Source organism: Nostoc edaphicum CCNP1411, from assembly GCF_014023275.1.
Classification (GTDB): domain Bacteria; phylum Cyanobacteriota; class Cyanobacteriia; order Cyanobacteriales; family Nostocaceae; genus Nostoc; species Nostoc edaphicum_A.
This window is the reverse complement of sequence record NZ_CP054698.1, coordinates 4,150,611-4,208,281: the sequence shown is the minus strand read 5'-3', so window position 1 is coordinate 4,208,281 and position 57,671 is coordinate 4,150,611. Positions and strand designations below refer to the sequence as shown.

Sequence of the window (57,671 nt, the reverse complement as noted above, 5' to 3'; positions counted from 1 at the left end):
GGAAAGGGAGTACTCAGGCGAGAACTTCCGACTAATCCAACTGGTATAGCCGCCACCCACATTGAGAATGTACATAAACTGTTGATTGCCTTTGACAAAAACTAGTTCATAGTCATTAAATAGCTCATGGTGATACTTGATGACGGCACGCCAACACATACTACCGATATAATTAGGCTTACCCTCGCCAAATAAAGTTTCTCTGATGATTGAGTTAACGCCATCAGCCCCAATTAGCAAATCTGCATATACCGATTTTTCGCCATCAAAATGAATTTCTACACCGTTTTCATCTTGCTCAAAGCCGATACAGCGATGATTCAGGTGAATAATCTCAGATGGCAATCTAGACGCTAAGACTTGCTGTAGACGATACCACCAAATAGTTAATAATGGCTGTCCATAATTCTCCAAATATTTAGTTGCGTTAGTTCGGAGTGTTTCTCCTTGAATATTCTTTAAAACCGTGTGGTGAACCTCGCATCCTGAACTTTTGAGGGTTTCGACAATTCCCGGCGCGTTGGCGCAGCCCGCCGTAGGCATCGCATCTAGGGAACTCAAGCCATTAGGAGCGAGGCCTAGTCCAGTTCCAGCCGGACGAAATTCTTGAGCTTTTTCATATACTTGCACATCGATACCTTGGCTTCTCAGTGCGATCGCAGCAGCCAAACCCCCTGGCCCAGCACCGACAATGGCAACTTTCTCTACTATGGGTTTGGATAATTTCTGAGTTAGATTTGTGTTCATATTAAAAGTCAGAATATCCCCACGAGTACATACGCTTCCTTCATGCCTCAAGGCAACCTTTGAGCTAAACCCACAATGATTAATTTTGACTGCTGAGTACTTTTTTAGTCAATCTTTCTTAAGAAACAACTCTAAATTTGGTCTTCAATGGATTGTGGTTGCTGGTGGTAACAAAAACTGCACACCCTCAGAATTGTTCACTAATCCAACAAACTTGAATAAGTACCGTTATGTCTGTTTTGGTGCTAAATTACCTAAATTTGACTTTTAAATTTCATAAACTTACTATAACGGAACTAAGCTTGCTGTATCATTTTCATATTCAAAAATGATTGTGAAGATGAGTGTATATGAACTTTAAGTCAGCTTCCGCATGTATTGGTTTAAGTCTTCTGAGTTTTTCAGTCAGTTCATTGCCGCGTTTTGTAAATTCACCACAAGTCCTTGCCCAAGAAGTTACTTCTTCATGTCCTCTGCCATCTGAGATTGCCATTACCTTCTTAGATTCTAAATGTCAGGAAGTAAAACTAGAACAGCCTAAGACTTTTTATCGCTACTATAGTAATAGTGGAAATAAATACGGCAGGTATTTAACAACTGACAAATATAAAACAAATGTAGAAGTAATCAAGAATCTAGCTCTCAATCAAGCATGGGGCAATGAAGCCACTATGATCCAAAAAATAACTTTACCAGCAGGAACAACAACTTATCAAGGAATTGTTGCCCCTCAAGTACCTACAGAATGCTATCCAGGGGGTGCTCAACAGACATTTATTCAAGATTCAAAAGATCCAAACATCAAATGGTCTGAGGGAAAAAATCTCGTCGTAGAACCTTTTAGTTGTCCGTAAAATTCATGAAAACTAAGACAGAAGAATTTATCAAGCTGATTGACCAAGCATCTGAGATTGCCGAAGAGATGCTGAAAGACAAAAAACCTGAGTCTTCAGCACATTTAAACAACGCGATCGCTGTTCTACAATCTATTAAAAGCAAGACCGTGAATGGTAAGCTTGAACCATCAGGAGGAGTCTCAACTCTGGGACTAGCTCATGGAGTGGCGGATTGGATTGAGCCGTTAGATTCGCCATTATTAAAAGCTGTAGGTGCAATAGAGGAATATTACCAAAAAAACCTCTAAATTGCCTATCTAGACTCTTTACTTGAACATGATCGTCATAGAAGCAGTGCTGAGTACCGAGTAAGAATTCTCATTTGGAACTCAGCACTGTTTTGCTGAAAGTAATGATGTAATTATTATCTACATGAAACATGGAAGAAAATTCCTTAGCTCCAATAACTTCAAACTCATTTACCCAGGACTTGAAAATCTTGGGTTCAGAGGAAGTAGAATTATCTTTGAATGTCAATAATATCTCCTACTCAGTCAAGCTAGAACCTCGTGTTACTTTACTGGATGCACTACGCGAAAAGCTGGGTCTAGTGGGAACTAAAAAAGCTTGCGATCGCGGTGAATGTGGTGCATGTACTGTATTAGTTAATAATCGGCGAATTAATTCCTGTATGACTCTAGCAGTCATGCATATTGGCACTGAAATTACCACAATCGAGGGATTAGCGCAAGATGACAAACTCCACCCGATGCAAACAGCCTTTATCACCCATGATGCTTTTCAATGTGGTTACTGCACATCGGGTCAAATTGTCTCAGCCGTAGGAATGATATTAGAGGAATCGCCAAAATCTGAGGCGGAAATTCGAGAAAAGATGAGTGGAAACCTTTGCCGTTGTGGAGCATATCCTAATATTATTGCGGCGATTCAAGATGTGCTAGAGGAAATGGAAGATGCAGCCATTTAGTTATGCTAAAGTTGCCTCAGAAGAGGTTGCGATCGCAACAGTTAATCAAGACCAAACTGCTGCATTTATTGCAGGTGGCACAGATTTACTAGGATTGATGAAGGATGGAGTTCAAACAGCGAATATATTAATTGATATTAATAGTTTGCCCTTAGCAGATATTCAATCTCACGCTAATGGAATCCGCATTGGTGCGATCTCTCGAATGAGTGATGTGGCTTTTCATCCCCAAATTCAAGAACATTATCCAGTAATTAGCCAAGCTTTGTTACAAAGTGCTTCACCACAACTGCGAAATATGGCAACAATAGGCGGTAATTTACTACAAAGAGTCCGCTGTGGTTACTTTCGCGATCCAGTTTTTCCTTGTAATAAACGCACTCCCGGTATAGGTTGTTCGGCAATTACAGGTTACAATCGAATGCATTCTATTTTCGGGGCGAGTGAACATTGTATTGCTGTGCATCCCTCAGATTTAGCTGTAGCCCTGACGGCATTAGATGCGGTAATTTGCATCCAAGGGACAGAAAAAGCCCGTCGAATTTCAATTCATGATTTTTATCTCTTACCAGGTGAGACACCAGCAAAAGAAACTCTATTACAACCTGGAGAATTAATTGTTGCCATTGAAATTCCAGATTTTGCATATAAGTCCCATTATTTAAAAGTTAGGGATCGGGCTTCCTACGAATTTGCTCTCGTTTCCGTAGCTGTTGCTTTAGATATTGAACAAGACATTATCAAATCAGCACGCATCGCTTTTGGAGGAGTTGCACCCAAACCTTGGCGTGGATGGGAAGCTGAAGAATTTCTCCAAAATAAAGCAATCAATGAAGCCACGTTTAAAGATGCAGCCGCATTAGCCATCAAAGAAGCGAAACCGCAAACACATAATGAATTCAAAATTGAATTAGTCAAACGCGCTTTGATACGTGCGCTTTCAGTTGTGGGAGGAAAGTCATGAATAAAATTATCGGTAAACCACTCGATCGCGTTGATGGTAGGCTGAAAGTTACCGGAGAAGCATCTTACACAGCCGATGTGCCAATAGAGAATTTAACTTATGGAGTGATTTTTCAAAGTGCGATCGCCAGCGGTAAAATTATCCAAATAGACACATCCGCCGCCGCAATCGCCCCTGGTGTGCTAGATGTCGTTACTTATCAACAAACTCCATCGCTGGTAAAAATACCTTTCTTTGGGCCTCCACAGCCTCAGTCAACCGAAAAAGACCATAATATTTACTACGATGGTCAACACTTGGGGGTTGTAATTGCCCAAACTTTAGAACAAGCCGAAACCGCCGCCTCTAAGATAAAAATTATCTACGAAGAAGCACCCTATACAGTCACGGCGGCAGGTGCAGAGATATTTGAACCCGAATCAATATTTTTTGGCATCATGCCCGGTAAAATCACCAGAGGGGATGTTGAATCGGGGAAAGCCCAGGCAGATGTCTTGGTAGAGCAAGTTTACACCACACCAATGGAACATCACAATCCCCTAGAACCTTCTGCAACGATCGCAGTATGGGAAGGGGATAACTTGACGCTGTATGAAACCACTCAAGGCATTTCTGCAACCCAAAGAGCGATCGCATCTGTGCTGAATATTCCTCAAGAAAATGTCCGCGTCATCTCCAAATATTTAGGCGGAGGATTTGGTTGTAAGGCGCTGCTGCGATCGCATACAATCTTAGCTGCGATCGCATCTCGTCATGTAAAACGCCCAGTAAAAGTTGTGCTAACGCGATCGCAAATGTACACTGCTTGCGGCCACAGATCCCAAACTGAACAACACTTAACGTTAGGTGCAACCAAGGAAGGTAAACTAACCGTCATTAATCACATTGGCACATCCTTAACATCATTATTTGATGACTTTGTAGAACCTGTGGGTGCAGCAACAACGATGATGTACGCCTGTCCCAACTTGGAAGTAAAATACCGTTTGGCACGCATCAACACTGCCACACCAACCTTTATGCGTGGGCCAGGAGAAGCAACGGGAATGTTTGCCCTAGAATCGGCAATGGATGAACTGGCACACACCTTAAATATTGACCCGATTGAACTAAGACTTAGAAATCATGCAGATATTGATCCCCATAAAGAATTACCTTGGTCAAGTAAATCCCTGAAAGAATGTTACCAAAAAGGTGCAGAAATTTTTGGTTGGTCACAACGCAACCCAGTTCTTCGTTCCATGCAGGATGGTTATTTCTTGATTGGTTGGGGAATGGCAAGTGCGACATTTCCCACCAACGTTGGAACTGCATCAGTCAAGGTAGAAATTTTTGCCAGTGGAGAAGTGAAAGTACGAAGTGGTACACAAGACATCGGTACTGGCACTTATACAGTGATGACGCAGATAGCTTCTGAAGTATTAGGCTTACCAGTGCAGTTTGAACTAGGTGATAGCAATCTTCCTAAAGCGCCGATTGCAGGGAACTCAATTACCGTTGCTAGTGTTTCTCCGGCGGTGCATAAAGCTGCGATCGCGGCACGGGATAGAATAATTCAAATGGCGATCAAAGATGCAAATTCTCTGCTTTACGAATCTCAAGCAGAAGATATTAGCGTTGAGTCAGGGCAAATATTTTTAAAACAAGATCCATCGAAGCGAGACAGCTACACCGATATTCTACGCCGTCATGGGTTAGAGAGTTTAGAAGTTACAGAAGAATCTTCAGCCAGTCCAGAGAGCAAAGAATACGCCAAACACTCATTTGGTGCGATATTTGTGGAAGTTGCAGTTGATGAGTTATTGGGAGAAGTCAAAGTTAGACGTTGTGTAGGCGTTTATGGTGCAGGGCGAATTCTCAACTTTAAGACAGCGCGGAGTCAAGTTGTTGGTGGGATTACATGGGGAATTGGGATGGCGCTGATGGAGAAAACTGTCATGGATATCAATCAGGGCAGAATAGTTGGTGCTAATCTTTCCGATTACCTGATTCCGGTTCATGCAGATATCCCAAATATGGAAGTGCAATTTGTTGAAGAACACGATCCCTTTGTGAATGCGCTAGGAACCAAAAGCCTGGGGGAACTTCCCATTGTTGGAGTAGCAGCTGCTATATCGAATGCAGTTTATCATGCCACAGGTAAGCGGATTCGTGATTTGCCAATTACACCCGATAAGTTGTTGTGAGTGAATTGGATTGTAATTAAAAAGGCGGTTATAAACCGTTTCGACACAAACAAAACCCACCTCCGTGGGTTTCAAACCCTCAATTTTTCTTAGAGGATGTTTGAAAAGTTTTCTTCTCGGTAATAAAACGTTCTAGATCCCCCTAAATCCCCCTTAAAAAGGGGGACTTTGATTCCGGTTCCCCCCTTTTTAAGCTATCCATTATAAACATCTTTCTTAACAGAAAATTGGACAAAAGCCAGAGATTGTGTATTGTCTATACGAAGAGCCGGAAGCATCGCAAAGTCAGCAAATGGAACAATGGATCACACAGGAACTAGAAAGAACCGAATTAGGTGACACCAGAAGAACCAAACGGTTAATCAAAATAGTCGAAAATTTAAGTGCGAAACCGGAAGCCAGTGTTTTGCAAGCAAGTGAAACATGGGCGCAAACGAAAGCCACCTATGACTTCTGGGATTCACCGTACATCAAACCATCCATGATTAGACAAGGACATATCGATGCGACAGTAGAGCGAATTACCCAACATAGAGTAGTCTTGGCAATACAAGATACCACAGAACTTAACTACACCAGCCACAAAGCTCTATCGGGAACAGGATATCTCGATAGTTCTTATGCCAAAGGGTTAAAAGTCCACTCAGTCTTCACTGTCTCCCCACAGGGGAATACCATTGGGCATCATCGAGCAAGATGTGTGGTCAAGAAACGAAGAAGAACTAGGAAAATCTGAACAAAGGAAACAAAAAACCGACAAAAGAAAAAAGAAAGTCAAAGATGGCTTGATGCTTTGAAAAAAACTGACTCAATCATTCCCGAATCAGTACAAGTAGTGACGATTGCTGACCGAGAAGCCGATTTTTATGACTTATTTGCTGATGCTCGTCGTCCTGGGTCAGATTTTCTGATTCGAGCTACTCAAAATCGCTGTCTAGTTGGCAGTGAGCAGCATTTATGGTCAACTTTAGAGTCTGTTGAGTCGGTTGGCACAATGACAGTAGAGGTAAAACGCTCTGCGACTCAAACGCCAAGAACAGCCATCTTGAAGATTCGTCATGCCACAATTACCATTGCACCACCGCAGAATCGCCCCAAAACAGAACTTCTAGCACTTAGGTGACATTGCAGGCTATTTTAGTCACAGAAGTTGAGCCACCACCAGAGATCGAGCCGATTACCTGGTTACTGCTGACTACCTTAGAGATTACCTGTCTGGAAGATGTTCAGCTGTATGTGCGATGGTATAGTTATCGCTGGTTGATTGAACGTTATCACTATGTTTTAAAAAAGTGGCTGTGGCATTGAGAAGTTACAACTCGAAACTGCCCACAGAATCGAGATGGCTTTGGCTACCTACAGTATCGTTGCTTGGCGTTTGCTGTGGCTGACTTACTTAGCTCGTTTTCAGCCTGATGCTAGTTGTGAACTAGTTTTAGCCACTCATGAGTGGCAAGTCCTCTACACCACTATTCATCATCAACTTTATCCTCATACTACACCACCGACTCTGGCTCAAGTGGTCAATTGGATTGCTCGACTTGGTGGGTTTTTTAGGTCGCAAAAGCGATGGCTCTCCAGGTGTAAAAGTTCTCTGGCGTGGATTAAGTCGATTACATGATCTGGTTGAGGGTTGGCTGCTTTGCCAGTCTTTCAATAATTAATTATTGCTCCATCCTATCGTCGGTTTCTGCGGTGTTTTCCTTCTTCCACTACCGATAATTAGTTTTTTACACCAAAGTTGCCATGCGAAAATTTCACTTTTTCAAACTCTGTTGATTCTCGTGCCCATTTTCTCCTGTCACTTGTGATTTTTTGGCTTCCATCCTTCCCTACATAACTACTCTTTTTTGTCAATGTTCTTATTAAGAAAGATGTTTATAATGGATAGCTTAAAAAGGGGGGCTAGGGGGGATCAGTTAGTACCTAACATCACAGCCAACCACTTTTCAAACAACCTCTTAGTCCACGGAGACGGACTTTGCCTGTGTAGCCGCAAATTCCATTCGCCTTGGCTCTAAATTAACTTTAATTACGAATTACGAATTACTTCACCGTGCATCACCAATCAACACAAATGGCGACCAATAAAAAGGATGACGATGGTCTGCAATTAGCTTCAACTTAGCTTTTTGCAAAGCTTCTCCTTTCGTCATACCAAGCTTGAGATTCTGATAAAAATCAACCATCAATTCTTGAGTTGCTTCATCCTCAACCGCCCATAAACTTGCCATGACAGCTTTAGCACCAGCCCGTTCAAATATATAAGCAACTCCTGCAATACCTTCACCATTATTAGTGTCTACAGCAGTTTGACAGGCACTAAGAGTAATCAATTGTGTGCCTTGTAAACCTAAAAGAGCAGCATTAGCAATGTCTAAAGCTTCATCAGCAAATAGTAACGTATTATTTTTTAAATTGACTTTTTTGCAATCTTCAGTTTGAAAACAGCCGTGAGTTGCTAAATGCAAAAATGAAAAGCGCAATGCTTGAGATTTAAACCTTTCTAAGGTAGCTTCTTTATTGATATAAAATTCACTGTCTGGCAGTATTTCTTTAATCTTTGTAACTTCCACCTCTGCACCTGGGAGATTTTGCAGGTTACTGGGTACTGGATTACCAAATGCTAAAACAGCTTGTGGTTTGGGGGATACTGCATTTTGTACATCTAGAGATTTTAGGGAATTATTGGAAATGCGAGTGAGATAGTTAACAGGATATTTCTGGATCAGAAATTGGTTGGTTTTACTGTCGTAAAGAGTCTCAAAAGGTAAATGGCACAGTTGACCAGTAGCAATAATACTCAGTTGTTTCGGTGATAAAGCCTTAATTTTGTCTTCTATAGGACTAATAAGAATATCATAAAGTTCACCGCCCGTTTCAGCGTAGCTAGCATCAGTGTCATCTTGTACTTGGTTCAAGTATTGAGTGAGAAGTTTCTTAAATTCAGTAGGGTTAATAGATTTTTTAATAACGCTTAAATCGCCTTTTGTAAAGATAAAAAAGGCAATATTGTTGGGAATATTTTTTACATTAGTCAGCAAGACAGGTTGAACTACGACTGTTCCTGCTGGAATGGAGGATGTAAGATTTTTAATATCTATGGGTGTAGTTTCAAATAGTTCTGCCACTTCAGGAAAACGGCGAGAGATATTTTCAGCTTCTGAGTAAACTTGTGCTTCTAATTGCCGAATTTGTTGGAGTAGGCTTTCGGAAAGATCGCTTTGCAGTTGTTGGCGCAGTGCTTCCAATTGCTGATTTTTTTTACTCCAGTCGTCAAGGCTCTGCTGTGCTTCTGGATTGGCAACTTTGGCATTAATGAGGCGAGTATAATCAGCAAGCTCGGCTGTGGTGAATAGGTTAACCCATTCAAAAGCTTGAGCATATTTCTTTTCGTTAATGAGAATATCAACTAAAGCAGTTGCACTTCCACCGTTTTCCTGTAAAAACTTTTGGCGATTTTCTCGTTGCAAACCCCGGCGCATTTCTAAGCTGATTTTGAGAGATTGCTCTAAATTAGTAATGGCTTCAGTTGGTCGATTTGTACTTTGGAAGACTTCACCAATATTACTCAAGGTGATAGCCTCACCAGAGCGATCGCCCACAGCACGCCTAAGGGGAAGAGCTTGGTTGTAGAAATCAAGTGCTTTTTGCCTTTCTCCTAAATCTGAGTAGAGTGTACCGATATTATTGAGTGTACTGGCAACACCTGTGCGATCACCCACTGCATGCCATAGGGGAAGAGCTTGGTTGTAGAAATCGAGTGCTTTTTGCTTTTCTCCTAAATCTGAGTAGAGTGTACCGATATTATTGAGTGTACTGGCAACACTTGCGCGATTGCCCACTGCATGCGATAAGGGAAGAGCTTGGTTGTAAAATTCGAGTGCTTTTTGCTTTTCTCCTAAATCTGAGTAGAGTGTACCGATATTATTGAGTGTAGTGGCTTCACCTGCGCGATCGCCCACTGCACTATATAGTGGCAGAGCTTGGTTGTAGAATTCGAGTGCTTTTTGCTTTTCTCCTAAAGCGTTGTAAACCGCACCGATGTTATTGAGTGTATTGGCAACACCTGCGCGATCACCCACTGCACGATATAGTGGCAGAGCTTGGTTGTAAAATTCGAGTGCTTTTTGCTTTTCTCCTAAATTGTCGTAGAATTGACCGATATTATTGAGTGTAGTGGCAACACCTTCGCGATCACCCACTGCACGATATAGTGGCAGAGCTTGGTTGTAAAATTCGAGTGCTTTTTGCTTTTCTCCTAAAGCGGAGTAGACTGTACCGATATTATTGAGTGTAGTGGCAACACCTTCGCGATCACCCACTGCACGATATAGTGGCAGAGCTTGGTTGTAAAATTCGAGTGCTTTTTGCTTTTCTCCTAAAGCGTTGTAGACTGTACCGATATTATTGAGTGTAGTGGCTTCATCTGCGCGATCGCCCACAGCACGCCTAAGGGGAAGAGCTTGGTTGTAAAATTCGAGTGCTTTTTGCTTTTCTCCTAAATTGTCGTAGACTTTACCGATATTATTAAGTGTAGTGGCTTCACCTGCGCGATCGCCCACAGCCCGATATAGGGGCAAAGCTTGGTTGTAAAATTCCAGTGCTTTTTGTTTTGCTCCTAAAGCGTTGTAGTTAAATCCAAGCCCAAGCAGTGCGATCGCTTCCCGTTTTTGGTCTTTAAGTTCTCGTGTAATGGTTAAAACCTGCTGTAATATTTGTATTGCCTGTTGATGTTCCTGTTGCTGTGTCAGTTTTATCCCTTGCTCTAGCAGTCTTTCTGCTTCTTGCGATCGCAAGTTTTGAGTTTGTCCCCAGGTGGGTTGAGCTATTAGCATTACCGTTAAAGGCGTTAGACAAACACCCACAGCCAAAAAACTGGTGAGAATTTTTTTCATAGAATAGTGCAGAGGTAGCTGTTTTTAATTAGGTCTTAACAGAAGTTGTCTTCACCAACATCCTAATGTTGCAATGTTTCGTATTAATATCGTGATGTTTGTAAGGAATGTTGCAATGTACCGTATTAATATCGTGATGTTTGTAAGGAATGTTGCAATGTTTCGTATTAATATTGCAATGTTTGTGAGGAATGTTGCAATGTCTCGTATTAATATTGCAATGTTTGTGAGGAATGCTGCAATATTTCTGATGAACATTCAAATGTTTTTTATTAATATTGTGTTTGTCGTTAGAAACGTTAAAAAACTTAGGGGCATAAATATACGCCCCTACAGATGAAATAATTCACGCTCAATAAGGTTTTGCCAGAATGGTGATCGTTCTTTGTTGCGAATTGAACTGGATTTCATCTACCACATATTGCCGATTTCTCGCTACTGACTGAATACCCCGCAACTGTGCTGGAGAAACTACAGGTGGTTTGAGTTTCACCACCGCTTGACCCTGAGTAGAATTTTTTACGGTAAAAGTACTTATGGGAATACCACTCCAAGTTACTGGCTTACCTGTGGGGCGATCGCGCTCACCCCTGATAATTGGCTGCCTATTGCTTCTGTAAACCAACGCCCCATTCTTGAAAACTACTCTTTGAATTTTGCTCAGGGGAATTGTGGCAGTCTTGTCATAACGCTGAATTGATAGTATTTCTCCCTGTGCATCAATTCCTGTTATCTGACCACTGCTTGACTCTCCCCCTTTAAAGATGACCACTGCTAATTGTGGTAACGCTACTGCAACTTCTAATTCATCTGCGTTGACTGGTGTCTGTGCCAACAAGAAATTTCCCGTCTTGACATCCTGGCTAATTACAGCTTGAATGTTTCCTGCGATCGCTCCTGCCATTACTAAAATTGCCACAACCCATCCCTGGAAAAAAGCTTTCATGGCTTTAACAGTATATTTGACTATATTTCACTTTCTCATTAAACTTCAAAGACATATATATAATTTTCGTAAAATCACTAGAATCAACTGATTGTTTACTTATAGCAGTTTGCAGTTGAGTGGAATACAGACCTAACCCCCAGCCTCTTCCCTACAAGGGAAGGGGAGTAAGATTTAAAGCCTTTTATCCCCAAAAGGGAGGGCGAGTAAAATTCAAAGCCTCTCGCCTTTTAGGAGAGAGGTTTGGAGAGAGGTCAGAGTGTATTGCATACAAACAAAAAACCCTACATTGTCTCCCCCATCTCCCCAATGACCCAATCCCCCAACCAAGAAACTAATATTTTAGGTAAATTCACCAGTGTACTTGGATTGCTGGGTGCGGCGCTTTTCTTTGCAGGTTGGATTTACCGTTGGTCATACTTCTACTTTTTTCAACTAGAAATCAATACCCTCGATTTACCCGCACAGTCTTTTCTCATAGTCCCCCTGCAAATATTTCTTGGAGATGGTTGGACAATCTGCAAAACAGCGATCGCCTTTTTTATTGCTGCGATCGCAATTCAGGCTACATTATGGTTAATTAAAATCATCAGTGAGACGGTAGTCTCTGCAAGCCAATTACTACTGAGTCGCATCATCTCTGCAACTCAACACAAACGCTCATGGACAGCTAAACAGCTTAAATCTCTAGCTGAATTTGGTTTTGGGCAATTGCGCTCAGTTGATTTTCTGCGATCGCTAGTCAATGAGATAGTAATAGTATCCTGGATATTAATAGTGATATTTTGGTTAGCTCGTTGGCAAGGCATTGCAGATGCACGACGAGACGCTGGTGAAAACTCCATTTTGCCCGTTGTAGCGTTAATTACACCAGAAGAAAAGTTTGCTGTGGGACGCAAACTTGATGATATATTTTCTGACCCTTCCTTGAAAGGTTATCGCATAATTGGCGATCGCGGTCTATTCTACGACTTGCAAGGCACAGAAGATACTGATATCAGAAATCCAAAGCAGCCGAGAGTCTGGCGCTTACTTTTAGAACGTGGCGGCTGGATTTATTTGTTTCGAGCATTGCCCCCAAATGCAAAACCTAACGAGATACCATCAATGTTGGCGATTCAAGAAAGTGATAAGGGACATATCATCATTCGCAGTCCAGAAGTTTCTAAAACTAATTCTCCTTGATATAGTTAATAACTTGTTTAAATTTAGGTTGATAAAAAATATTTATCCTTCGCCGCCACCGTTTTATGAATGTGCTATTTTTGACACAATTCGAGCGAAAAAAAATAGATATAAGAGTGAAAATTAATTCTGCGTTGCTCGAAATCCTTGGTAGGGACAATTCATGATTTGTCCCTACATCATTTTCACCAGATGTCTGTCAATAAGACGAATGACAGCCTTTTATTTGCTAACGGAACATACTACTGACTGAAGTATCTTCATGAATCCGCCAGATAGTCTCTCCTAAGAGATTAGCTACTGACAGCACCACTAGTTGGGGAAAACGATTGTTTTCTGGAATGGGAATCGTATTGGTGACAATGACTTCCTCAAGCAAGCCACTGGACAACCGCTCCACAGCTGGTGGAGAGAAGACTGCATGAGTTGCACAGGCGTATACTTGACGCGCTCCTTCTTCACGGAGTAATCGCGCTCCTTCTGCGATCGTTCCGCCAGTGTCGATCATGTCATCCACCAACACTGCCGTTTTGCCTTTAACATCGCCGATAACATTTAACACTTCTGCGACATTATGTGCCTGACGACGTTTGTCAATAATTGCCAGTGGGGCATCATTCAGTTTTTTTGCAAATGCTCTGGCTCGTGCTACACCACCAACATCAGGGGAAACAACTACAAGGTCGGGCAGTTGTTTGCTGGCTAGATAATCTAGCAATACTGGCGAACCGTAAACATGATCAAAGGGTATATCGAAATAGCCTTGAATCTGAGCCGAGTGTAAATCCATTGCTAGAACGCGGTTGGCTCCTGCTTCGGTGATCAAGTTAGCAACCAGCTTGGCAGTTATTGACTCTCGTCCTGCTGTTTTGCGATCGGCACGAGCATAGCCATAGTAAGGAATTACTGCCGTCACCTGTCGCGCAGAAGCCCGACGACAGGCGTCAACCATAATCAATAATTCCATCAAATGATCGTTTACAGGTTGACAACATGGTTGGATTAAATAGACATCACAACCCCGAATCGATTCTTGGATTTGAACGTAAAGTTCTCCATCCGCAAATCTTTTGCGAATCATTGGCCCCAAATCCATGCCCACATAACGAGCGACTTCTTGAGACAGTTGTATATTGGCGGAGCCAGAAAAAAGTCTCAGGCGATGATTCTCGGTCAGCCCTGTTGCAGATGGTTGCATTTTGAAAGTTGCAGAACTGAGAACAGCAGATCCTCTATGTGCATTCATAGCAATATTATCATTGGAGATTTAATAGATTTAACCGATAAATAGCCTAAAAAAACATCTGTGAGTTTTGTTAAAGCTTCCATACAAAATTTAAACATTTTCCCATAAAATTATCATTCGCTAACTGTCTAATTTTCTTGGCAAGCAAACTATTGATAGCTTAACGGACATCAAGTCTGTCTACTAGGTCTATAGTTCAAATTTTTTTGAGTTGAGGCAAATACCCTCAATTTATCAAAATATTGGTGTAATAGTTTGCTTCTTCTAAATACCTCATTTATAACTGACAGTAAAGCATTGACAAGTTAAATGATATTTAAGTTTGCTCTTAGACAAGAGAACATTTGGGACTAAGTGTTTAGGGTGTATCTTATTATATTCTATGATACTAGCAATAAATAAATAAACTGGCAGATTTAATTTTAAGTTTTAATTCACACAATAAAATTCCAGAATAACGGAAAAAGGGGAAAGGCTTTGAATACATTCTTTACCCAATACCTCCAACCCCTTTCCCCAGACCGCAAGGAAAGTGAAAAATGCTTATCCGAACCCTATTGTTCTACCTCCTGCCTCCTGCCCCCTGCCTCTTGCCTCCTTAATTAATTTGCGTATACTCCTAACTGGGGGTATTACCCATTAGGTAAGGTAGAATATCGCTGCATGTAACTGTGTTGCCTCTTGGACTTAATCTTTGTGGGTGACTTCCTCCTCAGTTGCTACTACACTCAATCAATCGATCATGCAACCACCCATTACAGTTGGCACTGTCTTGCAAAACCGTTACCGCATAATTCAAATCCTCGGACAAGGAGGATGTGGTAGAACCTATCTGGCAGAAGACCAGAGGCGCTTTAACGAACTTTGCGCGATCAAGGAATTGATTTCAACAGCAACGGAGGCTTTGGCTTTGGAAAAGGCACAAGAGCTTTTTCACCGAGAAGCTGCCATTTTATATCAAATCGAACACCCACAAGTCCCTAAATTCCGGGAAAGATTTGAGCAAGACCAACGCTTATTTTTGGTAGAGGACTACGTTGCAGGTCAGACGTACCGAACTCTACTGGCTGAACGTCAAGCTGTCGGTCAAACTTTCACAGAGGCTGAAGTATTGCGGCTGATACAGTCGTTGCTGCCTGTTTTAGAGCATATTCACAGTCGAGGAATTATTCACCGAGATATCTCGCCAGAAAATATTATTTTGCGAGATAGTGACGCTAAACCTGTGTTAATTGACTTTGGGGTGGTAAAGGAACTGGCAACGCGTTTGCGATCGCCAGAGAGTGCAATGCCAGAAACCACTGTGGGAAAATTAGGCTACTCTCCTAGTGAACAAATGCAAACAGGGGGAGCTTACCCTAGCAGCGACTTGTATGCATTAGCGGTGAGTGCGGTAGTTTTGCTGACTGGCAAAGAACCAAGGGATCTATTTGATGAAAACCAACTAACTTGGAATTGGCAGCGGTGGGTAAAAGTCAGTCCGCGATTTGCTGTAGTGTTGAATCGAATGTTGAATCATATACCGAGCGATCGCTATCAAAGTGCTGCTAGTGTATCTCAAGCACTACAACCTTTAGAGCAAGTCAGTCTTCCTTCCCTGAATGTGTCTAACTTGCAGACAATGGCTGTTGGTCGCCGTCCTGACCCGGTAGCATCACCAGCTTCGCCGAAGAAGAAATCCGATCCTGTGATTCCACCAAGTCCCCCTAGTTCACTCTTGGATAATCCGTTAGCGATCGCGGCAATTGCCATTACTGTAATAATCGTCGCGGGATTTGGTTCTTGGGCATTAGTCAGTTCCATTCGCAGTCAGTCGAAAACAGCAACAGATGAAACGCTTCCACAAAATTTCCCTTCACCAGTAATTTCTGGTGGTACTACATTCACAGCCACACCTACACCTACTAACGATCAACCTGTTGTATCTACTAAGCCCCTCAATCTGGGATCATCGAATAACACAGCCACGGTTGAAGATACTCTCCAAGCAAATCAGATAATCCGGTATACTTTTTCTGGGCAGGAAGGTGACAAATTAACTACGTTTCTTGAGCCAGGAAGCAGCATTTTGCTAACAGTCTTAAGTCCCAATGAACAACCAATTGATCTTAATTCCCGGCAGGTAGCAGCATACGAAGGCACATTGCTGCTAACTGGTAGATATACTATTGAGTTAACTTTGGTTCCAGGAGTTGCCGAAAGCAATTACAATCTCAATGTTTCATTAGAAAAACCAGTCAAACCAATTCCCACAGAAACACCCCTGCCAATTCCGACAGAAACACCGCTACCAATTCCGACAGAGACACCCCTGCCAATTCCAACAGAAACACCTCTACCAATTCCCACAGAAACACCCCTACCAATTCCGACAGAGACACCTCTACCAATTCCCACAGAAACACTCTTCCCAATTCCTCCGACTGGTGAAACGCCAACTTTTCCGCCGGTTGATGAAACACAACCATTTTCTGGCCAAAGAAATTAATGTTAAGCACGCTACTGATTACTGGAACTGATACAGAAGCTGGTAAAACTGTTTTAACAACAGCGCTAGCAGCATATTGGCAAAAATATTACCCGCAGCATAGCTGGGGAATTATGAAACCGATTCAATCGGGAATTGGCGATCGCGAGTGGTATCAAAAGCTGTTTGCGCTAGAACAATCTGCTGAAGAAATTACACCTTTGTACTTTCAAGCACCTCTGGCTCCTCCCATCGCCGCAGCAAAGGAAAATCGCCGAGTAGATTTAGCTCTTGTGTGGCAAGCTTTGTCTAAGTTGCGATCGCATCGTGATTTTGTGATTGTAGAAGCTTTGGGAGGATTAGGTTCGCCAATAACCGAGGAATTAACGGTAGCTGATTTAGCAGGAGAATGGCGATTACCAACAGTATTGGTAGTGCCAGTGAGATTAGGAGCGATCGCTCAAGCAGTGGCAAATGTTGCATTAGCGAGACAATCGCGCGTCAATCTCAAAGGCATTGTGCTGAACTGCGTACAACCCCGAACGGATGCAGAAATAGCCGACTGGACACCACCCCAATTGATCCAATCACTCACGAACACACCAGTTTTAGGCTGCTTACCTTATCTAGATAATCTGACTGACTTAGATAAACTTGCTCAAATAGCATCAGATTTAGATTGGGAAACACTGACACTTTAAGTTGGGGATTGGGGATTGGGGATTGGGGATTGGGGATTGGGCATTAAACATCTCCGAAAATAAATCTACAACCCTTGTGCAGCTTGCGCTGATACCTAATCTGTAGAGATGTCTACTGGGCATTGGTTATTCCCCTTGTCTCCATTGTCTCCCTTGTCCGTCTATTCCCCATGCCCCATACCCAATGCCCCATGCCCCATTCCCTACGATAAACTGGGAAAATAAACTCAGTTAGCGACCTAAGTTAGCTGTACTTAAACTAGTTTGTCTTCATAATGGTTTCCACCTTTCCCAATCCCTCTTCTGTTGATCTATCTCGCATCCGACTGGCGATCCGTTCATTGCAACCGCAATTAGTAGAGTGGCGGCGGCGATTGCATCAACAACCAGAGTTGGGTTTTCAAGAAAAACTGACAGCTGAGTTTGTATCACAAAAGCTGCAAGAATGGGGAATTGAGCATCAAACTGGCATTGCCCACACTGGGATTGTTGCGACCATCAAAGGCAATAAACTCAGCACTCCCCACTCCCCACTCCCCACTCCCCACTCCCCACTCAGCACTCAGCACTCAGCACTCAGCACTCATCACTCCCCACTCAGCACTGACAAAGTTTTAGCGATTCGGGCAGATATGGATGCATTGCCAATCCAAGAACTCAACGAAGTGCCCTACAAATCGCAGCATAATGGAGTGATGCACGCTTGTGGACATGATGGACATACTGCGATCGCATTAGGTACAGCTTATTATCTCCAGCAGCATCGCCAAGATTTCTCTGGTACGGTGAAAATTATCTTTCAGCCAGCGGAAGAATCACCAGGAGGCGCAAAGCCGATGATTGAAGCTGGAGTCCTGAAAAATCCTGATGTTGACGCGATTATTGGTTTGCACTTATGGAATAATTTGCCTTTAGGAACAGTGGGTGTGCGGGCTGGGGCATTGATGGCAGCTGTAGAGTGCTTTAACTGCACAATTTTGGGCAAAGGTGGACACGGCGCACTACCCCATCAAACTGTTGACTCAGTAGTTGTTGCTGCTCAAATCGTCAATGCCTTGCAAACCATTGTCGCTCGGAATGTTAATCCCATTGATTCAGCAGTGGTGACAGTAGGCGAACTTCATGCGGGAACCAAGCGTAATGTGATTGCTGATACAGCGAGAATGAGTGCAACTGTTAGGTATTTTAATCCCAGTTTGAAAGGCTTTTTTAACCAGCGTGTCGAGCAGATTATTGCTGGAATTTGTCAGAGTTATGGTGCGAGTTATGATTTAGACTACTGGTCGCTTTATCCACCAGTAATTAATGATATTAAAATGGCAGAACTGGTACGAAGTATAGCAGAAGAAGTGGTAGAAACTTCTATGGGTATTGTGCCAGAATGCCAAACTATGGCTGCTGAAGATATGTCATTTTTCTTGCAAGAGGTTCCTGGGTGCTATTTCTTTCTGGGTTCTGCTAACCCCGCAAAAGACTTAGCATATCCCCATCATCATCCCCGGTTTGATTTTGACGAAACTGCCTTAGCAATGGGTGTAGAAATATTTGTTAGATGCGTGGAAAAGTACTTTCTTTCAACTTAAAGGAAAGTTGCATATATGTAGATAACAGCAATAATACTAATCTATGATCTGGGGCTTCGAGGCGCGATAATTTCTTTTATACAACTAGAGATCGGATGGGTTAATTTCAGAAGTGTTGAACGGTAAGAAAAATCCGATAAAAATAGCCCAAAATATGGTATTTTTGGGCGAAGGCTTAAACTATATTAGTTTGATTGTGATTATAAATTCATTTCCCAAAATTGTCAAAGATATCTTGAAAAGCCTGCCAAAAAATGATTATCCAGTATTGAATAGTCGTCTATTCTTTGAGTGCTGGCTATCCTATGCTCTGGATAATAGCTTAACAAGTATGCGAGATTTATTTAAGAGATTAAACAATACAGGATTTGAGGTAGATATTTCTACTTTTTTCTAAAGCAAATTTACATCGAAGCCAAAAAACAATTTCAAGGAATTTACCAAAAATTAAATGAATTAGTACAGAAGAAAATTCACAAAAAATTACACGATAAATATGCTATTTGTCCTATTGATTCAACAATTATTACCCTGACAAGTAAATTGTTATGGGTTTTGGGTCATCATCAAGTCAAACTTTTTAGTTCTTTGAATTTAGCTACAGGTAGCCCAGAAGATAACTTGATCAATTTTGGACATGATCATGATTATAAATTTGGTTCCAAGATGATGTCTAGTCTCCCAACTAATGCTGTAGGGGTAATGGATAGAGGCTTTGCGGGATTAAAATTCATTCAAGAATTGGTACAAGAAAACAAATATTTTGTTTTGCGGATTAAAAACAATTTCGTTACTAGAATTTGAGGATGCAACTGGATTAGTCAAAGTAGGTGCATCTGATGAGGCTATTGCCTATAGAGTCATTAATTTTTGTGATTTAGAAACGAAAACTGAGTTCCGCTTAGTGACTAATTTACCAAAGTCGGGAGATGCAGCTGTTAATGATGATGAAATTAGGGATATTTATCGATTACGTTGGGGAGTTGAACTCTTGTGGAAGTTTTTAAAGATGCACTTAAAACTTGACAAATTAATTACCAAAAACGTCAACGGTATCACCATACAAATTTACGTTAGTTTAATAGCTTATCTGATTTTACAGCTTTTATCTATTCCCGCACAATGGGGACATACACTATTAGATAAATTCCGCTATTTGCAATCTTGTATGTGTCAGAAAATCAGCTATGTTCATTGGTTTGAGGAGATGATGTTATGTTGACTAATTTAGCCTTTTTAGAGTTAGTGTAACTATCTATGTAAAGTTTTGTATCAGCATTCAACATTTCTGGTCTCAACGCTACGCATCTATAATAAGTAACGCAACTAAAATAAGATTTTATATCTCATTTTACTGCTTCAATATTAAGACTTACAGGATAAAATTTTCCGGCAACGAAATGTTGATACACAGAATATTAGTTTTGCGGGTATTGGTCACGGCTGGCAGTGTTGGTGAGCGCTAAGGGGGTAAACAAGTTCTCAAATGGTTTAAACAGTCTCATAACCAGGTATTTCGATTGACAACTATTTGGGTCGATGGTGGTTTTGATGGGGAACCGTTTATGCAGTGGGTAATGAATTTTTGCCGTTGGATTGTGCAGGTAGTTCTGCGACCAAAACAAACTAAGGGCTTTACCGTAATTAAAAAACGCCCTTGTCGTTGAACGAACTTTTGGTTGGTTGATGGGATGCCGGCGATTAGTCAGAGATTATGAATTATTGCCAGAAACATCGGAGACTTTTATCTACCTTGCCATTATCCGTATTATGGTAAGGCGGCTGGCATAAGATTTGACTCTTCAAAATTTTTCAAACAGCCTCTTAAGCAAATTTGATAAATGAGTTTACGTTTGCAACAAACGCTTATATATTTTGAGCGATCATAAGCCTACTCCTCAAGAACGCCTAACAATAAAGTTAAGTAAAACTTGGTAATGTATACACTAGTCTCTACAGCATGATATCTGCAACAGGCGCTTTGCGCGATTGCAACAACTGTTGTTATATATAGTTTAACGTGTCGTTTTACTTGCGATTCTCGGAGATATTTGTTGAAGATGATTCAGAAGTTAGTTCCTTCAATGCCATATCTAAACCTCTTATGTAAGCGTCGTGAAGACGCTGCTTATTAGGAGTTAACCACCAACGAACACTATTTTGAAAAAGTTTTCTTTGCCAAGATGTTTTTGTAGGTAGTTTGCCTCGAATAGAATTTAGAATCGTGACTGAGTAGCCTATTCCCTCTACTAATCTTTCAAGATAATCTAGTTGAAGACGGAAAGCTGGAATCAAGTGAGTCATTTTGAGTGCTGTAAATTGACCCATGTATAAACCCATATCACAGGCTGTAAATGCTAAGTCTGAGTCTCCACAAGAGGTAAGTATTTTACCTTTGCGATCCATAGTTGCTCGTTGAGGATTGTTAAGAACTAACTTGCTGTATTTTTCAGCTACAAATTTACGAATGCAAAGCCCAGCGCCACAAGGTGTTATTTTATACTGATTTACCAAGTTTGACCATTTATCTTGATTGAACTCTCGAATTGCTAGCATTTCCCAATATGGTTTTGTCCATTTTGGAGGTTGGACTTCAAATTCAGGTCTAATTTGGCCACCCCAAGCACCTATGAATGGGTAATCTTTACTAATTCCTAAGGCTACCTCAAGGTAATTTAAATCTAAAACGTTATCATCATCAACAAAAACTAAATTTTCTGCTACTGCTTCTTTAATTCCTCGCAATCGAGCAGGAGTTAAACCTAGTTGTTCTTCTCTAATGCAGTAAGATTTAGGATGCCAACTAAGGTCAATTTCTTCAGATAGAAATTTTTCACTACTATTATCAACCAGTAAAAGTTCCCATAGCTCTTTTGACAAAGTTTGAGACTTTAGTGCATCTATGACTCGGACAATATAATTATGTCGAGGATTGTGTGAACATATAATAACGCTGAACAGTGGTTGAGTCATCGATCTTTACAAATTAAATTATGTTAAAGCTTTTTAGCAATTATATTAATTTTAAATTTACAAAGTAAACTTAAAAAAATGAAAACTTATCAGGATTTAACAGAATTAAGTATTAAATTTAATAGTGTTTTCCCTGGTCTTTCATCAATATTGTTTTTTGCATAATTATGGGCTTTTAAACCCATTTGCTGCCAGTTATCTCTATCTAACCAAGCTTTTTCTAAAGCAATGTTCAAATGTTTAGCTGTAGGGGCTTCAGCAATAAAACCTGTATTATTTTCTTCTATCCAATCTGCATTGCCGCCAACATCAGTAACAACTGCTGGACGGCCACATAGCATTGCTTCTACAAGAGATAAGGGAGTTCCTTCTGCTCTAGAAGGAAGTACAAGAATATGATTTTCTGCCCAAATTGAGCGTACATCATTGATATGCCCCATAAATTGAATACGATTTTCAATTCCGTAATGTCGAGAAAGTAACTTCAAATACTCTTCATCTAGTCCACTACCATACAAACAACATTGCCAATCTCGTTCGCGCCATATTTCAGAGCTTAAACTTTTAAAAAGAATATCTTGTCCTTTGTAAAAAGTTTCCAGACGAGCCACACAAGCAAACGATGGAGTAGAAGATTGAGGAAAAGGAACTAAACTATGGTCAAGTAAATTAACAGGATTTTTAACAACAATAGTATTAGAAAGAGAACAAGCAAGATGATGTTCAGCTAGTTTATAATTCTGTTCAGATACAAAAGCAACAAATTTGGCATTTTTAAAAAATTGATAAATTGATTTTCTTTTGACCTGACTTAATAAAGAACTATCAGAATTAAAATGACAGATGATACTGTATGGAATGCCACTATAATGAAGTAATTGACGTAGACCAAGAATATGGGCAACATCATAGCTACCGCCTTGACTAATACAAATAACATCAGGTTTGCAGGTAAAGACAGTTGGGTAATTTAATAGCAGCGATAACAACTGCTGTGTTGAGGGTTTGGCAACACAGTTAATTACTGTTTTAAGAAAGTAAAGTGGTTTAAAAAATCTCGGTCTCGGCAGTAGGCAAGCACCTAAATCTTTTAATTTTTTTACGGTAGTATGACTAATAGACCAATCACAAATTGAGATGAATACTTCGTGTCCTTCATTTAAAGCTTTTTCTGCTATAGAAGCCCATAAATACTCACTTCCTCCCCAAGGAGAACCTTCCATAGTGGAGATAATTGCTATTTTCATTGTTTTTCAAAAAGAATAATATTACTCATATAAAGAGGACTGTTAAGCTTAACATTAGCTTGCAGTCGGCGACTTGCAATAATTTTAAACAAAATATGACCAAACATGAGAACTATTATATTTAGAAAACAATTACTAAAACTTTTACTTAATGGCGTAGGATGACAATTTGCTATCAAAGTACCAAGTACATCCCATGCGTCTCCTGCTTGTACTTGATGCAGAATCTTTAAACGAAAGCGATTTCCAAAATATTTCAAAGCATAAGGAGTTGGTCTCCAAAAGTCATAAGGTTCTTCATGTAATTGATAAAAATGAGGACAGGTGATCAATAATTTTCCTCCTGAAGCTAAAAGTTTTGTAAAGTTACTAAAAGCCATATCCCAATCAGCTACATGTTCTAATACTTCAGTACAAAAAATAAAATCAAAGCAACCCAAATCTATCACTTGAGGTGGCAGTATTTTATCAATTTCACACACTATATTAACTGAGCTTTCTGGATTTTGTTGAGCATCAAGACTACTATAAATGTATCCTAATTTTTCTAAATTTATACGAAAAGGTTGACGACCACATCCTACATCTAAAACACGAGAATTAGAAGTAACAGGTTGACAATACGTGAACAATATTTCTTCTATATACCTTCGTAATAAAGGAACCATAAATTCCTCTTGTGGCCATGCTGGTTTATAGTCTTGCCTCTCAATAAGATTAGGCCTTTTAATTTCAAAATCAGACTGATGATTATCTATTCGTGCCATTATTTTTTCCATATTTTAGGTTATTAAAAACTAGTTTTTTCTAAATTTTTGTGTAAACTGCTAAAATATTACGACCTTGAATAAATTGACAAACCAGACTTTGTAAAAGCCATTTTATTTGAGAAGTTTTGGAAGTTTTGAGAGATAAAAACAAAAAATTGGCCGCTTTATTTAATAAATTTGACTCTTGGTTTAAATTTTCACTTATTACTTGAAAATAGTAATTATATTCATGCTGATTAAGCGGCTCAATAAAAATTTTATCTAGACGAAGACTAAAAACTTTTTGTAAATTTTTCATTGATTTCAAATTCCATAACCCCATATGGTGAGGTGGTAGATTTAAAGTGTGATATTTATCGTACCCATATAAAAATGGATTATTATTAGGAACCCCAATAATTAATTGTCCGCCAGTTTTGAGAGTTTCAATAGAGGCTTGTATAAAAGCTTGAACTTGAGGAATATGTTCTAAAACTTGAAAATAGCAAACAACATCATAGCTTTCAATATGATCACGAGCATGTTCGCAAATATCTTGTTTGAGTACATTAATACCTTGAATTTTAGCTAAATTAGCTGCATTCTCATTAAATTCTAATCCAGTACAAAATATATTTTTATTTTTTTGTTGCAGTTTTTTAAGAAAATCCCCTTTACCACAGCCTATTTCTAAAACTGAACTATTTGACTGGAAAAATTTTTCAGCAATTTTATGTTCCCACCGTAAAGTATAATACCATGATTGATTTTGTAGCTTTTTATATAAATCGCTATGACCAACAATATCAAAAGGAAAATAAAATCTGTATTCTGTATCTAGACATTTGTATATTCTTAAAGAAGAGACATTTTTAAAATAGTTATTTATGTCTATCTGGTAATCATCTTTATATTTATTAATTACTAATTCAATATCTAACTCTTCTTCAAGAACTATATTATCACTATTTGTAACTGGGCTTTTAATTCGCATATTTTACTCCTTTAGTTGATTGATATTTTTATTTTCTAAATATCATGTTATCTATAGAGATACTCAATTGCAAGCCATATGCAACTCTAAGGTAAAGATTAGAGGAGGTCTTAGAGGCTGTTTGAAAAGTCGGGTAGTTTGTAAAAAAAAACTTTCTCAGTGTAAGCTGCGAATAGCAAAAAACACAGCACCGAGAGAGCGATATGAGTAAAGCTTACTCCAGCAACCTGACACGTGTTCAATATGAATTTTTAAGTGACCTAATTCCAGAAGCTAAAAAAGGTGGTCGTCCGCGCGAAGTCGATATGTGGGAAGTTCTCAATGCAATCTTTTATATTCTTGTAGAGGGAGTTCAGTGGCGCTCTATAGCTCAGATTTCGCATTCAAACTAATCTCTTTGAGTAACTTTGCAAAACGAGGTATGTCAACTAAAAATGAGTAAAAACTGGATAATGAGTTATGTTTTTTAAGTCCCCAAGGTGTTAGCTTCCAGGTTGCAACAAACCCATTAGCCATATGCACATCTCCGGCTAACTTGGCATTTTGTTTAGCTTCGTCACCTTTAACATAAGCCACACCCCGACCACCTGATAAGTGAGTATAGTTATGATTCTGGTGTATGGCTGTAACCACATCTGTGGCGTCAACAACGGGCATTCCCAATTTCCGGGCATAATAAACCATCCAATGATCCCAATGACCCCTTCCAACAGCAAAAGATGGAATTTCGGCATAGAGTGGCTTGGGAAACACAAAGTAATCCATACACACAATTGATGCTAATGCCCCTTGTTTTAAAGCAAAGTGACACAGATCTGTATCCCAATCAGGTAGATCAAAGTTCAGCAGTTCTGTAATATTCACATCAGTACGCTGTCCAATCATTATAAAATGATGGAAAGATGAGGTTTGCAATTGCTTGACAGCTACCAAAAAATCATTTAATAAAATAATGTCAGTATTTACATAGCTCAGAATAGAACCTTTAGCAAGTTCGTGAGCTTTTTGAAATATACCATCTAATAAAGGTGTACCATATTCATTTAACTGAATATTTGGTATGTGAATCACATCCAATTTTTGAGAAGTTTCGTGGATACCTTCGTCGTTGCCAAACAAAAGAATCTGTGGTTGAGGAGAAAGCAATTTCCAACTCTTGATCGCGTTCTCCTGGATAATACCAATATGTCCTTTAAAGGCTTTAGGTACAGTAAAAATTGTAATTGGTTCTTCAGAAAAATACATTAACTTTATATCCTAGATTAGTCTGATTACAGAAAGTTATATGTCTGAAATTGGTATTAAAATTGACCATCTGAATTAGATTTTTGATAGCTTATCGATAATGAATAGCGATCATTATCCTTATATAGATACATCTGGTATGAGTCTATCTATTGCAAGAGCGATCGCCATTACACATCGAGGTAGCCTAAAAGTTATAAACGGATCTAAGTACTGCTGTAAATTTCCTTATCTACTTATAAGCAAATTATTAAGAGGACTTAACTGTTTTTGTGACGTTGGCGCATTGCTCTGATCTGTGGCAAAAGTTGTCGCATTTGCACGCCTTCGGTTCAGCCTAACTACATCCAAGCAATGATAAACTGCATCTACAAATTCTGGAAAAAATTGCCCAGTAGCAAACATTAGTTTCGCCATGTTTTCTGTTAACAGATTTTTATTAACAATTATTTCTGCCTTGTTTTGTTTAATAGCTCTAACTACTGCATTTGCTACATCTGTTGGTGTAGATATACTGAGTAACCAAGGAGCGGGCACGCGGCTATTAACAGTCATGCCAGTTTCAGAGATATATCCTGGACAGATCACCGAGATATTTGTATCAGTAGCAGCTAATTCTTGTCGCATAGCATCAGTCCACATAATCAAACCAGCTTTACTCGCAGAATAAATGCTGTTGTAAGGGACTCCCTTTTTACCAGCTAGAGAAGCAATATTAACAATGTGACCACTACGACGCTCCAACATGCTTGGCAGAAACAAACGGGTTAATTCGGTAGCAGCCAGTAGATTAATTGTTAATATTGACTGGAGATCCTCTAGAGAATAATCAACGAAATCTCGGTAAATTTCTATCCCAGCATTATTAATTACAATATCAACCGAACCAACAGCTTTATTAATCTGCTGTTTGAGAGTTGATAATTCTGTCACGTTTTTAATATCAAAGGGAATACTTATCCCTTTTCCACCTAAAGCTTTGATTTGAGCGCATGTTGTATCTAGTCCGGACTTAAAACGAGAAACGCAAACCACAGTTGCATGTTCTCTAGCTAGAGCGTGGGCAATGTATACTCCTAAACCGCGTGATGCACCTGTCAAAAGTACTGTTTTACCTGTTAAATTTGTCATGCTAAACACCTTAAACCTTATCCTGTTGCTGTCAAATTATTTCACGAGTCAAACCTAAATGACAGCGTTTTTAGATAGCTTACTCCATCTGCTATTGCAGCATTTTTATACTGTGGTTATATGAATTAATAAGATTAACTCAATAAGCTACAATGCTGCACTATATTTATCAGTCTTATATTATTTTCACCAAAAAGCTTTTGCTTCGCTGCCTTGTAACACATCATGATTTTTCCTGCTTTTTTTTTGGATTTTTTGAAAAGTAAAATACGCAATTGTTATCAGTTTTATTTTGTTAATCACTGTAGAAAAGTTGATTTTATCATTGGAAATTACTAGTTTTAAAAATGCAATTGGTCTAGTAAAAGTAAACCAAGGAAATCCATAACTCACCAATGATTTAATGTTATGTTCTCCATAAAGTAATTTTAATGGATAAGTAGAAACTAGCCATCTATATACTTGTTCTACCCAAGCTTTTTTTGGTGGCTGTTCTATTGTCATATCCGTCATACTAGGAGTTCTATTTGTAGAAATAACATCTAAAAATATGTCGCCTATAAAACCTGCACATTTGGCTAATATAGTGAGTTGAGTATCTTCACCTCTGATACCTGGGTAATTTCTAGAAATCACTACTAACAAGCTAACTATTACATCAGTTCTACCAAATGTGCCTCCTCCCCATTTACACTGAAAGCCGCTGAATCTACCATGAACAATATCTATAAACCATTGAAGAGGAGGCACTTGCTCACTAAAATTAGGTAGTAAAACTCTAATTCCATCTACTATTGCTTTTTGGTAAACGGCAAACTTATTTCTTGTACCTAAAATATCGATTTCAGGGTGATTTTGTAGTTGATTTACGATTAATTTTAAGCCATTCGAGTCTGTATCTATAACTGAAGAATTGTGTGTCACTAAAAACTGAGATTCAGCATCAAAAGTCACTAAAATGGCAGGTGGTATCCATCCATTTTCTATACTATTGAACAGTAATGAACCATAAATATCTCCCAAAACTCGAATTTTACCTGCGGCGTATTGCCCCTCTTTTTGATGGACTACAAATATCCTATGTCTAGATTGATGAGGTTCAATACTACTTAAAAAATAGGGTTTACCTTTGCATACTATATTGTCAAATATTGTTGCTGGGATATTGTTGGCTAACTTATCCTCAGTATATAAATGAATGACTTGAACATCTGGCAGCAAAGTAAAACGGTCAATAATAATCGGACATTCAAAACCATTATTCAGACCGATTACTATATCAGCCATCATCCCGGTTTCAGAAATTTGTTGAATGATTTTAGGGATAGTATAGGGTAAATAATTTTCGGCTCCTTTGGCAGCTGCTACTACTCCTAATATTCTGGTTTTGTCGAAAGTATTATTAGTTTTAGCCTGAATCCAAGTTCTGTAATACAGAACGGATTTTACATCTGCTGCCAAAATTTTGTCTTGTTTGCTTTGTAATGCAAGTTTTTCTTTTCTTAAAAAATTGCTGGGGCCCTCTGAAGCTTCTACTAAGTTATTCAAAAACATTGCTTTACTCCTTTCCAATGTTTAAATGTTCAGTTTTTACTTGTCCGTATTCCAGCTTGACAATCCGATCTGCTAGGTAAAAATATTGGTCGTCATGACTGATAACCAGTACAGTTTTACCTCTATTCTTTAGCTCTGCCAGAAGTTGAGTGTAGAAAATTTCCTTAAATACAGGATCTTGATCTGAGGCCCACTCATCAAACATATAGATAGGACGGTCTTCTAAATAAGCAGTAACTAGAGCAAGGCGCTTGCGCTGTCCTTGAGAAAGGTCGGTGGTAGAAAGTACTCCATTATTGACCTTAACTTTATGGTCTAGTTGCAGTTGAACAAGGTACTTTTGAGTCTGAATATCTAGATCGTTACTATCCAAACCCAGGAAGCGATCAAAAAGATAAAAATCGGAAAATACTACAGAAAATTGCTGGCGATACCACTCTAAATTATGATTATCGATGAGATTGTCATCTAGATAAACATTTCCTGTTTCAGGAATGTAAAGACCAGTAATTAATTTAGCGAGGGTAGACTTACCACTACCATTACCTCCTACAATAAAAATAAGTTCTCCTGGATGAAATTTCAAGTTAATAGGCCCAAGGATAAAGTTGCTTTCTTCTCGCTCTTGATAATAAGTATGAGTTACACTTACTAGCTCTAAGCAGCTCCAAGATTTATCTGATGCCAGTAAAATATTGTAACCACTATCGTTTGAGTAATTGGCTAATGAAAGTCCTAAAGAATCTACTTTTTTTAAAGCAACTAAAGCTCTAGTTATACTAGGCATCATACTCATAATGTACTCTAGAGGTGATATTAAATAAATAATAGTTAGGGCATATGCAGATAAAGTTGTCGCATGAATTTTATTGATAGTAGGAATGATGAATAAAAGTAACCCGATAGCCACAAAAAATAGTATTTGTCCCCAACTAGCAGCAGCAGCAAAGATACTCATACCCACAACATTATGATGACGGGATGATAAGGCAGTGGTATGAAAATCTTCAGAGAGAAATGCTTGGCGTCGACTATGATTTAGCTTAAGTTCTTTTGTGCCTTGAGTTACAGTACGGAAATGCTTAAACAATCTATCTTCCTGTTCACGAGCCAATTTTAGAAAAAACATAGCTTTCTTCATTGGTAGCGAATAGCTAAATATTCCCAAAAACATAAAGCTAATACCTATAAGGAAGACAATTTTAGATAACCAGCCCAGATAAATTAGACAAGCAATCACAATGGCAATGTTAATACATACAAAAGGAACAGTAATAATTGTGTTAGAGATTGTTTGAATATCTTCAGTGAGGACGGCTAAAAGACCATGAGCACCGATTTGTTCTAAATGACGTAAGGGTGAGGCAAGAATACGGCGGGTTAAAAGTATCCGCAAATTGAGAATTGCTTTTTGTGAAAGTTGGATTAATAGAAATTGAGAAGTAAAACTAGCAATTAGTCGTATTAGACAAAGACTAACAAAACTCCAAATCAATATAGTTTTTGATGGGTGGTTTTGGCTCAATGTCATATTAATTAGAGCAATTAAGCCAGCAGCAGTACCGCCACTGAAAATACCAGCTAACATTGCAAGACTAAGGTGGAGAGAAGAAGTACGTAATAGAAGGTGGATCAGGTTCATAAGTAATTAACAATCCACAGCATTCGGTCTGACGCAAAGAGTTTTTTTGAAGAGTAACTAAGCAGATATATTATTTGCCTAATCAACTCCTTGATAAAGGATATATTTTAGACATTGGGCTGCCATCAATTTGTACTTAGTGAATCGTTCTTAAGATGGTCTAACACTTGGTATTTATGGTTGATGGTTTAACACTTGGTATTTATGGTTAATGGTCTAACACTTGATATGTGTGGTTGATGGTCTAACACTTGGTATTGAAACTTTATAAATCGACTACAGCGACTAAATTATCATTTAGATGTCTGCTTTTTGTAGCCATTCTTGTATGCGCTGCATCCCCTCTTGCAAATCAATTTTGGGTTTATAATCCAAAAGACTTTCTGCTTTAGCAATTGAATAAGCATAGGGACGAGTGATAAAATCTATAGATTCCGGCAAAATATCGGCTTTTTTGCCAAATAGTTTCTGTCCTTGGGAACGTAGTTTTATCAGAAGTTTGAGTTCATCTTTTTGCAGAGATATGGGTGTAGGCGTACCTGCCATTTCTACCAAATGGGTAAAATATTCTTTCCAAGATGTTTCTTGTCCATCAGTGATATTAAATATTTCACCGTAGGTTTCTTTTTCGATCGCCAAAAAGATAGCATCAATCAAGTTGTCTATGTATACGTGATTGATGACTCCCCTTCCATCATTGACATAGACAAATTCTTTTTGACGCATCATCAAAATGGGTCGGACTATCCAAGGAATACTTCCTGGCCCATAAACATCACCTGCTCTAATGATAATGATGCCAAAATCTGGTGGGGAATTTAGTGGTAATATTGCTTCTTCGGCTTCTATTTTCGTTTGACAGTAGGGATTATTATCTCCAGACAATGGCCCAGATTCTGTAATGCGATCGCAATAATTGAAGCCGTAGACCATCCCACTTGAAAGATGCACAAAGGTTTTAACACCAGCATTCTTAGCAGCTTTAGCTGTATTGACAGTGCCGCCAACATTTACCTCGCGAAAATAGTCAAGTGATCCACCTTCTTTCGCTAGTTCAGCCGTATGTGCAACTACATCTACTCCCTGACAAGCAATTTTGACAATAGCTGAGTTAGTAACACTACCAGCAATCACCTCAATGTCCAGCTTTTGCGCTTTTTTTGCTTTAGCTTTATCTGGGAAACTTTGCAGCCCACGGACTTTCATTCCCTTTGCTATGGCTAACTCAGCAAAGCGCAAGCCGATAAACCCATTAATTTCTGTGATGAGAAGAGTTTTGTTTTCGATATTCACAGATTTAATCTACCACTGTATTGCTGGTTTAATTTCAGGTGCGTCATTGATTCTCACGTATATAGTAAGAATGTTTTTAACACTGCCTAATAATCTCCTCCAGTTGTGATTTATAAGCATATTATGACGGCGAGATACTCAATCGCAACTCATATGCAACTCATATGCAACTTGATAAATACTTGAGCAATTTTTGATCCAAACTAAAAAGTCATTCGTGTAAAAATGCTAGAGCGTTATTTCTAGCATTTTTATACGAATGACCTAAGTTTAATCGTGATTGGCTGCTGTATCCTATCCCTACTCTTAAAGCTTGCTACGTGCAGGTATTCCGTAGCAAAGCAAATCACCTTTTTTAAGGCTACTTATATAGCAATCCTAACGACTAAACAGTGATAATTAAGAGCCTATTTCACAAATTTAGATTCTGTATTCTTCTACCTTTGATTTGAGAGAGGTAAAATGTTTTCCACCTAGTTCAATTTCCCCATCTGCACACCCGGCTTTCAATCTGTCGACTAGATAATCCAAATCATGAGCTATAAAATTTGTGCCATGATCTGGTTCTATCAAACTAACTAAAGATATATCTCTTGCTTGTTTGCCAGCCAAACTAGAAATACCCAGAAAGTTGAATACACCAGATTCATAGGTTCCACAAGGTACTGAAGGATTATGTACTCCAACACAGTATTCATTTGGTTTAAACCAATCAAATGCTGGGTAGCCGTGGAAATGAACAATTGCCGCACCATCTTTAATTAATTCTGGTGTATACAAAGCCGCCGAAAGACTAATCGCCAGCATGACATAAATATCATAAGAAGGTTTCATATCTGCTAACTCCGACTGAATCACTTTAGGTAGTTGGAGATATAGCTTTTCTTTCAAACCAATTCTGATAATATCATCAGCGATATTCAAGTTTGTTTTATTTGACCCTGAACGAGAACTTACAAGCCAAATATCAGGTACTTGCCTAAATACATATTCTTCTAGTAGCTTAATTTTGACATAGCGTCTACCTTTTTCATTTTGACGAAGTTCGTTACTACTAAATCCTTTAACAGGTAATAGACCTTCCCACTCATTTTTAGTTAATTCTATATCTCCAAAATATTGTGGAGGTTCAGCATAGGCAACAAAGCCATAGGAGACACCTGTTCTACCATTTATAATGACGCTGACAATATCTCTGTGAGATTTTCTTTTGATAACTTCGTCTAACTTAAAACCAGGTGGGAATAAACCTGTCGATGCTAATTGTTGACCCAGTTTTACTAATTTAGGAGCGTAGATAGATTCTTTAGGATTATATTGTCCTAGCTCAAATCGACTCAACAAAAGTGGTGCAATCGGTACAAAAACTTTAGGAATTAATGATTTCAATACAAACCTATCTATCTCATTTTTAGAGAAAATAGAGTCTGATAGATTCATGTTTAATATAGAAATTTTGTCAGATGATACTCCAACAACAATCTCTGAAAATGTTCTAATTAAAGTATTTAAGCCAATATTTATTTTCTGCTTATACGGAATAAGAGGGTTGATAAAATCATGATCTATATCAGTAATTGTAATTACTTGTGTTTTGCTAGGATTATCAACATACTTAGCTGCATGATCCTCAGCCCAACTGCTTAATCGAGCCATTTTTATAACAGGTATTTTACGACCATTTAAAACGAATTTAGAATAAAATTGATAGAGAGCCTCTGCTGCAAAGATACCAACTTTTCTTAGAATTGAATGAGGTATTTCTACATCAATAATTGCATTAACTTCTGATTTAACCCCTTTGAACTTGAAGTTTTTTCTTTTGTTAATTACTGGAATTGTTAGGTCATAGTTAAATTCTGCGATCGCTTCTTCCCAAGTTAACACTTTAACACCATAATTTATCAGTTTAACCTCCAATTCTTGGCGGAATTTCAAAATTTCTTGATTGTTGTAACTATTAGGTAAAGGTTTAAATGTAACTATCAGTTTTTGAGCCATAACTTTAGGATCGATAATTGGTGGCTTATACTCCACTGTTGATTGTTCTGTAAATCCCCCAATTAGACGACCAATGGTTTGTAAGTTGAGTCCTTGACTTAAAGGAACACACTCTAAGTCAGCAGCCACATCCATCTCGTGTAAAAATGCCACAATCTCTGCTTTACAAGCGACTATTTCTGCTTGCATTTCTAATGTGATGACTCCTTTTGGTGAGCGAATCTTTAATTTGTCGTTATCAACCCATAAATGAACACCTTGTTCAGTAAGATTTGCGACAAGTTTTGATGCGTTCATTGTTTTAGAATCTCCTAATTGGTTCAAAATATTCATTAAGTAGTTATTGGTCATTGGTACATACGCCGGGACGGAAAAACCAATGCCACGTTAAAGAGTGAGAGTCGTATCTCAAGGACCAGAAATGTTGAATCTTGATACAAAACTTTACATAGATAGTTACACTAACTCTAAAAAGGCTAAATTAGTCAACATAACATCATCTCCTCAAACCAATGAACATAGCTGATTTTCTGACACATACAAGATTGCAAATAGCGGAATTTATCTAATAGTGTATGTCCCCATTGTGCGGGAATAGATAAAAGCTGTAAAATCAGATAAGCTATTAAACTAACGTAAATTTGTATGGTGATACCGTTGACGTTTTTGGTAATTAATTTGTCAAGTTTTAAGTGCATCTTTAAAAACTTCCACAAGAGTTCAACTCCCCAACGTAATCGATAAATATCCCTAATTTCATCATCATTAACAGCTGCATCTCCCGACTTTGGTAAATTAGTCACTAAGCGGAACTCAGTTTTCGTTTCTAAATCACAAAAATTAATGACTCTATAGGCAATAGCCTCATCAGATGCACCTACTTTGACTAATCCAGTCGCATCCTCAAATTCTAGTAACGAAATTGTTTTTAATCCGCAAAACAAAATATTTGTTTTCTTGTACCAATTCTTGAATGAATTTTAATCCCGCAAAGCCTCTATCCATTACCCCTACAGCATTAGTTGGGAGACTAGACATCATCTTGGAACCAAATTTATAATCATGATCATGTCCAAAATTGATGAAGTTATCTTCTGGGCTACCTGTAGCTAAATTCAAAGAACTAAAAAGTTTGACTTGATGATGACCCAAAACCCATAACAATTTACTTGTCAGGGTAATAATTGTTGAATCAATAGGACAAATAGCATATTTATCGTGTAATTTTTTGTGAATTTTCTTCTGTACTAACTCATTCAATTTCTGATAAATTTCTTGAAAGGGTTTTTGTGCACGGTGAGAACTGGCTTTGGAAAAGGTAGAAATATCTACTTCAAATCCGGTGTTATTTAATCTTTGAAATAAATCTCGCATACTTGTTAAACTGTTATCCAGAGCATAGGATAGCCAGCACTCAAAGAATAGACGACTATTCAATACTGGATAATCATTTTTTGGCAGGCTTTTCAAGATATCTTTGACAATTTTGGGAAATGAATTTATAATCACAATCAAACTAATATAGTTTAAGCCTTCGCCCAAAAATACCATATTTTGGGCTATTTTTATCGGATTTTTCTTAACGTTCAACACTTCTGCTCAAGGACTAATGACTCTCGTGTTGCGGTTTGATTTCTTAGCCTCTGAATTGAGCAATGAATAGTCTAGTGCCCCAAGGCTTAATTCGTAATTCGTAATTAATTGTTTGCCAGGGTTTTAGACATTTAAAATTGGTGGCTTATTTACATCGTGTGGTACTAGTTGCATGTTAAACTAGAGTCTAAATTTAAATTGCAAATCTCAAGAATATAAGACATAACATTATTGACAAGAGTCTCCATAGTATTCTGACTGATTGAAGGTTCAGAAAAGACAAAATTCAACAGCATTTTCCCTTGAAAAGTTGAGGCGTGGATAATAAAAATACCTGCATACAAAGCATGGGAACCAGCAAAACTTATTTCTTCTAGTTCAAATTCACCGTAATGTTTCGGAATATTGACTCTGCCAACATTAGAAACAGACACCGTGGCAGCTACTTGCCTGGGGTAAATAAAACAAAAATCTATAAGATCCTTGGCAATCAAAATCATTTTAAAGAGATCACCAGATTTTTTACTAACTTCAAGCTTTTGTTTTACCTCGCGGGCTAATTCCCATAGGGACGTATTTTTTTCTATGGTATGAAATTCCATGATAGAGGAGGCTAATACAGCCATATGATTATCACTAATTGCTGGTTCAATAAGTCTCCTCAAATCAAAATATGATAGGCAATTTACTCGTATATTTTTTCTATTCCCTTTAATTATTTTTCTCCCTATTGTAAACATCATTACAGCGCACAATGCACTATGTACTGTTGTATTTTCTTGCCGACAATGATCGACAAACTTTTGGGTTAAATCTTGGTCAAGTTGTCTGTGGATAATATTGCAACGACGCTTTGCAATAGATAGGTACTTTTCAAAACCTAATGTTTTTGGTCGATTCCAGATTTTTTTAAATCCAAGTTGCAACAAAAATATAATGCTGTTTATCCTACCTTTAAACCCTTTAGTCCATTCGGGCATTAATTCTTCGATGGGTGGAAGCGGAGTTAAGCTAGCAACTGGGTTGATTGGTTCACCAGACACAATTTTTTGGCAACAAGTCAATATTTCTGAGTGAAGTTGGATGGATGATAAACCATCTGCGATCGCATGGTGTATTGTTGTAATTAGGTAAGTTATGTGTTCATCACCTAAAAGATGCACAAGAACCACTCGTAGCAGACCTTGGCTACTATCAATTCCTTTGTTCATCTCTTCATAAACCACTTCTTCCCACTGCTGATTATTTGACTGCCTTACAACCCGTAAAGCAATCTTTGCGGTTCCTTGATTTTGAAAACTGAGACTGTTATTAGAACAAACAATTTGAGAATTTAGACGAGGGTGACGAAACTGAATCACGTCTAAAGCTTGTGTTAAAGTTTCTTCGCAGATATAGCCCTTGATACGACTAATAGTTACGATGTTCCAGGTTTTAGCACGGCTATTTAAGATTTCCATAGCTTGCTCGATTCGTCCCAGTTTTCTGTTGTAAATCATATTTACTTTTGATTTGTTCTAACGACTGATGTTTGCAAGCCTAGTTATTATTGAGGGTGTCGTTATTCTTCGAGAAGCTAAACAATCTGTTAAGTAAAGCTTGCTAAAAGCCTGGATATATCATAGTTTCAAACTATCAAAAGCTTATTGTGTCAACTCTTCAAGAACAGCTTTGACGTTCAAATCTCAAAAATCTCTGACTGCGAAGCTTTAGATTCTTCAGCTAAACGCTGGGATAATGTTTCAATAGTGGGGTAATGCCACAATAGGATTGGAGATAGCTCAAAACCAAACAATTTCTCTGCTTTGCTAACAAGAAACATTGCCTGCGCTGACTCTAAACCGTAACTATCTAAGGGCTGACTGACATCTATATCTTTGGGTTCAACTCCTAACTGCTCGGCAATATGAGATACTAACCAAGCTTGAATTTCTTCTGCGGTATAAGACTGCTTTTTAGTTGTCTCAGGAGTAGAGTGACTCATTTACACACCTCTGAAGTAAAAGGAATTGGATATGTAGCATTTCTAAATAGGATATGAACAAGCTAAAAACCTATAATTCTTGTTCATAGCATCAATAGGATTGCTATACTTGCTAAAATTTGGGAAAAGTTTAAGGTAAGAGATACTAGAAAATGTTTGAACTTTCGCTACTGCTTCATATTTCTAGAACTTACGTAAATAATAGCCGAAAAGGATGATTTTTAGATAGGGGCAATACCCTGTTGCTTCACTGAAAGCATTCTTGTAAGAGTAGCTGCTTTACATCTACATGAATTGCCCCAGAGTGCGTATAGTTTTGCGTAAGTTCTAATCTCCTAAGTGCATATCGGGCTATACAAAATTTGTCAACTAATCAGCAACCCGAATGCGAATATCACCCTGCACGATGCATTGACAAGCTAGGCGAATATTGGGATTCTCTGGAGCCAATACATCAAGTAAAATCCGCTCTTCATCCAACACAGGAGTTAGATTTTCCATCCCACTTACAATTTCTATGAGGCAGGTTCCACAAGCAACGCAACGACAACCAAATAAAATTGAACTAGGATGATCATCACAAATCTGAGTTAAACGTTGATTTGCTTCAACTTGAACTGTTTTTTGATCGTCTTCAAAATGAATAGATACTATCATTTCTCAACTCACTAGGTTCAGGAAATAGGGTTAGCAAATTTAGCAACCCTTAGGCAACTTCAACAACTTTTTGAATTTCCTTAATTGCCAGAGCATCCTTGTAGCGCTCATAGCGATTACCTAACTTAGTTGTATTTAATTCCAACCCCAGTTCTTTAATCAGACGCTCTAGCTGCTGAGATTTGTATTGCCAACTCTTTTGTTCTATGTAACCGATGATATTGCGCCACTTTGAACTCACCTGTCGCCAAGAATGAACTAATTGATTTATATCTACTTGCTTATCAGCTAACTCAGGATGGTGCAGAGACATACTTAGTGAGTTTAGCCCGATTCTAACATCAGTTAACATGATTCCTTGCACAGTCAGGTCTAACTTCTCCAAATAAGTTGTGAAACTAGCACTAATGTAGTCTTCTACGATTAGCTGCATGAAATAGCGAATGAAATCTTGAGCCTCTGGAGGAGCTACCCTATACAGTTCTACTCCTAAATCAAAAGATGTTGTGTAATGACGTGCTTCGTCTGTTAAGTGACCTTGATTCAATTCAAAAGCTAATGGTTCATAATCAAACTTTTCAGGTGAGTCAAATAAATAAGCTTCGCTTTTTTTCAACTCCACATTAGCCATGTACCGATACAATAAAGTCAAACTACCCAAGCCACTTTCTTGAACTTTTTCGGCTGGTAGCATCCTCATGGCATCCCCAATCATAAACCGTAAAGTTCGATATGTAAAATTACTGCCTTGCTGCTGCGTTTGCTCGACAATATTTTTAAGAAAGCTTTTCCCTTTTTGAAGATTTGACAGGGTTTCATTTAACTCTTCATCAAAAGTAAAACGGGTATCGAAACTGTCAAAATCTGATTGAGGTATTGCACCAACAGAACCATAGAAAAAACCAGGCTCATTAAAGGAGCTTTGAATTCCTATTTCTCGGCAAACCATACTATATACGGTTCTAAAAGACCAAATATGATCCATTTCTTCATTAGTTTCCTGATGAAGAATCATAAATTCATCCGAGTAGGAAGCAAAAACTTTTTCGGCAATACTCATGTTGGAAATGAGAGACTGATATTCGCTATTGGCAACATACTTGTATAAGTTAGCAAAGAATGTCGCAGATAAAATTGTCATTTGACGAGCATTAAAGGAAAGTAAATACTCACAAATGGGTACGGGTAAAGGAAGCATTCCCGGATGAGAGTAGAGTTTTTCTCCTTTAATTCCCTGCTTGCTCATCGCTATAGCGACAGGTTTTAATTCTAAGGAATTAGTATGTGCCTGCTCGAAAAGCTTATTTTGGATCTTGGGAATTCGGTTATCAATTTTAACAGTGCTCATCTGATTTTCCCCCTTTAATTAGCAGTAGATGGACGATATTCACTGTAATAAGCTGGCATTTGTAAACCCTGGATTTTCAAACTTTGCATCCGGTATAAAAATGCCGCTCCGGTCATAATCTGATTAGCAATATCAACGACTTGGCGATTATTTGATTCAGATAAGTAAGAACCTCTAACCCAGTCATTGAAGCTGCCCATAGCTGGGCCACACCAAATTTGATAATCCATTTCTCTTCCTTTTTCCCCAAAGTTAGACCAACGGGATGATAATCCCAGATACCAGCGGAAAATTAGAGCCATCTTCAGTTTGGGATTATTAACAGCTTTGGTTAATTTATCGGGATTGCGTTGAGATAAATAACTAACTGTTTCTTCCCAAACTGTTTTCAAACTCTTTCGCAAAACTTGTTTTTCTAATTTTTCTCTTTCTGCTAGTGGAATATCTTCAATTGAGTCATAGTTTTTGTATAACTCAAACAGTTTTTGTGCTCGCAAAGGAAAGAGAGTTCCTCTTTTGAGAACTTGGAGTTTTACCCCCATTTCAAACATATCTGCCGCTGGAGCCATCATTACATCAGCCATCTCGGCTTGAGCCAGCAATTGTTTGGTATGTTGAGAAGTTCCAGCTTCAATACAAGACTGGTTAATTGAGCCGGTCACAACATAAGCAGCCCCCATCATAAAGGCAGCTAATGCTGATTGTGGCGTAGCAATTCCTCCTGCTACTCCGACTCTGACTGGTTTTTCATAAGAAAATTTTCTTTGAATTTCATCTCTCAATTCCAAGATAGATGGTAGAAGACAAACCAAAGGACGATTATCTGTATGACCACCAGAATCTGCTTCTACGGTAATATCGTCAGCTACAGGAATTTTTTCGGCTAGGCTTGCTTGTAATTCACTAATAAGACCTTGCTCAACTAATTGTTTTAAGATTTTTGCGGGAGCAGGTTGTAGAAATTTAGTTGCAACTTCTCTCCGAGAAATTTTGGCAATAATTTTATTTTTGATTTCGATTTGATTGGCTGCATTCAAACCAAGTCCAGCAGCGCGGTAGTAAACAATGTTGTCAGTCAAATCGAGGAAGGCGGAAGCTTCGATTGTTCTTACCTGATATTTAAGATACAAATCAACAACACCGCGTTCAATAGCAGGTTCACTGGGACTGTGGAGTAAGTTAAATGCGTAAGGCCCTTGGGGTAAAGCTTGTTGAATATGGTTAATGGCTGCTTCGACGCGAGCAGGAGATAAGCCACCAGCACCAAATGAACTTAAGATTTTCTCTCTACCAAGGGCAATTACTAGTTCTTCAGAAGCAATTCCTTGAGCCATTGCGCCCGTGGCATAAGCGTATTTTACGCCATGAAAGCTGAGAAAAGTTGGATCACCTAATTGTCGAATTGATAACGGTGGAACAGCTATTAATGTTTCTACATGTTCAGATTTTTCTTGGTTATAAGGATATAAATAACCTTCATTAGTTGCGCCAATTTTTCCTTCGACTCTAATAATATAACAAGGTTTTTCTAAATTTAGCAATTTAGATTTTATGCCTTTCTCGTTAAAAGATACAGAATCTAAAGCACCTTGCCAAGCTTGATTTTGATGGTAAGAAAAGTCTGATACTTTCAGGTAATTACCATTTTTGTTGAGTATATTGTTTGCGCCTATCATCTTTTTCCTCCTCCAGTCAGATAATGTAGTTGCATAGTATGAAAAGTTTTTATTGAAATAACCTTTGATAACAAGCCATTTGCAACTGAATTATGGCGCTGATTTGCTTTAGTGACTCCTGTCGCGCTTGTAAAAAAACAGCGTGGGTTTTGGTCATACGAGAAGCATTCTCACTTAGCTTTTGATAGTAAGGGCTACGTAAATTGAGACAATGGGGTTCGTCAATAACATGGGGAATTGTCAAACTAGAAGTCAGAATGGATTGATATTTTTCCTGTTCTGTTATCCAAGTTTCGTTATTTTCTGATTTCTCTACAGTTTCTAAATTACGCTCTTGTAGCAATAGCCGAGTCGATTCGCTACCATTTTTAAGACCTTCTTGCTGTTGAATATGTTCTGTATTTCTAGAGGTATTGACAGGACTTGTAATTGTAGTTTGAAACAAAGAAGAATTCATTTGTGCTAATTCCTTAAAATCTGGTAGTTTATACTGCTGTTGATTAGCAGTGTTAATGGGATGGCTAAAAGATATGTCTTGAAGTTTATCTTGTTTATTATTGTTCAAAGATGTGCAATTAATCTTGCTACTGTCTAAGGTTATAAATCTCACTCTAGAATTGTTTTTGTAGGAAACTTCTGATTCTTGAGGATATATGGGGGATAAATCTAAATTAACCCGATGACTGAGGAGTTTTGCTAAGGCTTTGATAATAGAAGTATGATCGTCTACACCTCTTTTATTAAGAGAAACTGTGATGTGTTCTTTTGCATTTAGGGTTTTATCTATCCATCTAGAACAGTTACTACCGGCACCTACTTCGATGAATATTTTGAAACCATCTTCATAGACGCGGTTAATTAACTGAGGGAAATTAAGCTGTTGACAGAGGTTTTGAGCAATGTTGTGAGCAATAGAATGGCTGTCAATGGCAATGGGTTTATACTCGGCTGCGGAATAGAAAATAGTATCTGGTACGTTTTGAGTAGGTAATGTATTTAATCTCACAAGTTCATCGTATTCAGAGCGCATTGTCTCGCAATGAATTACATGGGTGAAGGGAGCAGAAAAAGCATTACAATTTAAGTTGGCAATCACTCGCTGACAGGCTTGGATATCACCAGCGATCGCAACTTCTTCTGTAGTATTAATTAAAGGCAAATAGACGTGTTTCTCATCTTTAATAGCTTCCTGAACACGCGAGACTGGACACATGAGAATATAGTTGCGCCAAAAATCTTCGCCTTGCTCATCTTGTCCTTGAGGTAATCCCCAATACTCGCGCACAGCGTTTTTGGGGCCAGATAGCCTCGTCTTCAGCAGAGATGATGAGTTAAAGCCCTCACTACCTTCTTGAAACTCAGTCCAGACACCTTGAGCCAACATCATGCTAATTTCGCCCAAGCTATAACCAAATGCACATTGGGGCTTGAGTTGGAAATAATTTTTCAGAATTGCTGTCATCAGTCCAGCACAGGCCATTTCTGATTCGAGTACTGCTACTGAATCTTTGAGCAATCGCTGTTCAAGGGCTTCTAATTGCCTGGTTGATAATTTTTCTAAGCTTCGAGGATAAATAAGTTTTTCAACGTTGGCAACACGATTGTAGATGCTTCTGATGAAGGGATCATCGTAAAGTTGAGGAAACAAACGAAACAGATTTCGACCTAATCCGATATAAGCACTAAAGGCACCTGGGTAAACGAAAGCAACTTTACCTCTTTGACCCATCGGTTTGGCCGTAAAATAGCTACCGAGAGGACTTTGCCAGTCTTTCCCTGTCTCGAAGGCATGGGCAATACCCTTGAGGGAGTGTTGAATTTCTCGTTGCAATTCATCTTGATTGTGTCCGAGAATTGCTAGAGCATAAGTTGCCTGTTGACGCTGTTGAAAAGCTGTAAAAGTATGCGTAGCAGCGTCAGATAGGGAAGAAGAATTTTGAATCGTTTGCTCAAGAGTGCGGATTTCGTCTAATAAAGTTGATTGATCATCAGCTGCGATCGCAAATACATAATAAGGCATTTGCTCTAAATATCGGCTGCTGTGATCTCTCTGATTTGGTTCCTCTGACAAAATTAAATGTGCGTAACTCCCATCTATCTCCATCCCATTAATCGCAGCTATTCTTCTGGTAGCTCCTTTTTCTAAAAACCAGGGTTTTGACTCAAAAGCGACATAAAAAGGACTACCTTGCCAAATCTCTGGCGTTTTGGGGCTAGACCATTGGGGAACTGCGGGAATATAACGATGATATAAGCAGAGTGCTGTTTTAACCAGGCTAACTATTGCCGATGCAGTATGTGTATGACCAATATTGGCTTTGACACTACCGATCGCACAAGTTAAATTTGGTTCAAATGTGCGATAAGCTGTGAGCAAACCTTGAATTTCTGACTCATCTTGTTGGGGAATTCCACTACCAACAACTTCCAAATAGTTGATATCTTTCGGTTTGATGTCTGCAAGATGAAAAGCCTGTTGACAAACTTGTGTCACCGCTTCAGAATTTGGGGATTGGGAACTGGAGACGCGATTTGTTGAATTTTTCAAGAGACTGAGAGCGTCAATCGTTGCATATATGCGATTGTTCTCTTGTTTTGCTGTTTCGTGGAGCTTCAATACTACAGCCGCCCCACCCTCGCCTACTATCCAGCCATTAGCATTCTGGTCATAACTGAGAGTATTCACGCCTGTGTTAACTTTTGTTATTTGATTTCGTCGTAAAACACTAGCGCCATCCCCAGCAAGCTCGATTGCACCGACTAAAACAGCATCTACTTCTCTGATTGTGAGTAGCTTTTGTGCAAGTTCTAAGGCTTTAAAAACAGTATTGTGTTTGGCAATTAATGTGAATGCAGGGCCAGCAAAATTCCATAGTTTGGAAATATAATTAGCTAGTCCATTTTCGATGTAACTTGGAGATTCACTGTCTTTGTCAATCGCTTCTAGTTTTTCTGTTTTAGTAAGTTTGTCTAGAGTTAGTTCTGTAGCAGTAGCAATAATTATCGCTATTCTTGTCCCTTGAGGAAGTGCCGCATCTTTGAGGGCATTATCAGCTACCTGAAGCATCAATAGTTCTTGAGAGTTAAAATTGTCTACTTCTTCTCGCGGGATTTCCAAATCTAAAGCATCAATTTCAAAATCTTTGATGTATGCGCCTAATGGTAATGCACCGTCGGCAAAACCATAGTTTTTCAGCAACTTTTCTTGTGCTTCTATTGCTTGCAATCGCTGAGGAGGTATGGAAATAAAATGCTGAGTTCCTTCATAAATACTGCGTTCAAAGGCATCTAATCCTTTGCAGTCACCACCCAAATAGCAATCCATTCCCACAATTGCTATTTTAGGAGTTTTATTTTTTGCAAATTCTTCCATCACCTGTCTCCTCAAGCTGATATATACATTTTTGAGTTGCTGATTCCCTGACTTTTTACGGTATCTGGAAAACCTCTCTCCTTTAAGCACATGGTGTCTGAAATGCTGATTAATCGAGGTTTTACCCCACCCTAACCCTCCCCTTGCAAAGGGGAGGGAACAAGATTTTCCGGTTTCCCCCCAATACATCGGGGGGATTAAGGGGGGTAATTCTACACCGTAGCTCCTTGACTTTGAATTTCTTACCTGGGGTTAGGAAGCTTTTCCGAATTAAGTGAAAAGTTAGGCTAATTCCTAGTTAAATTTCATCTAATTGCTTGGGTAAAATAGTTCCCTTTGCTCCAAGCATTTGGGTATATATTTGTCCTTGCTGATTATGGGCGATGACATCAACCACTAAACCCGATTCTGTTTTAGATTTTATTTCACAAGAAACATAAAATGTTTCATCAAAGGGGACAGCTTCAAACTGTTCAAAAATTTTGATTTCCGAAGGTAGACAAGCTACCTGATAAAAATGCTGTGCCCAAATCCAAAATGCATGAATCTGCACATCTGCAATATAGGGATTAAATGTTTGGACTGGGAATTGTCCTTGTTGTCTTTTTGCTGGTTCTGGTAAGTAACATTCTATGGTTATCTTATCCAGAGTGGCATTTAAGACAGATTTTACGCCTTGAAAAGTAAGTCCGTGAAATAAGGTAGCTGCCCCATTTTGATAAAGTGATGAAGTCGTAGCAGTGATTCTATGATCCTGGCTTAAGTTCAGAAATTCGAGTGTAGGGGTACTAGGAACTTCCCGCTTCAGTTTCATCTGGCTACTGAAATGATAACGGATTTTACCTTCTGGAGTTTTACTCGAAATTTTGGCATCGAAATCTATCTCATTGATATCATGTTTAGCAATTTCTTGCAATTCTAAAGTGTATTCGGTTGGTAAATTTTCATCGAATATTAGTCCCTTCAAAACTTTATAATTTGTACAACTGAAAGCTTTGTAACCAGGATAGATTTGTTCACAAGCATTAGCAATCCATAATAGTCCACAAGTTGCTGGTAGAACTGGATAACCAGCAATTACATGGTCTTGTAAAAAAGGATTAGCAGCTAATGTGAGTTGCCGCTGGATACGAAAAGTTCTTAACTCACTTGGTAGCTTTTCCGGCATAAACACCAGGGGACTACCAATCACAACTTGCACAGTTTCTTGATTTGTACTAGCTAATTCATCAACTAAAAACTCTGTGCCAATTTCAATCGGAATAGTCTCAATATTTCGTTCAGCAAAAGCTTGCTTTAATTCGGGAGAAACCATACCACTGTCCCAAGGTCCCCAATTAATCGCTACTACATGAGAATGGGGATGATTGAATTTGACAAGGTGGGCTGATTTGTTGAGAATTTCATTAGCGATCGCATAATCTGTCTGTCCGACATTTCCGTAGAAACCAACTACAGAAGAAAATAGGACTAAATAATTCAATTGATTCGCTGGTACACACCGCAACAGGTTTTCTAGACCTTTAACTTTGGCAGTGTAAACTGTTTCAAAATCTTGGACTGATTTTTTCTCAATCCGCTTATCAGCCAGATTACCAGCCCCGTGAATAATTCCTGTTACTGGGCCAAAACGCTTCACAGCATTAGCGACTTGTTCAGAAAGCGCGATGGCATCAGTCACGTCAACATTCAAATATTCAGCATTCCCACCCGCTTGTTTAATGGCTTGTAAGGTTGTGGCAATTTCCCGACTAGATGAAATAACGTTAAACTTTTTCTGCACCATTGCAGGTGTGGGTTTTTCGCCTCTAGCGAGGAAATCCTCCATAATCCGCTTTTTCAAATCAGCTTCACTCAAGTAGCCTTCAGTCCATACGGGTTCTGGATCGGCGGCGGAACGACCTAGCAAGATAAATTTGCATTGATAACGTTGCGCTAGTTTGATCGCACACTGAGCCGTTATCCCTTTAGCACCGCCACTTACGAGAAAAACCTGAGATTGGGCATTGGGGATGGGGAAAAGGTTGGCGGAAAAGGTGCTGGGTGCAAAGGGGATTGTTCCTACTTCCTGCGCTCTGTTTTTTTGTTCTTCTTGTTCACATATTAAGGTTGATCGTCCTTGTGAGTTATATCCCACTTCCACAACCAATAGATTGGGGTCGTGAAGTTCAGCGAGGATATGCTGTGCTGATATTTCGGCATCTAAATCAGGATTGAGGTCGATCGCTCGGCAAAATACAGATTCCCATTCCTGGTTCAAACTTTTAGTGAGTCCAAATAGTCCAGCACCAATTGCACCGAAGTTAGTTTTGTGTCCTAGTCCAAATTCGCCATCCAGACGAGCCACAGTTACAAAACTACTGCGTCCTTGAAGTGCTGCTTGATTCAGTGGTTCCTTGAGATATTTGGCAATGAGAAAGATATGGCGAAGAATAGCTTTTTCTGATTCCAGATAGCGGACATTCTTGCTTGTATCTTCGTGATTTGAGGGATTCAGATGGATAAATGTAGCGATCGCACCATAATTATTAGCGATCGCTGTTAACTGTTCTTGCAAATGCTCCTCGCTCAAATCTGCAAGCACCACACGGCTAACCCCTTCAGGTAAATCAGATTGCTTAGGAATCACAGTTGAAGGAAAAGTTAAGACAACAGTCTTCCAGCCACGCTTTAACAGAGTCTCAGCTAGTTTCGTCGTGGTGAGAGAACCATCATCAGTAAGCAAGGCAATATGCTGATCGGGGAAAGTGAAATCTAAAAAATCAGGTTCAGGAAGATATTTGAGTTTGACAGGAGAGCGAAGAATTCGGGATTGGGTACTGGGTACTGGGTACTGGGTACTGGGTACTGGGGATTGAGAAAACTCTTCCCCAGTCCCTAGTCCCTTTTCTATATATGCAACAATTTGTCCGAGGGTATGTAATTGAGCTAATGCTTCTGAATTCAGCTTGGGTAAATCAGGATATAGTTCTAGCAACGCTCCTAGAATTTCCACAAGTTTGACGCGATCAATTCCCAAATCTGTCTCAAGATCCATTGATAAATCTAACATCGTCATTGAGTAGCCAGTTTTTTCGCTAACGACGTTGGAGACAATGTTAGTAAGCTCTGGAGATGAAGGGGATAAAGGGGATGAGGGGGATGTTACTGTTACTCCCCCACCACCGTCATCTCCCCCATCTTTCCCATCTCCCCCTGTTTCATCCACAGGTGCGTTGACAAGGCCCACCGCAGGGATCGCTGCTGAGATTTCTGATGCAATTTTCCCCATATACTCAGCTATCTGACCGAGGGTGCGTAGCTGTCCCACTTCTTCGGGATTCGGCCTGGGCAAATCAGGATATAGTTCTAACAACGCTCCGAGAATTTCCACACGTTTGATGGAATCAATCCCCAAATCTGCCTCGATATCCATTGTCAGGTCTAGCATCTCCGTTGGATAGCCTGTTTTATCACTAACAACGTTAATCAGAGTTTCGCTCAGGATGGCTTGATCAATGATTACTGCTGGGGGTGGGGGTGCTACTGGTTCTGTGGGCGTTACTGGTTCTGTGGGTATTACTGGTTCTGCGGGTGCTGGGGGTACAAACGCTACAGTTGCAGTCTTATTCTCCTCTAATGGATTAATATCCAAAACTGCTGCTTGATGATGTGCGCCATTACCATTTGTGCCATTACCATTAGTCGAAACTGGCTCAGATTTAATGGCAAATCCATTACTCGGTACATCAACCGATGCAGTTTCCAGAACAGAGTTATCCTTTTGGGTTGGTGGAACTACTGGACTAGGTTGATAGTTAATTGGCGGTATCAGACTTTGTGGAGTGGTATTGCTGGGCGACTGTTCATAATGTCGCTGGAGCAATTGGAAAAAGTTGTTAGTGTATTCTTGCTGATGGTTCAGATATTGCTCATGGATGCGGATGCTATCAGCTTGATGGTCGTGAAACCGCATGATGCTGCGTTCTGAACTAGAGACTACTAATTGCTGTGTTTGTGTTTGTGCTTGTGGTTCGCTGAATTTACCATTTCCCCACAACGCATGTTGTTGCTGCATGAGTTGGAAAAAGGTTTTGGTATATTCTGTCTGATGGTTCAAAGATTGTTCGTGAACCTGCAAGATATCATGTTGATGGCGATTGAACTCTATTAATGTGTACTCTAAGTTGTCTATAGCTCTTAGGTAACTTAGAGGAAGTTCTGGAATAGGTTGCAAAGACTTGATATCTAGTTGGTCTGATTGCCCATTCTGCACAGATTTCACTCCACCATTGACTGCGACTTTCTCTGCTGGATGAGAGGGGTTAGCTGTTGCTGGTTTATTGCCATTTCCAACGGTGGATTGACCGTTGACTGCGACTTTCTCTGCTGGATGAGAGGGGTTAGCTATTGCTGGTTTATTGCCATTTCCAACAGTAGATTGACCGTTGACTGCAACTTTCTCTGCTGGATGAGAGGGGTTAGCTGTTACTGGTTTATTACCATTTCCAACGGTGGATTTCACTTGATGCCCATTTTGCATAGCTTTTTCAAAGGACTGCTTTGTTTTTTCTGATACATAGTTGGTGCTATTTAAGCGGACATTCAAGACCTTATTTGGAGAAGCTTCTGGGATTTTGTACTCCAGTTGATAGGGGTCTAAGTTTTGCAAAGGTAATCCAGCAACGCGCAACTGAATAACAGCTTGCCGTAAAGTGCGATCGCTATCTTTGAGATGACTGGTGTTTAAAGCTACAGCTAAATGAGGGCGATCGCTCAGAATATCTTTTACCAAGTTGGTGAGAACACTCCGCGGCCCAAATTCAATAAAGCAATGACCGCCTTCAGCATAAATATTCTCAATTTCCTGCTTAAACAACACCTGATTCCTCAGATGTTCTTTGAGGACTTTTTGAATAACTTGCGGGTCATTTGGGTAACGCTTTCCAGTCACATTGGTGTAAACCGGGATTTGTGGCTCGTTGAAAGTAACTTTTTCAATAGCTCTGGCAAAGGGTTGTTGTGCATAAGCTACTAGTGGAGTATGGAAAGCTGCGGAAACTCCCAGCAAGATAGTAGAGAATCCTTGAGTTTTCAGAGCCTCTTCTACATTGGCAATTTCAGCTTTCGTCCCTGCTAACACCATCTGATTTGGAGAATTCAGGTTAGCAATGGTAATCAGTGGGAAATTCTGAATCAGTTCTGTAACCTGATTAACATCCCCTTTTACCGCCAGCATGGCTCCCGCATCCAATTCGGGATCTTCTGGTGCAGCCATCGCTTGACCCCTAGCCTTGACTAAGAAAAAGTAATCTTTCTCACTCAAAACTCCCGCAGCCCAAAGAGCAGTAAGTTCTCCAAAGCTATGCCCTGCAACAAAATCTGGCTTAAACCCAGCTTGTTGCAATATCTTGTACAAACCAGCGCTAAAAGCCCCAATCGCCGGCTGTGCATATTCTGTTTGCTGCAACACTTTCATCTGGGCAGTCTTTTGATCTAAATCAAACACCGGGTTAGGGAAAACAACCTCCGAAAGGGGCTGCAAACCGTCTTGGCGTAAAAGGTTGTCAATTTGAGTATATGTCTGCCCCAATTCTGGGAAATTAATTAAGAGTTCCCGACCCATCTCTAAATATTGCGAACCTTGCCCAGAAAATAGGGCAACCACCTTCCCCTCTGTTGCTATGCCAGTTTTGCGGTAGTAAATTCCTTGGGGATGTTCCCATGATTCTGCTTGCAACTTGTTTCTTAGCAACTCAATACTTGTTTGTAATAAGTCGCAAGCTTGAGTGAGAGAATCAGCAACAAATCCAAGTCTGGCATTTGCGATCGGAATTTCTAAAGATTGAGATGCCGAAATCAATTCTGTATAAAGCTGCTCTCTCGTATCGGATTGCAATTGTTGACCAATTTCTTGACAACGCGACAACAATTCTTCAGGCGTTGAGGCAAATAGCAACATCGGCTGGGAAGGTTTGTGTAAACGATAAGGTTGCTGATGTTGACTTGTGTATTCTTCCAAAACGACGTGATAATTTGTGCCGCCAAAGCCAAAAGAACTCACCCCTGCACGTCTTGGTTGCTCATCGCTGCTAATCCAAGGTCTAGTTTCCGTATTTAAATAAAACGGAGAACTATCAATATCTAATTTAGGATGCGGTTTGGTGACATTAATAGTGGCTGGTAAGACTTTGTGGTGGAGAGCTAAAGCCGTTTTAATCAAACTCGCCGCACCCGCAGCCGCTTTTGTATGTCCAATCTGGGATTTGACAGTTCCGAGGGCAATATGTTGTTTTTTGGGATTGTTTTCGCCAAAAACTTCTTTTATCGATGAAAATTCGGCTGGATCTCCAGCCATAGTGCCAGTGCCGTGTGCTTCAATCAAACCAACACTGGTAGGCGAAAATCCGGCATCTTCGTAAGCACGATGTAAGGCTCTAACTTGACCTTCAGGACGTGGTGCATAGATGCTTTTATAACGGCCATCGCTAGAAGTGCCAATACCTTTAATGACTGCATAGATTCGGTCATTATCTCGCTGGGCATCTTCAAGGCGCTTCAGGACTAACATTCCCACACCTTCACCCAGCATCATCCCATCTGATTCTGCATCAAAAGGTTTGACATTCTCACCTTGGGAAACAGCAGGAGTTTTGCTGAAACACATGTAGGCCATAATTGAGTTGTCGGTGTCAACTCCGCCAGTGATCATCATATCGGCTCGATGCTCAATTAGCTCACTAATTGCCATTTTGAGCGCACCCAATGAACTTGCACAGGCAGCATCGACTACACAATTAGTTCCACCCAAATCTAAGCGGTTGGCAATTCTTCCTGTAACTACATTTGCCAGCATACCGGGGAAGGCATTTTCATCCCATTGCACGTATGCACTTTTGATTTTCTCAATGATTTTTTGTGTATCCTCATCGGATAAGCCGCTACCTTTGAGAACTTTTTCCCAAACTGGGTACTGCATTCTCGCAGTCAGTGGAACCGCCAACTGCCTACCTAGCGCTACACCTAAGATGACACCAATGCGATCGCGACTAAACTGCTTAGATTCGCCGTAACCGGCATCTTCCATCGCTGCTTTCGCAACAAGTAAACCTAGCAATTGCGAAATGTCTGTGACTTCTAGGCTGTTGGGTGGTAGCCCAAATTCCATCGGATTGAAATTGACATCCGGGATAAATCCGCCTCTTTTACAGTAGGTTTTATCAAACGCTCTGGGATTAGGATCATAATAATCTTCTACATTCCAACGCGAAGCGGGAATATCAGTAATACAATCAACTTTGTGAATAATTGTTTCCCAATATTCCTGTAAATTTTTCGATTGGGGAAATATAGAAGCCATCCCGATAATGGCAATATCGGTTTTTTGCCGATGTGTATTTATTTCGCTGGTTAGTGGTGCATTTTCAGCCATAACTTTTTTCACCTGTATGAGCTTGATTAGAGCCTGTTCACAATTGCTCACTTCTTCTTGCAACTGTGCCAAAACAGCTTCAATTCTAGAAGCAGCCATGACTTTATCTTTACTATTGGATTTATAAGATGTAGAGATTTTTATAAAAATATTACCTCTACAAAAAAGGTAGATTCGATCGGCTTTTAGACAGAATTAGGGTTATAGATGATGACTGATATACTTTGAGTTAAATATTCAAGAGTTATAACCCTGAGTGGAAGAGATTGTAATGGCGATATTCTGAAGTCTAAATGTATAATTCCGACTTCTTTGTTGGACTATTTCACGTATCTGAAAATCTCTTTAAATTAGAGATGACTTCAACGTTAAAATATAAATTATTAATCCAGGGCTATTTCGTTCTAGACATAAACTGCCCATAACTCAAGTTTCAGGCTAATAACTATAGTCTGTTTTAACAAACTATAATCTTTTCTCAGCCATCTTTAGACGAATTTTGCTATTAGACTCAGAATTCATTCTGAGGCAGACTAGATGAGAATAAAATAGCCCTGGTTGTTGATCAGTTCTAGCTTGGATAGTTTCATCCAGAAAACTTATCCTACTCCGTGTTATCCTGTCAACCGTTGCTTGTTCTGAATATTAAACTAGTCGCTTCTCCATTTCAATTGATATGCAACTTACATAAGACGAGATAAGTGTTACCACATGAAATATTGTCAAACACAACTTTGTAGGCAACTTCAAATTAACAGTACTATAGTTTTGGTTACACATTTATTAGCTAGCATCAGGTAAGTGAATCAGCATCTAAGCATTAACTTATGCAGAATCTTCGTCTGGATTAGAATTGTTTTCTCCTTTACTTGTTATCGCCTGATGTTGAGCAGCAGCTAATAGCTTTTGTTCAAGTCTACTAATACTAATTCCCAACTCAGAAGCTTTTTTACTTTTCCACTCTTCTAGCTCACAATCATGTTGATTGAGCCATTCACGCACCGCGACGCGGGCCATTTCAGCTTTGCGAAGAGTCTGGCGAGCTGAATGAAAAATCAGTCGCTGGTTATCAAAGCTTGGCAATGAGAGCATGAATCGCTGTAGTTTCATTTTATCTAGGGTCTTTGGAGGGCGATCGCTTTCACTCACATAATTATTAAAACTCATTTCAATTAGTATGTCACATAGTAAAAATACATTTTATAAATTGCATATAAATTGCATATATCTTCGTTTCAATCATTCTCATTGAATTAAGTAAGTCGGTGTAGAATTTTATAACTATGTAACAAAAAGTTAAAGCTGATAGCAAGAGTTAAATTTAATACGTTATATACTGTATTTTCCTATTTCTCTCCTCGCTTTAATTCCATTGATTACGGCATAAGCAAGGTCTAATTCGCTGTCAAATATTGTCCTGATAGTTCATCTTGTTTAAGATGTTGCGACTCCAATTCAATTTTTCGTCATTCACGTAAGACTTCTTTTATAGTTTGAGAAGTCTAGTTAAAGTGAACAGCTATTTTTTCTACGTATCAGGCATGTGAATTTTATCTTCAAATGTTTACTATGCCTAAAGTGATAGAAGAAGGTTAAGTGCTAATAAAAAGCATTAATTGATCAACCAAGTTAGACTGTATGTAATTTATTGGCGTATTAAAAGACACAGGTAATCATCTTCTTACAAAAATTGGGTATCTGTGAATTGCTGCCATAGCTTTTACATCTATCCACAAGTTGATTTATTTGTTTAATAAATTATGCATTAATCAATAAGCTAATTTTTTCAAAAGTTATTAGTGTAAAAAAAATACATTTGCCACAATGTCACAATAGCCACTAGTAGCTATATCTAAGGAATGAAAAACTCTAGTTAACAAAAAATCAATCACAAATCAAAGACTTATTTCAATATGCTGAATAATACAAAGGATATAAAAATGTTAAAAAGTGATAAAGAATTGCAAACATTATTTATGATTTATGCCGAAAATATTACTGGCCATTTATCATCAACAATGTTGCATGTGGGTTGCAATTGAGTATCATTCCGTTTATCGTAAGTGATTAAATGATGTAATTCAATACTGTTTGTTTAAGAATGCCTAGAGATAGATCAATAGGGAGAAGATAAATATAAATTCACCTGATTTGCTGGTTCCTCTATATATTCATAAACGCACAGTATGACAATGCAATTTAATGCGATGACCCGTATTGTATGAAGCGTTCTGCATAATTTTACTGTCACGAAAATATAAGGGCTTGCTGGCATGAGACTATCTGAGCTAGATCCACTCATACCGCTAATTAAGTTAAGAGAAGAACTCCTGAAGTTACCAAAAGGCTACTCGTTTTTTGAAGAGGAACTAGTAGATTTTTTATCCAGACGAAGATGGCCAGAAAGTAATCGCCGCATTGATCGGACAACTTTCTGGCGATGGAGAAATGACAACGGCATTGAGCATCAAAAAGTATTTAGTCGATTGGATATTTTGAAGCTCTGCCAAATTTGCGACCACTATCGCATAGATGGAACTCGCAGCGAATACTTGGCGATCGTTAAAAATAAAAAAGAGGTAGTGCTAAACAAATAGATCTATCTCTGATTAGATGCATAAAGTACTAAATGGCTCTACCGAAAGTTGATTAAGTAGTCATTGGTCATTAGTGCATACCTCGTTCCTTGTGGGTGGAAAAACTTTGTCTTTCATCGGACTAATTCAAATCACCTTCAGGAGTGGGTGTGATTTATCTTGGACTAATAACTAATGATTAGTGACTTTGCACAGGGGTTTGATTCTACTAATAGATTGATGAATCAATACCCTTAGTGTTAGTGATATCTGGCTTCGGAAGATCCCCTCGACCCCCCTTTTGAAGGGGGGCTTCATTCCCTCATTAAAATTATGGTACAAAAACAAAAACAGTCATTTATAAAACCATTCATCAAACCTGTAGGTTGGTGGCCGGTCATGTTAGCAACTACTATGGCTGTAGCGACTGGTGCTGTTACTTTCTATACATTTTCACGATTTCAGTTATCCTCGAAAGTTGAGCCTTTAGCTACCCCAAATAGTTCTCCTAAAATGACTGCTATTGCTGCTTTAGGACGTTTAGAACCTCAAGGAGAAGTTATTCGTCTGTCGGCCCCAGAATCCCAAGGGGGTGTAAGGGTCACAAAACTCATGGTAAATAAAGGAGATAGGGTACGACAGGGGCAAGTAGTTGCAATTCTAGACAGTTATTTTCCTCGTCTTGCAGCCCTAGAAAAAGCCCAGCAACAAGTCCTAGTTGCCCAAGCTAGTCTCAACCAGGTAAAAGCTGGTGCAAAAGCTGGAGATATCTCTGCACAAAAAGCAACCATTGCTCGTTTAGAAGCTGAGTTGCGTGGAGAAACCTCTGCACAACAAGCAACGATCGCTCGTTTAGAGGCTGAGTGGCAAAATGCTGAAAGCGAAAATCAACGATATCAACAGTTATACAAAGACGGAGCGATTTCAGCTTCCGACGCAGATACTAAACGTTTACGAGTAGATACAGTTCAACAGCAACTCAATGAAGCTAGGGCTTCTCTCAATCGCACTGTAGAAAGTCTGCAAAAGCAGTTAACTGAGGCCAAAGCCAGACTCAAAAGTATTGCTGAGATTCGTCCTACCGATATAGCAGCAGCCCAAGCTGATGTTGAAAGTGCAGTAGCCTCAGTTAACCAGGCTAAGGCAGAGTGGGATTTAAGTATTGTGCGATCGCCTATAACCGGGCAAATCATGAAAATTAATGCTTGGCCTGGAGAAGTTATCGGCAATACAGGAATAGCTGATTTAGGTCGTACACAACAGATGTATGTGGTAGCAGAAGTCTATGAAACTGATATTAAAAAAGTGCGTCTCGGTCAGTCTGCCATTATTACTAGCGATGCGTTGCCAGGGAAATTACGAGGGAAAGTCGCAGATATTGGTTTGCAAATTGGCAAACAAAATATCTTTAATAGCAATCCTCAAGCAGATACTGACAACAAAATAGTTGATGTAAAAATTCGTATTGAAGATATGGAAGACAACCAGCAAATCGCTGGTTTTACTGATTTGCAGGTGGAGGTAATGATTGATATTTAATACTTCTCAAGAGAGCTTTTTTAACTCACAAAATATTCCTAAATTGCCTAAGATTAATTTGTAATTAAGACACGCTAAAAAATCTTGATTTAAACAAAGCACTTTCCCTCAATTTAGTCTAATTTCTATCCTTGAGGTTTACCAAATGATTCTCAATATCCCCTTAGCTTGGCTACAATTAGCTCGACAAAAAATTCGCTTTCTTGTAGCTTTAGCTGGAATTGCTTTTGTTGCAGTTCTAATGTTTATGCAAATCGGTTTCCAAGCTGCCCTCTATGATAGTGCTACCCAGTTGCATAAAAATCTAGAAGGGGACTTATTTTTAATTAGTGCCCAGTATAAATCTCTAACATCAAACCAAAGTTTTTTTCGTTCAAATTTATATCAGGTGTTAGGTTTTGATAGTGTAGAATCAGTTAGCCCTTTATATGTACAATTTGCTAAGTTTAAAAACCCTAACAATGGTCTGAAATTTCCACTATATGTGCTTGGCTTTGATCCAGTTAGATCAATTTTTAAGTTTCCAAATATCGAAGAAAAACTCAATCTAATCAGAATCCCTAATATCGTTTTGTTCGACCGCGATTCTCGACCAGAATTTGGTGCGATCGCTAAAGATTTTGAGCAAGGAAAAGATATAAAAGTTGAAATATTTAGCTATACCGGATTAGTTGGTTACAGAGTTAAAATTGGTGGTTTATTTAAACTAGGGCCTTCTTTTGGTGTTGATGGAAATTTAATCGTTAGTTCTTCAACGTTTCTGCGAATATTTCAAGATCGTCCGGTACAAAAGATAGATATAGGATTAATTAAACTAAAACCTGGTGCTAACCCCCAAAAAGTTTTAGCAGATTTATCAGCCAAGTTACCCAAAGATGTAAGAGTTATTACCCGCAAAGACTTTATTGCTTTGGAAAAAGACTATTGGTCTCTTAGAACACCTATTGGGTTCGTATTTAATTTGATGGTTTTAATGGGGTTTGTTGTTGGTGTAATCGTTGTTTATCAAATACTTTATAGTAATATTTCTAGTCATTTAACTGAATATGCAACTTTAAAAGCAATGGGATTCAAAAATAAATATTTATTAAGTGTAGTTTTTCAACAAGCTTTAATTTTAGCATCTCTAGGTTATGTTCCGGGTTTAGCTATATCTATAGCCCTATATGATGTATCAAAAAATGCTACTAAATTACCAGTTATCATGACTACAGATAAAGCCATCTTAGTATTAATCTCAGCTACATTAATGTGTTTAACTTCGGGGTTTTTATCTACAAATAAACTCCGAAATGTAGATCCAGCAGATATTTTCTAGATGAAATCTAGTGTATAAATAAAATGCTTAAACAAAAATTCATTGTCACCATAGAAAATCTTAATCACTACTTCGGGGAGAAAAAAATACGAAGTCAGGTATTATCTGATATTAATTTTAATATCAAGTATGGAGAAATTGTGATTATGACTGGGCCATCAGGTTCAGGAAAAACAACTTTACTGACTTTAATTGGTGGGTTACGTTCTGTCCAAGAAGGAAGTTTGAAATTTATCGGTCAGGAGCTTTATGGAGCTACTAATCAGCAATTAGTTCAAGTACGTCGGCATATTGGCTACATTTTTCAAGCTCACAACTTGCTAGATTTCTTAACAGCGAGACAGAATGTTCAAATGTCACTTGAATTACACAAAAATATTCCTGAATTAGAAGCTCGCAAAAAATCAGAAGCTATACTCGGTGCTGTGAAATTGGAGAATAGAGTAAATTATTATCCGTCTGATCTTTCTGGAGGACAAAAACAACGGGTAGCCATTGCTCGTGCTTTAGTAAGTCATCCCAAATTAGTTTTAGCTGATGAACCGACAGCAGCTTTAGACAGTAAGACAGGACGAGATGTTGTCACCTTGATGCAGCAACTAGCTAAAGAACAGAATTGT

35 protein-coding genes and 5 pseudogenes (2 of these 40 cut by a window edge) are annotated in these 57,671 nt (G+C 39.0%); 17 read left to right on the top strand and 23 right to left on the bottom strand.

The features are described from left to right. Positions 1-747 carry the 5' portion of an FAD-dependent oxidoreductase gene (locus tag HUN01_RS20185; RefSeq protein WP_181927689.1) on the bottom strand. The gene continues 468 nt to the left of window position 1, outside the view, so the window shows 747 of its 1,215 coding nt (coding positions 1-747); its start codon is at positions 745-747; the stop codon falls past the left edge of the window. Positions 748-1,097: 350 nt separating this feature from the next. Here HUN01_RS20185 and HUN01_RS20180 point away from each other — a divergent pair, with 350 nt between their 5' ends. The 6 genes and pseudogenes from HUN01_RS20180 (at position 1,098) to HUN01_RS36635 (ending at position 7,385) form a co-directional block, all read left to right on the top strand. Next, complete coding sequence (locus HUN01_RS20180) at positions 1,098-1,601, top strand: hypothetical protein (protein WP_181927688.1); 504 nt, start codon at positions 1,098-1,100, stop codon at positions 1,599-1,601. A 5-nt stretch (positions 1,602-1,606) separates the two neighbouring features. Beyond that, positions 1,607-1,891 (top strand): hypothetical protein, encoded by a 285-nt coding sequence (locus HUN01_RS20175; RefSeq protein ID WP_181927687.1) that lies wholly within the window; start codon positions 1,607-1,609, stop codon positions 1,889-1,891. A 131-nt stretch (positions 1,892-2,022) separates the two neighbouring features. Next, positions 2,023-2,571, top strand: coding sequence for a (2Fe-2S)-binding protein (locus HUN01_RS20170; RefSeq protein ID WP_203219491.1), 549 nt, complete (start codon positions 2,023-2,025; stop codon positions 2,569-2,571). Continuing rightward, positions 2,558-3,535, top strand: a complete 978-nt coding sequence (locus tag HUN01_RS20165) for an FAD binding domain-containing protein (RefSeq protein WP_181927686.1) — start codon at positions 2,558-2,560, stop codon at positions 3,533-3,535. The genes HUN01_RS20170 and HUN01_RS20165 overlap by 14 nt, the downstream gene beginning before the upstream one ends. Beyond that, a complete protein-coding gene (locus HUN01_RS20160) occupies positions 3,532-5,721 on the top strand; it encodes a xanthine dehydrogenase family protein molybdopterin-binding subunit (RefSeq protein ID WP_181927685.1) in 2,190 nt (729 codons plus the stop codon). The genes HUN01_RS20165 and HUN01_RS20160 overlap by 4 nt, the downstream gene beginning before the upstream one ends. Positions 5,722-6,013: 292 nt before the next feature. Further along, positions 6,014-7,385, top strand: a pseudogene (locus HUN01_RS36635) (IS4 family transposase). 387 nt (positions 7,386-7,772) lie between these two features. On the opposite strand, the gene HUN01_RS20150 reads toward HUN01_RS36635, so the two are convergent. Then, positions 7,773-10,619, bottom strand: a complete 2,847-nt coding sequence (locus HUN01_RS20150) for a CHAT domain-containing protein (RefSeq protein ID WP_181927684.1) — start codon at positions 10,617-10,619, stop codon at positions 7,773-7,775. A 352-nt stretch (positions 10,620-10,971) separates the two neighbouring features. Further along, positions 10,972-11,565 (bottom strand): hypothetical protein, encoded by a 594-nt coding sequence (locus HUN01_RS20145; RefSeq protein ID WP_181927683.1) that lies wholly within the window; start codon positions 11,563-11,565, stop codon positions 10,972-10,974. Positions 11,566-11,829: 264 nt separating this feature from the next. Here HUN01_RS20145 and HUN01_RS20140 point away from each other — a divergent pair, with 264 nt between their 5' ends. Next, positions 11,830-12,750, top strand: a complete 921-nt coding sequence (locus tag HUN01_RS20140; RefSeq protein ID WP_238845494.1) for a hypothetical protein — start codon at positions 11,830-11,832, stop codon at positions 12,748-12,750. Positions 12,751-12,979: 229 nt separating this feature from the next. Here HUN01_RS20140 and HUN01_RS20135 read toward each other — a convergent pair whose 3' ends face one another. Next, the gene (locus HUN01_RS20135; RefSeq protein WP_069074426.1) at positions 12,980-13,996 is read right to left on the bottom strand and encodes a ribose-phosphate pyrophosphokinase; all 1,017 of its coding nucleotides are present in this window, start codon (positions 13,994-13,996) and stop codon (positions 12,980-12,982) included. Positions 13,997-14,738: 742 nt separating this feature from the next. On the opposite strand from HUN01_RS20135, the gene HUN01_RS20130 reads away from it, so the two are divergent. The 5 genes and pseudogenes from HUN01_RS20130 to HUN01_RS36630 form a co-directional block, all read left to right on the top strand. Further along, positions 14,739-16,484, top strand: coding sequence for a serine/threonine-protein kinase (locus tag HUN01_RS20130; RefSeq protein ID WP_181927682.1), 1,746 nt, complete (start codon positions 14,739-14,741; stop codon positions 16,482-16,484). Beyond that, positions 16,484-17,164, top strand: a complete 681-nt coding sequence (gene bioD, locus HUN01_RS20125; RefSeq protein ID WP_181927681.1) for a dethiobiotin synthase — start codon at positions 16,484-16,486, stop codon at positions 17,162-17,164. The genes HUN01_RS20130 and bioD overlap by 1 nt, the downstream gene beginning before the upstream one ends. A 275-nt stretch (positions 17,165-17,439) precedes the next feature. Then, positions 17,440-18,747 (top strand): M20 family metallopeptidase, encoded by a 1,308-nt coding sequence (locus tag HUN01_RS20120; protein ID WP_181927680.1) that lies wholly within the window; start codon positions 17,440-17,442, stop codon positions 18,745-18,747. Between the two features lie 196 nt (positions 18,748-18,943). After that, a pseudogene (locus HUN01_RS20115) lies at positions 18,944-19,969 on the top strand (IS4 family transposase). 196 nt (positions 19,970-20,165) lie between these two features. Further along, positions 20,166-20,538 (top strand): annotated as a pseudogene (locus HUN01_RS36630) (transposase); the annotation flags it as partial. Positions 20,539-20,775: 237 nt separating this feature from the next. Here the strand turns inward: HUN01_RS36630 and HUN01_RS20105 are convergent. From HUN01_RS20105 to HUN01_RS20090, 4 genes are all read right to left on the bottom strand, one after another. Then, complete coding sequence (locus HUN01_RS20105; RefSeq protein WP_181927679.1) at positions 20,776-21,720, bottom strand: glycosyltransferase; 945 nt, start codon at positions 21,718-21,720, stop codon at positions 20,776-20,778. An 89-nt stretch (positions 21,721-21,809) separates the two neighbouring features. Beyond that, positions 21,810-22,967, bottom strand: a complete 1,158-nt coding sequence (locus HUN01_RS20100; protein ID WP_181927678.1) for a glycosyltransferase — start codon at positions 22,965-22,967, stop codon at positions 21,810-21,812. After that, positions 22,964-23,734, bottom strand: a complete 771-nt coding sequence (locus HUN01_RS20095) for a class I SAM-dependent methyltransferase (protein ID WP_181927677.1) — start codon at positions 23,732-23,734, stop codon at positions 22,964-22,966. Before HUN01_RS20095 ends, HUN01_RS20100 begins: the two co-directional genes overlap by 4 nt. A 40-nt stretch (positions 23,735-23,774) precedes the next feature. Then, complete coding sequence (locus HUN01_RS20090; RefSeq protein WP_181927676.1) at positions 23,775-24,710, bottom strand: class I SAM-dependent methyltransferase; 936 nt, start codon at positions 24,708-24,710, stop codon at positions 23,775-23,777. Positions 24,711-24,913: 203 nt separating this feature from the next. On the opposite strand from HUN01_RS20090, the pseudogene HUN01_RS20085 reads away from it, so the two are divergent. Further along, a pseudogene (locus HUN01_RS20085) lies at positions 24,914-25,078 on the top strand (transposase); the annotation flags it as partial. Here the strand turns inward: HUN01_RS20085 and HUN01_RS20080 are convergent. The 15 genes and pseudogenes from HUN01_RS20080 to HUN01_RS20010 form a co-directional block, all read right to left on the bottom strand. Further along, a complete protein-coding gene (locus HUN01_RS20080; protein WP_181927675.1) occupies positions 25,074-25,955 on the bottom strand; it encodes a hypothetical protein in 882 nt (293 codons plus the stop codon). The pseudogene HUN01_RS20085 and the gene HUN01_RS20080 overlap by 5 nt on opposite strands. A 228-nt stretch (positions 25,956-26,183) precedes the next feature. Further along, positions 26,184-27,086 (bottom strand): SDR family NAD(P)-dependent oxidoreductase, encoded by a 903-nt coding sequence (locus HUN01_RS20075; RefSeq protein WP_181927674.1) that lies wholly within the window; start codon positions 27,084-27,086, stop codon positions 26,184-26,186. A 186-nt stretch (positions 27,087-27,272) separates the two neighbouring features. Continuing rightward, positions 27,273-28,640: a hypothetical protein gene (locus HUN01_RS20070; RefSeq protein WP_181927673.1), complete on the bottom strand. Its 1,368-nt coding sequence runs from the start codon at positions 28,638-28,640 to the stop codon at positions 27,273-27,275. 4 nt (positions 28,641-28,644) lie between these two features. Next, complete coding sequence (locus HUN01_RS20065) at positions 28,645-30,282, bottom strand: cyclic peptide export ABC transporter (RefSeq protein WP_181927672.1); 1,638 nt, start codon at positions 30,280-30,282, stop codon at positions 28,645-28,647. A gap of 297 nt (positions 30,283-30,579) precedes the next feature. Continuing rightward, on the bottom strand, positions 30,580-31,575 hold the full coding sequence (locus HUN01_RS20060; RefSeq protein WP_181927671.1) for an NAD-dependent epimerase/dehydratase family protein: 996 nt from the start codon (positions 31,573-31,575) through the stop codon (positions 30,580-30,582). A 420-nt stretch (positions 31,576-31,995) separates the two neighbouring features. Continuing rightward, positions 31,996-33,873, bottom strand: a complete 1,878-nt coding sequence (locus HUN01_RS20055; RefSeq protein ID WP_181932750.1) for a TubC N-terminal docking domain-related protein — start codon at positions 33,871-33,873, stop codon at positions 31,996-31,998. A gap of 188 nt (positions 33,874-34,061) precedes the next feature. Further along, positions 34,062-35,085 (bottom strand): annotated as a pseudogene (locus tag HUN01_RS20050) (IS4 family transposase). A 248-nt stretch (positions 35,086-35,333) separates the two neighbouring features. After that, positions 35,334-36,668, bottom strand: a complete 1,335-nt coding sequence (locus HUN01_RS20045) for a phthiocerol/phthiodiolone dimycocerosyl transferase family protein (RefSeq protein ID WP_181927670.1) — start codon at positions 36,666-36,668, stop codon at positions 35,334-35,336. A gap of 179 nt (positions 36,669-36,847) precedes the next feature. Continuing rightward, complete coding sequence (locus HUN01_RS20040; RefSeq protein ID WP_181927669.1) at positions 36,848-37,153, bottom strand: phosphopantetheine-binding protein; 306 nt, start codon at positions 37,151-37,153, stop codon at positions 36,848-36,850. 369 nt (positions 37,154-37,522) lie between these two features. Then, positions 37,523-37,810: a 2Fe-2S iron-sulfur cluster-binding protein gene (locus HUN01_RS20035; protein WP_181927668.1), complete on the bottom strand. Its 288-nt coding sequence runs from the start codon at positions 37,808-37,810 to the stop codon at positions 37,523-37,525. A 49-nt stretch (positions 37,811-37,859) separates the two neighbouring features. Further along, a complete protein-coding gene (locus HUN01_RS20030) occupies positions 37,860-39,158 on the bottom strand; it encodes a hypothetical protein (RefSeq protein ID WP_181927667.1) in 1,299 nt (432 codons plus the stop codon). A gap of 14 nt (positions 39,159-39,172) precedes the next feature. Next, a complete protein-coding gene (locus tag HUN01_RS20025) occupies positions 39,173-40,834 on the bottom strand; it encodes a PfaD family polyunsaturated fatty acid/polyketide biosynthesis protein (RefSeq protein WP_181927666.1) in 1,662 nt (553 codons plus the stop codon). A 49-nt stretch (positions 40,835-40,883) separates the two neighbouring features. After that, positions 40,884-44,207 (bottom strand): PfaB family protein, encoded by a 3,324-nt coding sequence (locus HUN01_RS20020; protein ID WP_181927665.1) that lies wholly within the window; start codon positions 44,205-44,207, stop codon positions 40,884-40,886. 298 nt (positions 44,208-44,505) lie between these two features. Continuing rightward, the gene (locus HUN01_RS20015) at positions 44,506-51,717 is read right to left on the bottom strand and encodes a type I polyketide synthase (RefSeq protein WP_181927664.1); all 7,212 of its coding nucleotides are present in this window, start codon (positions 51,715-51,717) and stop codon (positions 44,506-44,508) included. Between the two features lie 726 nt (positions 51,718-52,443). Beyond that, positions 52,444-52,785: a hypothetical protein gene (locus HUN01_RS20010; RefSeq protein ID WP_338044490.1), complete on the bottom strand. Its 342-nt coding sequence runs from the start codon at positions 52,783-52,785 to the stop codon at positions 52,444-52,446. 1,106 nt (positions 52,786-53,891) lie between these two features. Here HUN01_RS20010 and HUN01_RS20005 point away from each other — a divergent pair. From HUN01_RS20005 to HUN01_RS19990, 4 genes are all read left to right on the top strand, one after another. Next, positions 53,892-54,215 (top strand): hypothetical protein, encoded by a 324-nt coding sequence (locus HUN01_RS20005; protein WP_181927663.1) that lies wholly within the window; start codon positions 53,892-53,894, stop codon positions 54,213-54,215. Positions 54,216-54,527: 312 nt separating this feature from the next. Further along, entirely contained in the window at positions 54,528-55,733 is a 1,206-nt protein-coding gene (locus HUN01_RS20000) for an ABC exporter membrane fusion protein (protein WP_181927662.1), read from the top strand. 145 nt (positions 55,734-55,878) lie between these two features. Beyond that, entirely contained in the window at positions 55,879-57,051 is a 1,173-nt protein-coding gene (devC, locus tag HUN01_RS19995; protein WP_181927661.1) for an ABC transporter permease DevC, read from the top strand. A gap of 23 nt (positions 57,052-57,074) precedes the next feature. After that, on the top strand, positions 57,075-57,671 hold the 5' portion of the coding sequence (locus tag HUN01_RS19990) for a DevA family ABC transporter ATP-binding protein (RefSeq protein WP_181927660.1). Its footprint extends 96 nt past the window's final position; the window shows 597 of its 693 coding nt (coding positions 1-597); its start codon is at positions 57,075-57,077; the stop codon falls past the right edge of the window.

Excerpts from the sequence above, each read along its gene's own strand:
- bioD (WP_181927681.1), top strand. The coding sequence starts at position 16,484 with ATGTTAAGCACGCTACTGATTACTGGAACTGATACAGAAGCTGGTAAA.
- HUN01_RS20005 (WP_181927663.1), top strand. The coding sequence starts at position 53,892 with ATGAGACTATCTGAGCTAGATCCACTCATACCGCTAATTAAGTTAAGA.
- HUN01_RS20040 (WP_181927669.1), bottom strand. The coding sequence starts at position 37,153 with ATGAGTCACTCTACTCCTGAGACAACTAAAAAGCAGTCTTATACCGCA.
- HUN01_RS20010 (WP_338044490.1), bottom strand. The coding sequence starts at position 52,785 with ATGAGTTTTAATAATTATGTGAGTGAAAGCGATCGCCCTCCAAAGACC.
- HUN01_RS20100 (WP_181927678.1), bottom strand. The coding sequence starts at position 22,967 with ATGAAAATAGCAATTATCTCCACTATGGAAGGTTCTCCTTGGGGAGGA.
- HUN01_RS20135 (WP_069074426.1), bottom strand. The coding sequence starts at position 13,996 with ATGAATGCACATAGAGGATCTGCTGTTCTCAGTTCTGCAACTTTCAAA.
- HUN01_RS20170 (WP_203219491.1), top strand. The coding sequence starts at position 2,023 with ATGGAAGAAAATTCCTTAGCTCCAATAACTTCAAACTCATTTACCCAG.
- HUN01_RS20105 (WP_181927679.1), bottom strand. The coding sequence starts at position 21,720 with ATGACTCAACCACTGTTCAGCGTTATTATATGTTCACACAATCCTCGA.
- HUN01_RS20095 (WP_181927677.1), bottom strand. The coding sequence starts at position 23,734 with ATGGCACGAATAGATAATCATCAGTCTGATTTTGAAATTAAAAGGCCT.
- HUN01_RS20165 (WP_181927686.1), top strand. The coding sequence starts at position 2,558 with ATGCAGCCATTTAGTTATGCTAAAGTTGCCTCAGAAGAGGTTGCGATC.
- HUN01_RS20000 (WP_181927662.1), top strand. The coding sequence starts at position 54,528 with ATGGTACAAAAACAAAAACAGTCATTTATAAAACCATTCATCAAACCT.
- HUN01_RS20075 (WP_181927674.1), bottom strand. The coding sequence starts at position 27,086 with ATGACAAATTTAACAGGTAAAACAGTACTTTTGACAGGTGCATCACGC.
- HUN01_RS20030 (WP_181927667.1), bottom strand. The coding sequence starts at position 39,158 with ATGAGCACTGTTAAAATTGATAACCGAATTCCCAAGATCCAAAATAAG.
- HUN01_RS20145 (WP_181927683.1), bottom strand. The coding sequence starts at position 11,565 with ATGAAAGCTTTTTTCCAGGGATGGGTTGTGGCAATTTTAGTAATGGCA.
- HUN01_RS20025 (WP_181927666.1), bottom strand. The coding sequence starts at position 40,834 with ATGATAGGCGCAAACAATATACTCAACAAAAATGGTAATTACCTGAAA.
- HUN01_RS20065 (WP_181927672.1), bottom strand. The coding sequence starts at position 30,282 with ATGAACCTGATCCACCTTCTATTACGTACTTCTTCTCTCCACCTTAGT.
- devC (WP_181927661.1), top strand. The coding sequence starts at position 55,879 with ATGATTCTCAATATCCCCTTAGCTTGGCTACAATTAGCTCGACAAAAA.
- HUN01_RS20175 (WP_181927687.1), top strand. The coding sequence starts at position 1,607 with ATGAAAACTAAGACAGAAGAATTTATCAAGCTGATTGACCAAGCATCT.
- HUN01_RS20090 (WP_181927676.1), bottom strand. The coding sequence starts at position 24,710 with ATGCGAATTAAAAGCCCAGTTACAAATAGTGATAATATAGTTCTTGAA.
- HUN01_RS20035 (WP_181927668.1), bottom strand. The coding sequence starts at position 37,810 with ATGATAGTATCTATTCATTTTGAAGACGATCAAAAAACAGTTCAAGTT.
- HUN01_RS20015 (WP_181927664.1), bottom strand. The coding sequence starts at position 51,717 with ATGGCTGCTTCTAGAATTGAAGCTGTTTTGGCACAGTTGCAAGAAGAA.
- HUN01_RS20180 (WP_181927688.1), top strand. The coding sequence starts at position 1,098 with ATGAACTTTAAGTCAGCTTCCGCATGTATTGGTTTAAGTCTTCTGAGT.
- HUN01_RS20160 (WP_181927685.1), top strand. The coding sequence starts at position 3,532 with ATGAATAAAATTATCGGTAAACCACTCGATCGCGTTGATGGTAGGCTG.
- HUN01_RS20120 (WP_181927680.1), top strand. The coding sequence starts at position 17,440 with ATGGTTTCCACCTTTCCCAATCCCTCTTCTGTTGATCTATCTCGCATC.
- HUN01_RS20150 (WP_181927684.1), bottom strand. The coding sequence starts at position 10,619 with ATGAAAAAAATTCTCACCAGTTTTTTGGCTGTGGGTGTTTGTCTAACG.
- HUN01_RS20080 (WP_181927675.1), bottom strand. The coding sequence starts at position 25,955 with ATGTATTTTTCTGAAGAACCAATTACAATTTTTACTGTACCTAAAGCC.
- HUN01_RS20055 (WP_181932750.1), bottom strand. The coding sequence starts at position 33,873 with ATGAACGCATCAAAACTTGTCGCAAATCTTACTGAACAAGGTGTTCAT.
- HUN01_RS20045 (WP_181927670.1), bottom strand. The coding sequence starts at position 36,668 with ATGATTTACAACAGAAAACTGGGACGAATCGAGCAAGCTATGGAAATC.
- HUN01_RS20020 (WP_181927665.1), bottom strand. The coding sequence starts at position 44,207 with ATGGAAGAATTTGCAAAAAATAAAACTCCTAAAATAGCAATTGTGGGA.
- HUN01_RS20070 (WP_181927673.1), bottom strand. The coding sequence starts at position 28,640 with ATGTTTTTGAATAACTTAGTAGAAGCTTCAGAGGGCCCCAGCAATTTT.
- HUN01_RS20130 (WP_181927682.1), top strand. The coding sequence starts at position 14,739 with ATGCAACCACCCATTACAGTTGGCACTGTCTTGCAAAACCGTTACCGC.